The organism is Streptomyces sp. NPDC050610, from assembly GCF_040654875.1.
GTDB lineage: Bacteria > Actinomycetota > Actinomycetes > Streptomycetales > Streptomycetaceae > Streptomyces.
In genome coordinates this window covers 113,180-170,387 of sequence record NZ_JBFAIV010000018.1, presented here as the reverse complement: position 1 = coordinate 170,387, position 57,208 = coordinate 113,180, and the positions used below count along the sequence as shown (strand labels likewise).

General features: G+C 70.9%; 53 protein-coding genes and 1 tRNA gene (2 of these 54 cut by a window edge). 40 read left to right on the top strand and 14 right to left on the bottom strand.

What is annotated here, in order from left to right:
* The 3 genes in view from AB0I22_RS23050 to AB0I22_RS23040 are tightly spaced (at most 29 nt apart) and all read right to left on the bottom strand, a layout consistent with a single transcriptional unit that may run on beyond the window.
* Positions 1–711 carry the 5' portion of a PH domain-containing protein gene (locus AB0I22_RS23050; RefSeq protein WP_363132763.1) on the bottom strand. Its footprint begins 1,095 nt before the window's first position, so only the first 711 of its 1,806 coding nucleotides appear in the window; its start codon is at positions 709–711; its stop codon lies off the left edge, out of view.
* A gap of 5 nt (positions 712–716) precedes the next feature.
* Positions 717–1,247: a PH domain-containing protein gene (locus AB0I22_RS23045; RefSeq protein ID WP_363132736.1), complete on the bottom strand. Its 531-nt coding sequence runs from the start codon at positions 1,245–1,247 to the stop codon at positions 717–719.
* A 29-nt stretch (positions 1,248–1,276) separates the two neighbouring features.
* The gene (locus tag AB0I22_RS23040) at positions 1,277–2,458 is read right to left on the bottom strand and encodes a Cmx/CmrA family chloramphenicol efflux MFS transporter (protein WP_363132735.1); all 1,182 of its coding nucleotides are present in this window, start codon (positions 2,456–2,458) and stop codon (positions 1,277–1,279) included.
* A 1,077-nt stretch (positions 2,459–3,535) separates the two neighbouring features.
* Between AB0I22_RS23040 and AB0I22_RS23035 the strand changes: the two genes are divergently transcribed.
* The 12 genes from AB0I22_RS23035 (at position 3,536) to AB0I22_RS22980 (ending at position 21,660) form a co-directional block, all read left to right on the top strand.
* The gene (locus tag AB0I22_RS23035; RefSeq protein ID WP_363132734.1) at positions 3,536–5,275 is read left to right on the top strand and encodes a BTAD domain-containing putative transcriptional regulator; all 1,740 of its coding nucleotides are present in this window, start codon (positions 3,536–3,538) and stop codon (positions 5,273–5,275) included.
* Between the two features lie 193 nt (positions 5,276–5,468).
* The gene (locus AB0I22_RS23030) at positions 5,469–7,757 is read left to right on the top strand and encodes a TOMM precursor leader peptide-binding protein (RefSeq protein WP_363132733.1); all 2,289 of its coding nucleotides are present in this window, start codon (positions 5,469–5,471) and stop codon (positions 7,755–7,757) included.
* Complete coding sequence (locus AB0I22_RS23025) at positions 7,754–9,745, top strand: TOMM precursor leader peptide-binding protein (RefSeq protein WP_363132732.1); 1,992 nt, start codon at positions 7,754–7,756, stop codon at positions 9,743–9,745. Before AB0I22_RS23030 ends, AB0I22_RS23025 begins: the two co-directional genes overlap by 4 nt.
* A gap of 94 nt (positions 9,746–9,839) precedes the next feature.
* The gene (locus AB0I22_RS23020) at positions 9,840–11,444 is read left to right on the top strand and encodes a SagB family peptide dehydrogenase (RefSeq protein WP_363132731.1); all 1,605 of its coding nucleotides are present in this window, start codon (positions 9,840–9,842) and stop codon (positions 11,442–11,444) included.
* Positions 11,445–11,532: 88 nt separating this feature from the next.
* The gene (locus tag AB0I22_RS23015) at positions 11,533–14,346 is read left to right on the top strand and encodes a lantibiotic dehydratase (protein WP_363132730.1); all 2,814 of its coding nucleotides are present in this window, start codon (positions 11,533–11,535) and stop codon (positions 14,344–14,346) included.
* A gap of 1 nt (position 14,347) precedes the next feature.
* Positions 14,348–15,499: a lantibiotic dehydratase C-terminal domain-containing protein gene (locus AB0I22_RS23010; RefSeq protein WP_363132729.1), complete on the top strand. Its 1,152-nt coding sequence runs from the start codon at positions 14,348–14,350 to the stop codon at positions 15,497–15,499.
* Positions 15,499–16,767 carry a peptidase M50 gene (locus AB0I22_RS23005; protein ID WP_363132728.1) on the top strand — a complete coding sequence of 423 codons (1,269 nt, stop codon included), beginning with the start codon at positions 15,499–15,501 and terminating at the stop codon, positions 16,765–16,767. Before AB0I22_RS23010 ends, AB0I22_RS23005 begins: the two co-directional genes overlap by 1 nt.
* 86 nt (positions 16,768–16,853) lie before the next feature.
* Positions 16,854–17,588: a hypothetical protein gene (locus tag AB0I22_RS23000; RefSeq protein WP_363132727.1), complete on the top strand. Its 735-nt coding sequence runs from the start codon at positions 16,854–16,856 to the stop codon at positions 17,586–17,588.
* Positions 17,585–17,908, top strand: a complete 324-nt coding sequence (locus AB0I22_RS22995) for a transcriptional regulator (RefSeq protein ID WP_363132726.1) — start codon at positions 17,585–17,587, stop codon at positions 17,906–17,908. The genes AB0I22_RS23000 and AB0I22_RS22995 overlap by 4 nt, the downstream gene beginning before the upstream one ends.
* 103 nt (positions 17,909–18,011) lie before the next feature.
* Positions 18,012–18,938, top strand: a complete 927-nt coding sequence (locus AB0I22_RS22990; protein WP_363132725.1) for an ABC transporter ATP-binding protein — start codon at positions 18,012–18,014, stop codon at positions 18,936–18,938.
* Positions 18,935–19,690, top strand: a complete 756-nt coding sequence (locus AB0I22_RS22985; RefSeq protein WP_363132724.1) for an ABC transporter permease — start codon at positions 18,935–18,937, stop codon at positions 19,688–19,690. Before AB0I22_RS22990 ends, AB0I22_RS22985 begins: the two co-directional genes overlap by 4 nt.
* A gap of 161 nt (positions 19,691–19,851) precedes the next feature.
* Positions 19,852–21,660 carry a TOMM precursor leader peptide-binding protein gene (locus tag AB0I22_RS22980; RefSeq protein WP_363132723.1) on the top strand — a complete coding sequence of 603 codons (1,809 nt, stop codon included), beginning with the start codon at positions 19,852–19,854 and terminating at the stop codon, positions 21,658–21,660.
* Between the two features lie 99 nt (positions 21,661–21,759).
* Here AB0I22_RS22980 and AB0I22_RS22975 read toward each other — a convergent pair whose 3' ends face one another.
* Positions 21,760–21,933 (bottom strand): thiazolylpeptide-type bacteriocin, encoded by a 174-nt coding sequence (locus AB0I22_RS22975; protein WP_030879025.1) that lies wholly within the window; start codon positions 21,931–21,933, stop codon positions 21,760–21,762.
* 197 nt (positions 21,934–22,130) lie between these two features.
* Between AB0I22_RS22975 and AB0I22_RS22970 the strand changes: the two genes are divergently transcribed.
* The 4 genes from AB0I22_RS22970 (at position 22,131) to AB0I22_RS22955 (ending at position 25,572) form a co-directional block, all read left to right on the top strand.
* Complete coding sequence (locus AB0I22_RS22970) at positions 22,131–23,558, top strand: amidohydrolase (RefSeq protein WP_363132722.1); 1,428 nt, start codon at positions 22,131–22,133, stop codon at positions 23,556–23,558.
* Positions 23,559–23,709: 151 nt separating this feature from the next.
* Positions 23,710–23,889, top strand: a complete 180-nt coding sequence (locus AB0I22_RS22965) for a thiazolylpeptide-type bacteriocin (RefSeq protein ID WP_363132721.1) — start codon at positions 23,710–23,712, stop codon at positions 23,887–23,889.
* A gap of 132 nt (positions 23,890–24,021) precedes the next feature.
* Positions 24,022–25,083, top strand: coding sequence for an LLM class flavin-dependent oxidoreductase (locus AB0I22_RS22960; RefSeq protein ID WP_363132720.1), 1,062 nt, complete (start codon positions 24,022–24,024; stop codon positions 25,081–25,083).
* A gap of 72 nt (positions 25,084–25,155) precedes the next feature.
* On the top strand, positions 25,156–25,572 hold the full coding sequence (locus AB0I22_RS22955) for a hypothetical protein (protein ID WP_363132719.1): 417 nt from the start codon (positions 25,156–25,158) through the stop codon (positions 25,570–25,572).
* Positions 25,573–25,647: 75 nt separating this feature from the next.
* Here AB0I22_RS22955 and AB0I22_RS22950 read toward each other — a convergent pair whose 3' ends face one another.
* From AB0I22_RS22950 to AB0I22_RS22930, 5 genes are all read right to left on the bottom strand, one after another.
* Positions 25,648–25,914 (bottom strand): CopG family transcriptional regulator, encoded by a 267-nt coding sequence (locus tag AB0I22_RS22950; RefSeq protein WP_363132718.1) that lies wholly within the window; start codon positions 25,912–25,914, stop codon positions 25,648–25,650.
* Between the two features lie 34 nt (positions 25,915–25,948).
* Positions 25,949–26,629, bottom strand: a complete 681-nt coding sequence (locus AB0I22_RS22945) for a ribonuclease H (RefSeq protein ID WP_363132717.1) — start codon at positions 26,627–26,629, stop codon at positions 25,949–25,951.
* 149 nt (positions 26,630–26,778) lie between these two features.
* On the bottom strand, positions 26,779–27,003 hold the full coding sequence (locus AB0I22_RS22940; protein ID WP_363132716.1) for a DUF397 domain-containing protein: 225 nt from the start codon (positions 27,001–27,003) through the stop codon (positions 26,779–26,781).
* A 141-nt stretch (positions 27,004–27,144) separates the two neighbouring features.
* Positions 27,145–27,369, bottom strand: a complete 225-nt coding sequence (locus AB0I22_RS22935; RefSeq protein ID WP_363132715.1) for a DUF397 domain-containing protein — start codon at positions 27,367–27,369, stop codon at positions 27,145–27,147.
* Positions 27,370–27,373: 4 nt separating this feature from the next.
* Positions 27,374–28,249: a helix-turn-helix transcriptional regulator gene (locus tag AB0I22_RS22930; protein WP_363132714.1), complete on the bottom strand. Its 876-nt coding sequence runs from the start codon at positions 28,247–28,249 to the stop codon at positions 27,374–27,376.
* A gap of 296 nt (positions 28,250–28,545) precedes the next feature.
* On the opposite strand from AB0I22_RS22930, the gene AB0I22_RS22925 reads away from it, so the two are divergent.
* Positions 28,546–29,196: an ATP-binding protein gene (locus AB0I22_RS22925; RefSeq protein WP_363132713.1), complete on the top strand. Its 651-nt coding sequence runs from the start codon at positions 28,546–28,548 to the stop codon at positions 29,194–29,196.
* On the opposite strand, the gene AB0I22_RS22920 is transcribed toward AB0I22_RS22925, so the two are convergent.
* The 5 genes from AB0I22_RS22920 to AB0I22_RS22900 form a co-directional block, all read right to left on the bottom strand.
* A complete protein-coding gene (locus tag AB0I22_RS22920) occupies positions 29,197–30,153 on the bottom strand; it encodes an SDR family NAD(P)-dependent oxidoreductase (RefSeq protein ID WP_363132712.1) in 957 nt (318 codons plus the stop codon).
* A gap of 34 nt (positions 30,154–30,187) precedes the next feature.
* The gene (locus tag AB0I22_RS22915) at positions 30,188–30,787 is read right to left on the bottom strand and encodes a TetR family transcriptional regulator (protein WP_363132711.1); all 600 of its coding nucleotides are present in this window, start codon (positions 30,785–30,787) and stop codon (positions 30,188–30,190) included.
* Between the two features lie 467 nt (positions 30,788–31,254).
* Entirely contained in the window at positions 31,255–31,881 is a 627-nt protein-coding gene (locus AB0I22_RS22910) for a hypothetical protein (RefSeq protein WP_363132710.1), read from the bottom strand.
* Positions 31,882–32,109: 228 nt separating this feature from the next.
* A complete protein-coding gene (locus AB0I22_RS22905; protein WP_363132762.1) occupies positions 32,110–32,511 on the bottom strand; it encodes a hypothetical protein in 402 nt (133 codons plus the stop codon).
* Between the two features lie 449 nt (positions 32,512–32,960).
* Positions 32,961–33,032: transfer RNA gene (locus AB0I22_RS22900), tRNA-Arg, on the bottom strand.
* A 201-nt stretch (positions 33,033–33,233) separates the two neighbouring features.
* Here AB0I22_RS22900 and AB0I22_RS22895 point away from each other — a divergent pair.
* From AB0I22_RS22895 to atpD, 23 genes are all read left to right on the top strand, one after another.
* Complete coding sequence (locus AB0I22_RS22895) at positions 33,234–33,758, top strand: response regulator (protein WP_363132709.1); 525 nt, start codon at positions 33,234–33,236, stop codon at positions 33,756–33,758.
* 127 nt (positions 33,759–33,885) lie between these two features.
* Entirely contained in the window at positions 33,886–34,698 is an 813-nt protein-coding gene (nrtL, locus tag AB0I22_RS22890) for an ArgS-related anticodon-binding protein NrtL (RefSeq protein WP_363132708.1), read from the top strand.
* A gap of 49 nt (positions 34,699–34,747) precedes the next feature.
* Positions 34,748–36,139 (top strand): diaminopimelate decarboxylase, encoded by a 1,392-nt coding sequence (gene lysA / locus AB0I22_RS22885; protein WP_363132707.1) that lies wholly within the window; start codon positions 34,748–34,750, stop codon positions 36,137–36,139.
* Between the two features lie 144 nt (positions 36,140–36,283).
* Positions 36,284–37,576 carry a homoserine dehydrogenase gene (locus tag AB0I22_RS22880; RefSeq protein WP_363132705.1) on the top strand — a complete coding sequence of 431 codons (1,293 nt, stop codon included), beginning with the start codon at positions 36,284–36,286 and terminating at the stop codon, positions 37,574–37,576.
* Positions 37,577–37,584: 8 nt separating this feature from the next.
* A complete protein-coding gene (gene thrC / locus AB0I22_RS22875; RefSeq protein ID WP_363132704.1) occupies positions 37,585–38,673 on the top strand; it encodes a threonine synthase in 1,089 nt (362 codons plus the stop codon).
* Between the two features lie 448 nt (positions 38,674–39,121).
* The gene (gene thrB, locus AB0I22_RS22870) at positions 39,122–40,039 is read left to right on the top strand and encodes a homoserine kinase (RefSeq protein ID WP_363132703.1); all 918 of its coding nucleotides are present in this window, start codon (positions 39,122–39,124) and stop codon (positions 40,037–40,039) included.
* A gap of 372 nt (positions 40,040–40,411) precedes the next feature.
* Positions 40,412–42,565 carry a transcription termination factor Rho gene (rho, locus tag AB0I22_RS22865; RefSeq protein ID WP_363132702.1) on the top strand — a complete coding sequence of 718 codons (2,154 nt, stop codon included), beginning with the start codon at positions 40,412–40,414 and terminating at the stop codon, positions 42,563–42,565.
* 318 nt (positions 42,566–42,883) lie between these two features.
* Entirely contained in the window at positions 42,884–43,996 is a 1,113-nt protein-coding gene (locus AB0I22_RS22860; protein WP_363132701.1) for an LCP family protein, read from the top strand.
* 219 nt (positions 43,997–44,215) lie between these two features.
* Positions 44,216–44,443 carry a 50S ribosomal protein L31 gene (gene rpmE / locus AB0I22_RS22855; protein ID WP_363132700.1) on the top strand — a complete coding sequence of 76 codons (228 nt, stop codon included), beginning with the start codon at positions 44,216–44,218 and terminating at the stop codon, positions 44,441–44,443.
* A 103-nt stretch (positions 44,444–44,546) separates the two neighbouring features.
* Positions 44,547–45,626, top strand: a complete 1,080-nt coding sequence (prfA, locus tag AB0I22_RS22850) for a peptide chain release factor 1 (protein WP_363132699.1) — start codon at positions 44,547–44,549, stop codon at positions 45,624–45,626.
* Between the two features lie 89 nt (positions 45,627–45,715).
* Complete coding sequence (prmC, locus tag AB0I22_RS22845; RefSeq protein ID WP_363132698.1) at positions 45,716–46,597, top strand: peptide chain release factor N(5)-glutamine methyltransferase; 882 nt, start codon at positions 45,716–45,718, stop codon at positions 46,595–46,597.
* Between the two features lie 52 nt (positions 46,598–46,649).
* Entirely contained in the window at positions 46,650–47,297 is a 648-nt protein-coding gene (locus AB0I22_RS22840) for an L-threonylcarbamoyladenylate synthase (RefSeq protein WP_363132697.1), read from the top strand.
* Positions 47,294–47,944, top strand: a complete 651-nt coding sequence (locus AB0I22_RS22835) for a protein-tyrosine-phosphatase (protein ID WP_363132695.1) — start codon at positions 47,294–47,296, stop codon at positions 47,942–47,944. Before AB0I22_RS22840 ends, AB0I22_RS22835 begins: the two co-directional genes overlap by 4 nt.
* 69 nt (positions 47,945–48,013) lie before the next feature.
* On the top strand, positions 48,014–49,276 hold the full coding sequence (gene glyA, locus AB0I22_RS22830) for a serine hydroxymethyltransferase (protein ID WP_363132694.1): 1,263 nt from the start codon (positions 48,014–48,016) through the stop codon (positions 49,274–49,276).
* 99 nt (positions 49,277–49,375) lie between these two features.
* Positions 49,376–50,773 (top strand): MraY family glycosyltransferase, encoded by a 1,398-nt coding sequence (locus AB0I22_RS22825; RefSeq protein ID WP_363132761.1) that lies wholly within the window; start codon positions 49,376–49,378, stop codon positions 50,771–50,773.
* Between the two features lie 259 nt (positions 50,774–51,032).
* The gene (locus AB0I22_RS22820; protein ID WP_363132693.1) at positions 51,033–51,470 is read left to right on the top strand and encodes a hypothetical protein; all 438 of its coding nucleotides are present in this window, start codon (positions 51,033–51,035) and stop codon (positions 51,468–51,470) included.
* A gap of 279 nt (positions 51,471–51,749) precedes the next feature.
* Positions 51,750–52,544, top strand: coding sequence for a F0F1 ATP synthase subunit A (atpB, locus tag AB0I22_RS22815; protein ID WP_363132760.1), 795 nt, complete (start codon positions 51,750–51,752; stop codon positions 52,542–52,544).
* Between the two features lie 75 nt (positions 52,545–52,619).
* A complete protein-coding gene (locus AB0I22_RS22810; protein ID WP_363132692.1) occupies positions 52,620–52,862 on the top strand; it encodes a F0F1 ATP synthase subunit C in 243 nt (80 codons plus the stop codon).
* A 42-nt stretch (positions 52,863–52,904) separates the two neighbouring features.
* A complete protein-coding gene (locus AB0I22_RS22805) occupies positions 52,905–53,459 on the top strand; it encodes a F0F1 ATP synthase subunit B (protein WP_363132691.1) in 555 nt (184 codons plus the stop codon).
* A 14-nt stretch (positions 53,460–53,473) separates the two neighbouring features.
* The gene (locus AB0I22_RS22800) at positions 53,474–54,289 is read left to right on the top strand and encodes a F0F1 ATP synthase subunit delta (RefSeq protein WP_363132759.1); all 816 of its coding nucleotides are present in this window, start codon (positions 53,474–53,476) and stop codon (positions 54,287–54,289) included.
* 148 nt (positions 54,290–54,437) lie between these two features.
* The gene (gene atpA, locus AB0I22_RS22795; RefSeq protein WP_363132690.1) at positions 54,438–56,030 is read left to right on the top strand and encodes a F0F1 ATP synthase subunit alpha; all 1,593 of its coding nucleotides are present in this window, start codon (positions 54,438–54,440) and stop codon (positions 56,028–56,030) included.
* A 23-nt stretch (positions 56,031–56,053) separates the two neighbouring features.
* On the top strand, positions 56,054–56,986 hold the full coding sequence (locus AB0I22_RS22790; RefSeq protein ID WP_363132689.1) for a F0F1 ATP synthase subunit gamma: 933 nt from the start codon (positions 56,054–56,056) through the stop codon (positions 56,984–56,986).
* A 2-nt stretch (positions 56,987–56,988) separates the two neighbouring features.
* Positions 56,989–57,208: the beginning of a F0F1 ATP synthase subunit beta gene (gene atpD, locus AB0I22_RS22785; RefSeq protein WP_363132688.1), read on the top strand. It continues 1,235 nt past the right edge of the window; 220 of the gene's 1,455 nt are visible here — the first part of the coding sequence; it begins with the start codon at positions 56,989–56,991; the stop codon falls past the right edge of the window.

The following is a 57,208-nucleotide window of genomic DNA, read 5'->3' as shown; positions in this document are numbered from 1 at the left end:
GGCCAGCGGCGGGTCGGCCGGTGCGACGGAGCCGATAGGGCCGATGGGGTCGGAGGAACCGACAGCGGCCCGCGCCGATTCGGGGGAGCGTGCCGGTTCCGCCGGAGCGTCGGCGGCCTCCGCCGCGCCCAGCAGCTGCTCCCGCAGCAGCACGGCCTCGTCCCGCGTCAGCGCGTCGAGCTTCAGCTCGTCCTCTTCCGACTCGGCGGCGTGCCCGGTGCCCACGGTGAGGCGGGTGAGGCCGAGCACGCGGTGCGCCACGTGCGCGGTGAGGTCGACCGCGCGCACCCGGTCCAGGGGGACGGAGCTGATTTGGCGGCGCAGCAGCCCCTTGCGCAGTTCGACGAGTTCGGGGGAGACGCGGTAGGTGGTGGTGTACCAGCGGAGCAGCGCGAGGACGACGGTCAGCACGCCGGCGCCGAGGGCGTAGATGTGGCGGTGGCCGGAGCCCGACCCGGCGACGAGGGCGACGATCAGCGCCGGGGCGGTCTTGCCCAGTTCCTGGACCGGGTGGACGAACAGCATGCGCGGGCTCAGCCGCTTCCAGGGGGCGTCGGCGGACCGGGCGGCGGGGCCGCCCGTACCATCCGTGTCGCCCACCTCGCGCCCGTCGCCCACCTGGTGTCCGTCGTCCGCCTTGTGCTCGTCGTGAGCCTCGCGCCGCCCGTCGCCCGCCTCGTGCAGGTGGCCCATGCCGCTCAGGTCGCTCATGCCGCTCACGTCGCGTCCCCGCGAGAGGCCTGCGCCGCGGCGGTGATGTCGGCGACGAGCCGCAGCCCGGTGGTGTGGTCGAGCCCGTGGATCTTGATCGGGCCGGCGGCCGACGCCGTGGTGGCGGTGACGTTGGTCAGCTTGAACAGCCTTTCCAGCGGCCCGCGTTCGCTGTCGACGGTCTGCACCCGCGATACGGGCGCGATCCGGCGCTCCTCCACGAACCACCCGGTCTGGGTGTAGATCGCCTCGGGCGTCGTCTCCCAGCGGTGCACGCGGTAGCGCCAGGGCGGCATCACCACGACGTGCGCCGCTCCCAGCACGGCGGTGAGGACCAGCCCCGCCTGGTGCCACTCCACCGGCCCGTCGTCCCGTAGCAGCATCCACACCGTCTGGGCCGCCGCGAACGCCAGCCAGCCGAGCAGGGAGTGGACCGCCCAGTACCAGACGACCCTGCGTTCCAGCCGGTGCTCCGGCGCCCTCAGCCGGAGGCTGCCGTCGCCGACGGCAGCCGCCTTGTCCGTTGAAGTAGTCACGGGGTCAGGGTGTCATGAGGATTATCGGCTTATGCGAGATGCGTGGAGGCGTGTGCGAGGACTCGTCGGTTCCTCCGGAGCGTGACCGCCACAGCGAGCGTCCCCAGCGCGGCGGCCATCATCAGGGCGCTGACCCAGACCGGGGACCGGTAGCCGAGGCCCGCGTCGATGGCGAGGCCGCCGAACCACGGACCGGCCGTGTTGCCGATGTTGAAGGCCGCGGTCGTGAAGCCGCCCGCGAGGGTGGGCGCGTGGTCGGCCAGGTAGAAGGTGCGGGAGGTCAGCACGGGCGCGATGCCGAAGGCGAGGAGGCCCTGGAGGAAGACCAGCGCGACGGCCGCCGCCGCGCTCTGGGCCGTCAGAGCGAGCGTCGCCCAGCCGACGGCGAGCGCCGTCATGCCGTACGCCAGGACCGTGAACGGCCGCGCGTCCGCGATCCGGCCGCCGACCACGATGCCGACGACCGCGCCCGCGCCGAAGAGCACCAGCATCATCGGGACCCGGCCCGCGCCGAACCCGGTGACGCCCGTGAGCAGCGGTGCGAGATAGGTGAAGGTGCAGAAGGTGGCGCCCTGGACCAGGGCGTTCATGCCGTACGCGACGAGCAGTTCCCCCCTGACCAGGGACCGCAGTTCGGTGCGGAGGCCCGTACGGACCGGCTCGGCGGGGGCGGCCGGGACCGTGAGCACGACGGCGGCGACGGCGAGCGCCGACATCGCGGCCACCGCCCAGAACGCGGACCGCCACCCCCACTGCTGGCCGAGCAGCGCGCCGCCCGGCACGCCCGCGACGCAGGCGAGCGTGACCCCGCCGAGCACGATGGACATCGCGCGCCCCTTGGCGTCGGCGGCGGCCAGGCTGATGGCGGTGCCGGTGGCCACCGCCCAGAAGCCCGCGTTGGCGAGGGCGCTGACGACGCGCGTCAGCAGGAGCACCCCGTAGCTCGGCGTGAGGGCGCCGACGACATGGGCCGCGGCGAAGACGACGAGGCACGCGATCAGCGTGCCCCGCCGGGGGCGGCGCAGGGCGAGCACGGCCAGCAGCGGCGCACCGACGATCATGCCGATGGCGAAGGCCGAGGTCAGCAACCCGGCCTGGGAGATGGACACATGGAGATCGGCGGCGATATCCGGCACCAGGCCGGACAGCATGAACTCCGACGTGCTCTGGGCGAAGATGGCCAGCCCGAGCACGTAGACGACGAATGGCATGAGGGAACTTCCCGAGCGCGTAGGCGAGATCGACCGCAGGACAGTGCGTACGCGGGAGGCCGGCGGCGGGAGCGCGACGCGGAAGGCGTCGGTCCGCTGCGGCGCGGCGGCCCGCGCTGCGGTGATCCGGGGAAGGGCCGCGCGCTGATGGCAGGCCCGAAGGCCCTGCTGTCCCGTGCCTGTTACGGGCGGGGGCTCAGCATCAGCGGCGCGGCGGCGACCACCGGAACACCGGCGGTCAGGCTCTGTCGGACTCGGGGCTGGTCATGGCGGAGGAGGCTAGCAGGCCGGGAGCGGGCGGCTCCACGCCTTTTCGGTCCGGGCCGATTGTTCAACAGACCGCTTGCTCAACGGGTCCGCTGACTCGCCCACCGCGCGGTCGGCTTTCCGGCGGCCCGTCTTCCGGCGATCCGCCCTCCGGGGCCCACCCGCCAACTGCCCGGCCCCGGGCGGTCCGCCGGAGCGCCCGAGCCCCTCGCAAAATCCCATCTCTGTTTTCTCCCCCGTCATTTCGGCTTCGTACCGCCTTAACGGCGAGGCCCCGGCAAAGGGTCCGCCTATTCAATGCGGGGAGTCAAGAGGTGTGCCGGCGCACTCGCCGTGTCAGCGAAGTGTCAGCGAAGTGTCCGAGGTTTGTCAGCGCATCGGCATAGGGCTTTTCAAGGAATGAGGGCGCCCTGTCGGTGAATCGGACGTAGCGGGTCCAAAGCGACGTGGCGGCACCATTCGTTAATGCTCCCGGCGCGCATCGGGCCGGGAGGAGTTTTGCATTTTCTTTGCCTTTTCCATTCCGTCGCCCGGTAGCTCAAGAGCGCCTGGGATGTATCGACTTGGGTGGCTTGACCTGTGGAAACGACGATTGACCTCAGGCATGGGTGTATGTACGGTGCAGTGGCGATTCGGGGGCGATCTGGTCGTACTGGCTGATTAGGCGTGGCCTATGCGGTCCAGTCGGCGCGCGGGGCAGGGATGGTTCAGACCTGCCGTGCGCAGCCGTGGTCGACGCCCCATTGATTGAAGCGTAAAGTAATGGGGGCTGGTTTGTGCGCTGCGGTTCGATTCTCTGTGCTGGGCCTGATGAGTATTTCCGACGGGGAAAGCACCGTCGCCCTCCCACCCTCTAAACCGACCACCCTGCTCGCCGCAATGCTGCTGAGGCCCGGCGCCGTGGTCTCGACGGAGTTCCTGCAACGCGCCGTCTGGGGCGAGAATCCGCCCGCCACCGCCAAGGCCACCCTGCATACGTACGTCATGCGGCTGCGCCGCCTCTTCGCGAAGTTCGGCATCTCCAACGACGCCATCGAGACCATGCCCGGCGGATACCGGCTGCCGGTCGACGGCGACACCCTCGACCTCGCGCGGTTCCGCGAACTCCTGCGCTCCTCCGAGCGCGCCGAGGCCCCCGAGGACGAGTCCCGGCTGCTGGCCGAGGCCCTCGCCCTGTGGGAGGGCCCGCCGATCTCGAACGTGCAGTCCGAAGTGCTGCACCGGGACGAGGTGCCCGCGCTCCGCGAGGAGTGGCTGCGCGCGGCTGAGCGCCGCTTCGATGTCGAGCTCTCCCTGGGCAGATGTCGCCAGGCGCTCCCCGAACTCCGTTCGGTGGCCCGCGCCCACCCCGGTCACGAGCGGTTCTGGGAGCGGCTGATCGAGGCCCTCTACCGCACCGGGCGGCAGTCCGACGCCCTCGCCGAGTACCGCACCGTCAAGGAATACCTGAGCACGGAACTCGGCGTGGACCCCGGACCGTCGCTCCGCAGGCTGGAGATGACCATCCTGCGCGGCGAGTCCATGGGTTCCGACGCGCCCGAAGCCCCCGCCGCACCCGAAGCGGCCCGCGGCGCGGACCTCGTCCCGCCGTACGACCCCGGCCTCGCGCTCCCCGCCGACCTGCCCGACTTCACCGGCCGCGAGCGCGAGAGCGCCGAGCTGGTGGAGCAGCTCACCGCCGACCGCGGCGGCCCGGCCCTCGCGGTCGTCTCCGGCCCGCCCGGCATCGGCAAGACCGCCTTCGCGGTGCACATCGCCCAGCAGGTGCGCGAAGCCTTCCCCGACGGCCAGTACTTCGTACGCGTCGGCCCCGAGGACGGCGACGGGGACGCGGCGGGCGCGGCGGGCGGGGCGCGACCGCCCGCCGGGGCGGACCGCGGCGACGGCGAGCGGCGCACCCTCGTCGTGTTCGACGACGTCTACAGCATGGAGCAGATACAGGCGGCCCTGCCCACCGCCAAGGGCAGCGCCGCCGTCATCACCAGCCGGATGAGCCTGGCCGGGCTCGCCGCGAGCCGCGGCGCCGGCGTCTACCGGCTCGGCGCGCTGGCCGCCGACGAGTCGCGCGCCCTGCTCTCCTCGGTGCTCGGCCACCGCCGGGTCGCCGCCGAACCCGGACCGACGGACGAACTGGCCGATCTGTGCGGCCACTTCCCCCTGTCCCTGCGCATCGCCGCCACCCGGCTGCTGCTCCGCCCGCGCCACCAGATCGCCGACGACGTGGAGTGGCTGCGCGACGACCCGGTGGGACGGCTCTCCGTCGTCGGCACTCCCGCCATGTCGCTCGCCCAGACCTTCGGCACCTTTCTCGGCCGGCTCAGCCTCCCGGCGATCAGGGCCTGCCAGACCCTCGGGAACAGCCCGCAGCAGCGCCTGTCGCTGGACGAGTGCGCCGCCGCGCTGCGGCTGTCGCGGGTCGACGCCTCGGCGGTGCTGGACCAACTGATCGACGCGAGCCTGCTGGAGGGCGACGCGCCGGGTCAGTACCGGATGCCCGCGCTGCTACGGGCCTTCGTGCGCCGTGACGCGGGCGTCGCGCTCTCCAACTGAGCCCCGCGAGGCCCCGCCGCCTTCTTCCTCCTTCTTCCTTCTTCGCCGCCGAAAACAACCTGACTTCCTCGACGCCGCCGCTCCGGCCCCGCCGGACCGACGCCGAGCACACGGCTGCCCGCTCACCCGCGGCCGTCCGACCACGCGCGGTCCGTCTGCGGCCGGGCACCCCCACCTGACAAGGGTTCTGAGAATGACTGCTGAGACCTCCGAGATCACCGCGACCGCCACGGCGACCGGGTCCGCCGACCCCACCGAGCCCACCGAGCCCACCGAGTACGAGAAGCTCGCCGGCACCCGGCCCCGGATCGGCCGGGACGTCCTGTTCACCGAGACGAGCGAGGGCGTGCTCTTCCACAACGCGCACGGCGGCTTCCACCTCGCCGCGAAGTCCGCCTACCGGTTCGCCTCGCTGATCGTCCCCCACCTCAACGGCAGGCACCGGGTCAGCGACCTGTGCGCCGGGCTCCCCGCCGACCGGCGCACCATGGTGACCGACCTCGTCGGGACGCTGTACGAGCGCGGCTTCGCCCGCCCCGCGCCCGCCGAGGAGAGCGGGCAGGCGCTCCCGGCCGAGGTGACCGAGGAGTTCGCGGCGCAGATCAACTACATCGACCACTTCGAGGACGGCGCGGCCGAGCGCTTCGCCCGCTTCCGCACCAGCCGCGTCGCGGTCCTCGGCGACGGCCCCGTCGCCCGCTGGTGCGCCCTGAGCATCGTGCGCAACGGCGGCGCCAAGGTCGACGTGGTGTCCGGCACCGACAGCGCCGCGCACGGCCTCGACGCCGTACGGGCCGAGGCCGAGCGGCTCACCGGGCGCGGCGCGGCGGTGGAGCTGGGCCGGCTGCCCGAGGGCGGCGGCGAGCCGCTCGGCTGGGCCGACCTCGGCGCGTACGACGTCGTCGTCTGCACCGGCCCCGACGCCCCGCGCCAGATCCACCGGCTGCTCACCGAGGGCATCCCGGTCGGCCGCGGCGTGCTGCCGCTGACGGTCCTCGGCGACCGCGCCGTCGCCGGGCCCTCGATGTCCGCCGGGCGGCCCGGCTGCTGGGCGTGCGCCATGCTCCGGCTCGCGGCCAACGAGGAGGGCACGACCGCCGCCGCCGACGTCTGGAACCGGGTCACCCTCCCCGGCCCCCGCGCCGCCGACGCCGCCCTCGGCCAGAACCCGGCGGCCCAGCTCGGCAACCTCCTCGGCTACGAGGTGTTCCGGATGACCGCCCAGGCCCCGCCCGCCGAGACCGAGGGCCGGATCATCGTCCAGGAGCTCGACTCCATGGACACGCTCACCGAGCGCGTACTGCCGCACCCCGACTGCTCGTTCTGCCGCGCCGCCGACGGCCGCCCCGCCGCGCCCGCCATAGCCGGGACGCTGCCCGCCGCGCCGCACGTCGCCACCGCACCGACCGCCGACGACGCCGAGGCGGTGCTGGAGCAGCTGAACGCCGAGAGCGAGCTGGTCGGCGCGGCCGCCGGGGTCTTCACCCGGTTCGCCGACGACGACCTGACGCAGACACCGCTGAAGGCCGGCCGGCTCGTGCTCGGCACCGGCGGCGGGCGGCGGCGCACGGTCGCGGCGTTCGACGTGCACCACGCCGCGGGCGCCCGGCTGCGCGCCCTGCGCACCGCCGTCGACGTCTACGTGGAACACGCGGTGCCGCTGCCCGGCGTGCTGCGCGGCACGGCGCTCGCCGACGCCCGCGCCGTGCTGCCCACCGTCGACCCCGCCTCCCTCTCCACCGTCAGCGGCCTGCCCGTGACGGCCGACTCCGTCGAGGAGTGGGTGACGGCGACGTCGCTCTCCTGCGGTGAGCGGGCCCTCGTCCCGGCGGCGGCGGTCCGTACGTTCGGCGCGCACAACGCCGCCCGCGCGTACGTGCCGACCAGCGCGGGCGCCGGAGCGGGCGGCTCGCTGCCCGAGGCGCTGCACCACGCGCTGATGTCCGCGCTCGCCTACGACGCGCTCGAAGCGGCAGCGCGCGGCACGCGCGACGTCGCCGAGGTGCCGCCGACCGCGCTGGAGGACGACGCCGAACTCCGGTTCCTGCTGCGGTCCGCCGCCAACCTGGAGACCGGGATCGACCTCCTCGACCTCGGAGAATCCTCGGAGTCCGGCGCGTACGTGCTGCTCGCGCGGGCCGCCGGGGGCCGCTGGGCGATCGGCGCGGACGTCACCTGGCAGGGCGCGGCGATGACCGCGCTGCGCGACCTCGCGGGCCGCGTCCAGCTGACGCGGGAGCACCCCGAGGGCGAGGCGCCGGACACCGGGGACGCGCTGCTCGCCGCGTTCGAACCGGCGGCCGTGACCGTCTCCGGCACGGCCGCGCCGGACCTGAGCGCCGCCACCACCACCGAGGCGGTCCTGGAGCGGCTGCGGTCGGCAGGCCGCGACGTGCTGGTCGTCCAGACCGCCTCCGACGACCTGCTGCTCGGCGGCATGCACTCCGTACGCGCCCTGCTGACCGGCCGGAAGTCCGCATGACCGGCCTCATGGAAGGCGCCCGAACGGCTGCCACCGAGCCCGTGGAGCCCCCGGAGACGACCGAGCCCTGGGCCGCGGCCGCCGAACAAGCCCTGCACGGAAGGCTGTCGGGCCGTACGGACCGCGAGCTGAGGATCGTCGTGCTGCCGCTCGGCGTCCGGGACGAGCTGTCCGCCGCGCCGCCCGCCGCCCTCGGAGCGGGCCCGGCGGACCGGCCCGTCGTCCCCGTCTACGTGTACGGGCACACCGCCGTCCTCGGACCCGTACCGCCGCCCGGCGCGGAGAGCCGGCCGTGCGGCCACTGCCTGGCCCGGCGCTGGCAGGCCGTGCGCCACAAGCCGCTGCGCGACGCGCTCGAACTCGGCGGCCCCACCCGGGCCGCCGGGGACCCGCCGCACCTCACGCCGTTCGCGCTCGACGCGCTGGCCGCGCTCATCGCCTCCCAGGCCGCCGGGTCCACGCCCGGCGAGGGCAGCTATCCGCTGGTCCACCGGCTGAACCTGGAGAACCTGCGGGTCCGGTCCTTCCCCCTGGTGCCCGACCCGCAGTGCCCGGCCTGCGACCGCCGCCCGGCGGACGCGCCCGCGCCGCTCGCCCTCGACCCGTCGCCGAAGACCGCCCCCGGCTCGTTCCGGGTACGCGACCTCGACGACCTGGACATCCCGCTGACGGCGTTCGCCAACCCCGTCTGCGGCACGCTCGGCGCGGGCGTCGCGCGGGAGCTCGACGCGCCGACGACGGCCTCCACGGTCGGCAACTTCGGCCTGCGGACCGGCCATTACCTGCACGAGACGTTCTGGGGCGGGCACTCCTACCGCTACGGCGACAGCGTCCGCATCGGCGTCCTGGAGGGGCTGGAGCGGTACGCGGGCATGCGCTCCCGCGCCAAGGCCACCAGCGTCGTCGCCTCCCTCGCCGAACTGCGCGAGGGGCCCGACCGGGTCCTGGACCCGCGCGAGTGCGGCGTGTACCCGGACGCGTTCTACGCCGCCCAGTCGCGCGTACGGCCGTTCAGCGAGGACGCCCGCATCCCCTGGGTGTGGGGCCACTCGCTCCGCGACGAACGGCCCGTGCTCGTACCGGAGATCCTGACGTACTACCACTCGGCCCCGCTGGAGCAGCGGTTCGTCCAGGAGTGCTCCAACGGCTGCGCCTCCGGCGGCTCGCTGTCCGAGGCCGTCTACTACGGACTGATGGAGGTCGTGGAGCGCGACGCGTTCCTCCTGACCTGGTACGGCCGGCCCGCGCTGCCCGAACTCGACCCGCACAGCAGCCGGGACGCCGCCACCCGCGAAATGGTCGACCGGCTCGCGATGTACGGCTACGAAGCGCGGTTCTTCGACGCCCGGATGACCCTGCCCATCCCCGTCGTCGTCGCCACCGCCACCCGCGTGGACGGCGGCGAGGGCGCCCTGTGCTTCGGCGCGGGCGCGAGCCTCGACCCGGAGGCCGCGCTGCGGGCCGGACTGGCGGAGATCGCCACCGACTCGCTGCACCTGCGCCGCCGCACGGAATGGAACCGCGCCGAACTCAAGGCCATGGCCGCCGACTTCGGCAAGGTCCGCGCCCTGCACGACCACCCGCTGGTGTACGGGCTGCCCGAGATGGCCCGGCACGCCGCGTTCCTGCTCGGCGAGGCGGGCGCGGACCGCGCCCCGCGCCGGCCGCTCGACGAGGCGTACCGCGACCCGGACCGCGCCCTGCGCCCCTCCGACGACCTGAGCCAGGACGTGCGCGGCTGCGTGGCCGCGCTGGCCGCCGAGGGCCTCGACACCATCGCCGTCGACCAGACCCTGCCGGAGCAGCGGGCCATCGGCCTCCACACGGTCAGCGTGATCGTGCCCGGCCTGCTGCCCATCGACTTCGGCTGGGACCGGCAGCGCGCCCCGCACCTGCCCCGGATGCGGACGGCGCTGCGCCGGGCCGGCCTCGCCGACCGCGACCTGGACCCCGCCGACCTCAACCCCGCGCCGCACCCCTTCCCCTGAAGCCCCGAGCGCCGGCCCACGGCCCGGCGCCCCACCAGACCTCCGTGAACCGGCGCCCAGGCGGGCCGGGCCCGCGGCCGAAAGGACCTGTGAGATGGGTACGACAGCCCACGACTACCTCAGCGCGGTGATGCAGCGCAGCCGGGTCGGAATGCCCCCGATCGGCTACGTGCCGAACTGGGCCGACAAGCCCCGGCTGGGCAAGTTCTACCCCGACGCCGAGAGCTTCCCGCTGCCCCAGGGCGACGACCCCGAGGCCGCGACCCTCGACGCCGGACTGCTGCCGCCCCCGGCCGACGCCGCCCCCTTCGACCTGGCGGCGCTCGGCGGGATGCTCCGCGACTCGTACGGGCTGCTGTCCCGGCGGCTCGCCATCCACGCCAACGACGACCTCGCCTCCCTGCCGTTCTACGCGGGCGCCAACTGGGCGCGCGGCACGGCCTCCGGCGGCGGGCTCTACCCCGTCAGCGTCTACTGGGTCAACGGCCCCAGCGGCCCGCTCACGCCCGGCGTGCACTACTACGACACCTCGCACCACGCGCTGCGCCGCCTGCTCACCGGCGACGTCACCCCGGACGTACGCGCCGCCCTGGACCTGCCCGAACTGCCCGAGGACGTCGACCAGTTCCTCGTGCTCGGCATCAAGTTCTGGCAGAACGCCTTCAAATACAACAGCTTCAGCTACCACGCCACCACGATGGACATCGGGACCATCACCCAGAGCTGGCGGATGTGGGCCCGCGCCCGCGGGCTGAGCGTCGAGCCCGCGTTCTGGTTCGACGAGGAGCGGCTGAACCGGCTGCTCGGGGCCGATCCCGCCGACGAGGGCTTCTTCGCGGTGATCCCGCTGCGCTGGGACGCCGCCGCGAACGGCGCTCCCGGCCGCCCGGCGAAGGCGCCCGCCGAGGGCCCCCGCGTGCGCTACGCGGAGCAGGAGAAGTCCCGTGAGCTGCGGACCTTCGAGACCCTGGAGGCCATGCACGCGGCCACCCGGCTCGGCGCGACGGACCGGCCGGACCGTACGGCCCTCGCCGCCGCCCGCCCCTTCCCGCCGCGCGCGGGGGAGGCCGTCGCGCTGCCCGAGCCCGCGCCGCTCGACGCCACCGTGCGCGGCGCGCTGCGGGACCGCCGCAGCAGCTTCGGCCGCTTCACCGCCGAACAGCCGCTCAGCGAGGCCCAGTTGAGCGCCGTGCTGCACGCTGCGGTGGCCGGGTCGGAGCTGCCCTGCGACGTCGGCCCGGCGGGCGAGGGGCTGTCGCTGGTGAAGATGTACGCCTTCGTCAACCACGTCGAGGGCGTCGAGCCCGGCGTCTACGAGTACGCGCCCGACGACAACGTCCTGCGCCGGGTGGCGGCCGGGCCACAGGGCACCTTCCTCCAGCAGAACTACTTCCTGTCCAACTACAACGTGGAGCAGGCCGGCGTCGTCCTGGTGCCCACGGTCCGCGCCTCCGCCGTCCTCGACGCCGTCGGGGACCGCGGCTACCGGCTGGTCAACGCCGTCGTCGGGGCGATGGCGCAGGCGACGTACTCGGCGTGCGGCGCCCTGGGCGTCGGCTGCGGCGCGGCGCTCGGCTTCGACAACATCTCGTACATCGAGCGCATGGGCCTGACCGGCACGGACGAGGTGCCGCTGCTGATCACCCTGATCGGCAACGAACGGTCCGACGGCGCCGACTTCCGCTACGAGATCGCCTGAGCCGCGCGGGATGCCGGACGGGACGACGCAGGAGCTCCCGTACGAGACGCCGTACGGGACGACAGAGCACGAGATACGGGGACATGCGATGACTACTGACTCCCGGCCCGCAGCGGCCGGAAGCGCGCCGTCCTGGGCGCTCGGCGAGCGGTTCATGATCCGCGTCGCCGGACTCCCGGTCGAGTCGGTGCGCGCCCTGCGCACACCGGACACCCGCCGCTGGGCGGACGACGTCTGCGCCGCCGAGGCGCGGCTGGCACGGAGCGCCGGCGACCTCAGCGACCGGCTGTACGAGGCGGTCAACGCCAACACGGACGACGGCCTCCGGCGCACCCTCGTCAACATCCGCAGGCAGGTGTTCAACAACAAGCTGCCCCGCGACACGGCCGCCGCCCTCGCCGCCGCCGACGCCGTCGGCGGCGACACCGGCGCCCGGCTCGCCGAGTGGCTGCGCGACCGGCAGGCCCTGGCCGGCCTGGTCGGCGGCGGCCCCGCGATCCTCGCGGCCGAACTCGCCGAAGGGCGCGGCAAGCTGCGCGAGCTGGCCGTGGAGCCCCGGCTGCGGCAGGGCCTCGTACTGGCCTCGTCGTCGCTGGACCGCTACCTCGGTACGTACCTGGGCGCGGGCGCCGCCGCGCTCACCAAGCGGCAGCGCCGGATCGAGCGCTCGCTGCTGGAGTACGTCTACCGGACCGCGTGCAAGACCAGCCCGTTCTCCACCTTCACCGGCCTGGCCCTGGGCGAGTTCCGCGACGGCGACGGCTCCGGAGCGTTCGGCGGCGAGATCGACGCGGAGTGGAGCGACTGCCCCCGGCTCAACGTCGCGGTGATCGGCCGCCTCGCCGACCTCGTCGTCGACAACGACGGATACCGCGCCGACCTGCCCGTCACCCTGGTCACCGGCTGGCGGATGGAGGCCGACCGCATCCGCTACGTGCGGCGCAAGGTCACCGCCGGGGACGACGAGGCGACGGTCAGCTTCGACGCCGTCAAGGAGAGCCTGTTCTTCCTCAAGCAGGGCGGCACCCTGGAGCGGCTGTTCGCCCTGTTCGGGCAGCACCCCACCATCCGCTACGGGGATCTGGTCACCGAGCTGAGCGCGGACGGCGAGGCTTCGGAGGCCGACTACGACCGCTTCCTGTCCGTCCTGCTGCGGCTCGGCCTCCTCCAGGTGCCCGGCCTGAGCGTGACCAACCACAGCCCCGACCCGCTCGGCGGCTTCCGCGACGCGGTCCGCGGCCTCGGCACGGACTGGGCGCTGCGGCTGGCCGACCGGCTCGACAGCCCCGCCGGGCTCCTCGACCGCTACCCGAACGCCGAACTGGACGAGCGCAGGCGGCTGCTGACCGGACTGCGCGAGGAACTCGGCGCGATCCAGGAGGAGCTGGGCGCGACCGCCCCGGCGCTGCCCCAGACCCTCGTCTACGAGGACTCGCGCGCCGCCGCCGAGCCGCTGGTGTGGGAGCGCCAGGGGTGGGAGAAGACGGTGGGGGAGTCGCTGCGGACACTGAGCCGCGTGCTGCCGGTCTTCGATGTCACGCTGCCGCAGCGGCTGCTGCTCAAGGCGTTCTTCCTGGCCCGCTTCGGCCCCGGCGGCCGCTGCGACGACGTGCTGAAGCTCGTCTACGACTTCCACGAGGACATCTTCGACCAGTACGCGCGCATCAGCGCGCAGCGCCGCCCGTTCAACGACGCGGGCGACTACGTCGAGCTGGACAACTGGCTCGACTCGCCGGGCATCACCGCCGTCGACCGCGCGCGGCGCGAACTAATCGCCCGCATGCGGGAGTTGTGGGAGACGCGGCAGGAGGGCGCCGAGGAGCTGGTGCTCGACGACGCCTCCCTCGCCGCCGTGGCGGGCGAGCTGGGCCCGGCCGGTACCGGGTTCCAGCCGCTGAGCCACTTCCTCCAGCCCGCGCGGCGCGACGGCGAGGACCTGGCCGTGCTCAACCGCTCCTGGGGCGGCATCGGCTTCCCCTTCTCGCGGTTCACGCACTGCTTCGAGGACTCACCGGAATCGGAGGACGGCGGCCTGGCCGGCCGGGTCCGCCGCGACCTGCGCGCCGCCCACCCGCGCGGCGCGGTCTTCGCCGAGGTCACCGGCGGCCACGCCACGACCAACCTGAACCTGCACGGCCGGCTCACCGATTACGAGGTGGTCTGCCCCGGCGAGACCAGCTCCGCGCCGCCCGCCGAACAGCTCCCGCTCGACGACCTGTACGTCGTGCACGACGCCGCCGAGGACCGGCTCGTCCTGCGCTCCGAGCGGCTGGACCGCGAGGTCGTCCCCGTCTACCTCGGCTACCTCGTCGCGATGGCCCTGCCGGACGTGCCGCGCGCCCTGCTCCTGCTGTCGCCCGCCTCCGTGCCCGCCGTCGACTTCTGGGGCGGCGTGCCGGAGGAGGAGGTTCACGAAGGGGCCGCCGAGGTGACCACGCGGCCCCGCGTCCGCTACGGCAGCGTCGTGGTCAGCCGCCGCAGCTGGTCGGCGTCGGCCGCGTCCCTCCCCGCCCGTACGCCCGAGACCTCCGACGCCGAGTGGTATCTGTCCTGGCAGCGCTGGCGGCAGCAACACGGCGTCCCCGCGCAGGTCTTCGCGACCGTACGGGCCCCCGCCGCCGAGGAGGGCGAGGAGGGCCCCGGCCCGCTCGCCAACGACAAGCCGCAGTACGTCGACTTCGACAGCTACCTCTCGCTGACGGTCTTCGAGACCCGGCTGAAGGACGCCGGGGCCCGCGTCGTGCTGCGGGAGGCGCTGCCCGGCGAGGAGGACGCCCGCGTGACGTCGCCGGACGGCCGGCACGTAGCGGAAATGGTGGTGGAGACCCGCACCGCGCCGCGGCGGCCGGCCGCGGAACCCGCCCCCCGAGAGACGGACCGAGTCAAGGACCAGGTGAGCTGACGTGACCGAGAGCGTAGAGACCCAGATTCCCGGCGGGCGGCCCGGCCTCGGCGAAGAAGCCGGCGAGTGGCAGGCGCTGCACATCTTCTACACCGGCTCCACCCGGCCGATCCTCACCCAGGCGATCCGCCCGCTGCTCGACCGGCTGACCGAGGAAGGGCTGGTCAACGGCTACTTCTTCCTCAACTACTGGCTGGAGGGCCCGCACATCCGGGTCCGCTTCAAGCCGGTGTCGAAGGCCGCCGAGGCCGAGGTGCGGGCCCGCGCCGAGGAGGCCGTGGGCGCGTTCCTGCGGGAGCGGCCCGCGCTGTACGAGGTGAAGTCCGACTTCTACCGCGAGCTGTACAACTCCCTGTTCGACCTGGAGTTCAGCGACGAGGACCGGAAGCCGTACCTCGGCGAGGACGGCCGGATGCGGCTGCGCCCGATCAACACGTTCAGCTGGGAGCCGTACGCCCCGGAGTACGGCAAGTACGGCGGCCCGGCCGGCGTCGAGCTGGCGGAGTGGCACTTCAAGCACTCGGCGGACCTCGTCATGGACGCGATGCGGACCACGAACGTCCATGTGCGCACGGTGCTCTTCGGCTTCGCCTCGCAGCTGATGATGGTGATGACCACGGGGTTCCTGCACGAGCGGGAGGCCATGGCCGACTACCTGTGGCGCTACCACCAGTTCTGGTACCGCTCGTTCTCCGGCACCGACCTGATCTCCGGCGGCGTCTACGACCGTACGTACGAGTCCGTGGCCGAGAGCGTGCGCAGCCGGTTCGACACGGTCCGGGGCGCGTACGAGGCCGGGGCGACGGACCGGCTCCCGGGCTTCATGCGCACCTGGGCCGACCACTGCGCCGAGCTGCGGGAGAAGGCGGTGCGGCTGGCGGTCAACGGCGACCTGACGTTCCGCGCCTGGGGCGGGGAGCGGCAGGAGACGGTCACCGACCCGGACCAGGCCCTCCAGATCCTGCTGTCGCCGTACATGCACATGACCAACAACCGGCTGCACGTCACCATCCGCGACGAGGCGTATCTGTCGTACGTCCTCGCCCGGTCGCTGCGGGACACCGCGCCGCAGCCGGAGTTCGGGCCGCCGCGGGGCTCCGGGCCGGCGCACGAGTCCGGGACGCCGCGGGACACCGCCGAGGCGGCCTCCTGATGACCGCGCGCCCCTCGGAGTCCGCGCCGCCGCTGCTGGAGCTGCGGCCGGCCCGGCATCCGGAGATCGTGGTCGGACCGGGGCTGGCGCGCGGCCCGCGCGTACTGCACCTGATCAAGGACCGCCGGGTGAACCGGAGTTACGAGGTCGGGGCCAAGGAGCACTTCGTCATCTCCCGGCTGGACGGCGAGCGGACGCTCGGCGAGATCGGCGCGCAGTACGCGAGCCGGTTCGGGCGCCGGCTGGGGGAGCCGGGGTGGCGGCAGTTGCTCGGGCTGCTCTCCGCCCGGCGCCTGCTCGTCGGCAACCCGCCGCCCGAGCCCGCCCCCGAGCCGGAGCCGGAGCCGGCCGGGCCCGCGAAGCGGCGGGGGTACCGGCCGATGGGCGCCGACCTCGTGTTCGGCGATCCCTCGGCGCTGCTGGGCCGGATGTACCGGTGGCTGCGATACCTGTACGCGCCGTACGTGCTGATCCCGCTGCTCGCCGTGGTCATCGCGATGGAGGCGGTACTCGCCGCCCGCGTACCCGAACTGCTCCACCAGGCGCACACGCTGTGGCGCCACCCGGACCTCGCGATGATCGTGGTCGGGCTGCTCTGGCTCAGCTCCGGACTGCACGAGCTGGCACACGGCCTGACGTCGTATCACTTCGGTGGCGGGGCCTCGGAGGTGGGCCTGCGCTGGCGGCCCCCGATGGCCTACCTCTACTGCAAGACCGAGGACACGATGCTCTTCGGGCCGCGCCGCCACCGCGTCGCGACGGCGGCGGCGGGGGTGGTGGCGAACCTGGTGTTCCTGCTGCCGTTCTTCCCGCTGTGGATGTGGTTCCCGCCCGACGACGTCACCCGCGACAGCCTCGCCGCGCTACTGCTCTTCGGCAGCCTGCGCGGGCTGGTGAACTACCTGCCGGTGCCGAACCTCGACGGCTACGTCATGCTCAGCCACGCCCTGAACGTCACCGACCTGTCCACCGAGAGCTACCGCTACGCGCGGCTGTTCGGCAGGCGGCTGTTGGGGCGCGGCGACGAGACGGGCCCGTACCCGAGGCGGATGCGGATCATCCACCTCTGCTACGCCGTCGGCTCCGTGCTCCTCGCGGCGGCCCTGACGGCGGCGGTGCTGTGGCTGATCGTCCTGTGGACCCCCGAGCCCTACGGCCGCTACGTCGCGGGCGGGCTGCTCGCCCTGGTCCTCGTGGGCGCGCTGGGCCGCGCGGTCGGCACGCGGGTGCTGGCGGGGCGGGCCCGCCGGGTCGCCGCGGACGGATGAGGGGGGCGTGTGTGACATGAGGGAACGGATGAGGTCAGGGGGTACTCTGTCGCACCAGGAACTTTGCATCACAAAGTGGAGTGCACGTGAGCGACGACGACCCCAGCACCCCTCGGGAGTCGGCATCCGCCGTGGAGGCACCGGACGGCGGCAGTCCACTGTCCCCGGCGGCCTCCACGGAAGGAATGGACGGCGGCAGCCCGCTGTCCCCGGCGGCCTCCCTGGCGCTGATCGAGAGCGAACGGGGCCGCCTGCTCCGGCGCAGGGGTGTGAACCCGGCCCCGATCTTCGGCAGTTGGGGCATCGCCTGGCTCATCGGCTTCGGCCTGTGCTACCTCGCCGCCCCCGGCGGCCCCTCCGCCCCGCTGCCCATGTGGGCGGCGGCCACCGTCCTGGTCGCGCTCTGCCTGGCCGCGATGGTGGTGCCCGTGGTGCAGGGGGTACGGGCCGGGCGCGGGGTGCGCGGCCCGTCCCGTACGACCGGCGCGATGTACGGGGCCTGCTGGGCCCTCGCCTTCCTGGCGCTCGCGACCGTCAACCTCACCCTGGCCCGCGGCGGGCTCGACGCCGACCTCACCACCCTGCTGTGGACCGGCTCTTCACTGACCGTGGCGGGCGTCCTCTACCTGGCCGGCGGCATGCTCTGGCAGGACCGCGCCCAGTACCTGCTGGGCGTCTGGCTGCTGGTCAGCGCCGTGGTCGGAGTGCTCGCCGGGGTGCCGGGGAACTTCCTCGTGCTGTCCCTGGCGGGCGGCGGCGGACTCCTCGCCCTCGCCCTCTACTACGCGCTGCGCCGGCCGGCCGGTGGTGCGCGGCCATGAACGAGGGCTGGCCCGAACTCGACCCGGTGATCCACGCCCAGGCCCGGCTGCGCGTCATGGTCACGCTCTCCGGCCTCGCCGACGGCGACCGGCTGACCTTCCCCCGGCTCCAGGAACTGCTGGAGATGACCGCGGGCAACCTCTCCACCCATCTCCGCAAGCTCGAAGACGCCGGCTACACGCACGTCGAGAAGACCCACCGGCGGCGCACCCCGGTCACGTACGTCTCGCTGACCCAGCGCGGCCGCCGCGCCTTCGAGGACTACACGGCGCGCCTTGAGGCGCTGCTGACGAACCGCCCCGACGGCGGAACCCACTGATGAACCCCACTGGCCGGCCCCACTGACAAGCCCTACCGGCCAGCCACACCGACCAGCCCCATTGACCAGCCCCACTGACCCACACCGAAAAGGAGGGAGTTCCATGAAGGAGGACTCCGGCCCCGCCGCCGGACCCGCGATAGCCGTCGAGGGACTGCACAAGTCGTACGGCGATGTCCACGCGGTCAACGGCGTCTCTTTCACCGTCGAGCGAGGGGAGTTCTTCGGCGTCCTCGGCCCGAACGGCGCCGGCAAGACCACCCTGATCGAGATCATGGAGGGCCTCCGCAGCGCCGACTCCGGCTCGGTGTCGGTCCTCGGCCGCTCGCCCTGGCCGCGCGACACGTCCCTGCTGCCGCGCATCGGCGTGCAGACGCAGGCGTCCGCGTTCTTCGTCCGGCTCACCGCCGCCGAGCACCTGGAGACGGTCGCCGCGCTGTACGGCCGCGACCGCAAGCGGGCCCGCGAGACGCTGGAGATGGTCGGGCTCACCGACAAGGCCAAGACCCTCGTCGACGACCTCTCCGGCGGTCAGCGCCAGCGGCTCGCCATCGCCTCCGCGCTCACCCACGAGCCCGAGCTGATCTTCCTCGACGAGCCGACCGCCGCCCTCGACCCGCAGGCGCGCCGCAACCTGTGGGAGGTGCTGCGGGAGATCAGGACCGAGGGCCGGACCATCATCTGCACCACCCACCACATGGAGGAGGCCGAGTCGCTCTGCGACCGCGTCGCCTTCGTCCGCTCCGGGGAGGTGATCGCCCTGGACACCCCGGCCAACCTCGTACGCGGCCTCAACGCGCCCACCCGCGTCCTGATCCCCACCGCCCAGCTCGCCCCCGAGCAGGCCAAGGGCCTCGACGGGGCGGACGAGGTGGCCACGGAGGGCCTCTCGACCGTCATCACCACCCGCGCCGTCGGCCGGGTGCTCGCCGCCGTCGGCGGTCTCACCGAACTCCAGGACGTCCAGACCCGGACGGCGACCCTGGAGGACGTCTACCTCGAACTGACCGGGACGGAGTACCAGGCATGAGCGGCTACACGGCGCTGACCCAGGCGCACTACCGGGCGTTCGTACGCGACAAGACGTCCCTCTTCTTCACCTTCGCGTTCCCGCTGATCTTCATCGTGGTGTTCGGACTGCTCTTCGGCGGCCAGTCCGTGCCCGGCGGCCGGCACGTCATCGACTTCATGGCCCCCGGCGTGATGGCCTGGGGCGTGGGCAACGGCGCGCTGTTCGGCGTCGCCTACACGCTGATGCACTGGCGGCGCAGCGACGTGCTGAGGCTCGTCCGGCTGACGCCGACCAGCGTCTTCACCGTGATGGCGTCCCGCTTCGTGGTCGTCCTCGGCATCGGCGTCGTCCAGGCCGCCCTGTTCATCGCCATCGCGACGCTGCCGGTCTTCGGCCTGACGGTCACGGCCCAGGGCGTCGTCCTGGCGCTGCCGGTCCTGCTGCTGGGCATCCTCGCGTTCTTCAGCATCGGGCTCATCGTCGGTACGTACGCCAACTCGCCGGACGCGGTGGCCGCCATCGCCAACTGCGTGATGATCCCCATGGCGTTCCTGTCCGGCTCCTTCTTCCCGATGAGCTCCTCGCCGGGCTGGCTCCAGGGCTTCTCCCGCATCCTCCCGCTGCGCTACATGAACGAGGGCGTCACCAACGTCCTCTCCGGCACCCATGGCGCCTCGTCCCTCCTCGTGCCGTGCGCGGGGCTGCTGGTGTTCGCGGCGGTCTTCGCGCTGCTGGCGACGAAGACGTTCAAGTGGAGCAAGGAATCATGACGGTGGCCGAGGCAGGAACGGAACCGCTGGTGGGCCCCGCCGCCGTGGCGGCCGAGCTCCGCGCGATGCTGGCACGGCGGTCGCGGGGGACCGCTGGGACCGGCGTATCCGATGTACTCGATGCGTCCGATGTATTCGGTGTATCCGATGGGCCGACTGTCGTGCCGATCGGCACGGCCGACGCGCTGGACCCGAGCCGGGACCCCTTCGCCGCCGACCGCGCCCGAGCGACGGTGCACGTGACACCGCAGGCTGTCCTCGTCGGCCCGTGGGGTGCGGACGGAGCCGGGGCCCCCGGCTGCGGGCACTGCCTCGCGATGCGCTGGCAGCGGCTGCGGCCCAAGTACGAGCGCGAGGCACTGGAATTCGGCGCGCCCCCGCACGCCGACGGCGCCTGGCCGGTGCTCACGCAGTACCTCGTGGACGCGGTATGGCTGGCGCACCGGGCGACGGTGGATTCACCGACGCGCGGTGGGGGCCCACAGGTCACACGGGTCGACCTCCGCACCCTGGAGACACGCACGTTCCCGCTCCTCCCCGACCCGCTCTGCCCCAGCTGCGCGGACCACGGCACCCGCGACGACAGCCCGCGCGACCTGGCCCTGACCTCCCGTACGAAGCCGTCCCCGGCCGCGTACCGGCTGCGCCGCCCCGAGTCGTACGGGCTGCCCGCCGACGCGCTGGCCAACCCGGTCTGCGGGGTCCTCGGCACCGGCACCGCCATGAATGTCATGTCGCCGACGACCGCCCCCGTCTCCGGCCGGGTCATGATGCGCGGCCACGCCGGGCTGACCGACCTGACGTGGAGCGGGCAGGCCAACTCGTACGGCGAGAGCCGGAACCTGGCGTTCCTGGAAGGGCTGGAACGGTACGCGGGCACCCGCCGCCGGCACCGCGAGGACGTGCTCGTAGAGGCGTACGAGACGGTCGCGGACCGTGCGCTGGACCCGCGCGACGTCGGGATGTACGGCCCGCGCACGTACGAGCACGACCCCATGCTCACCCCCTTCGACCCCACCCGCCCCATCCCATGGGTGTGGGGGTACTCGCTGCGCGACGAACGCCCCATCCTGGTGCCCTCCCGGCTCGCCTACTACAGCTCCGGCGCCGAGGGCGACAACTTCGTCTTCGAGTGTTCCAACGGCTGCGCGAGCGGCGGCAGTCTGGAGGAGGCCGTCCTCTTCGGCATGCTCGAACTCATCGAGCGGGACGCGTTCCTGCTCGGCTGGTACGGCGGCGCCGAACTCCCCGGCATCGACATCTCGCACACCGCCGACACCGAGCTGCGCACCATGGTGGACCGCGCGGACCTGCACGGATACGACGTAAGGGCCTTCGACAACCGCGTCGATCTGCGCATTCCCGTGGCTACGGCGGTGGCGGTGCGGCGCGACGGCGGGGACGGCGCACTGTCCTTCGCGGCCGGAGCCAGCATGGACCCGGCGACGGCCGTGCGCGCCGCCGTCTCGGAGACGCTGACCTACATCCCGGAACTCCCGCTGCGCGTCAGCACGCGCCGCGAGGAGACCGTCGCCATGACCCGCGACTACCACAAGGTGCTCCAACTGCGGGACCACGCCGCGCTGTTCGCCATCCCGGAGATGACCGAGCACGCCGCCCGCTACCTGCGGCCCATGACCGCGCGGCCGGAGGAGGAGGTCTACCGCTCCTGGCGGGAGGAGGGCCCTCGCTCGACCGAGCTGCTGGACGACGTGCGGTACTGCCGCGACGAGCTGGTACGCGCCGGGTTCGACGTGATCGTCGTGGATCAGACGTCGCCGGAGCAGGAGGCGCTGGGGCTGCGCACGGTGTGCGTGATCGTGCCGGGGCTGCTGCCCATCGACTTCGGCTGGTCGCGGCAGCGAGCGCTGCACATGCCGAGGACGCGGACGGCGTTCCGGCGGGCGGGCTGGCGCGCGGACGACCTCACGGAGGCGGAACTGCACAAGGTGCCGCACCCGTTCCCGTGACCGTTCCCGTGCCGGGGCCCGCTGCCGTACGCACGACAGCGGGCCGCCGGAGAACCCGGCGGCCCGCTGGGACCTGCTGAAGCCGAAGCGCCGAAGCGGTCAGGCGCAGCAGCTGGTGCAGCTGGTGGTGCTGGACGTCGTGCTGCAGCTGGTGCAGCTGGTCGAGTCGAACAGCGTCTCGGTGACGTCGACGTGGTCCTGGATCTCGAAGGTCTCGGACTCCAGCGTCAGCATCTCTTCGGCAAGGGAAGCCAGCTCGGACTGCGCGGCCATGATCACTCACTCTCCTGGGGAAGGGCCTCCCGGCAGCCGGGGGCCACGGCAACTGGGCACGCATCGTGCCCGCACACCGTTATCCCCGGCTCCGCTGGCAAACGCCCCGGCGTCCCGCTGACACACTTCTGACACCTCTCGGCGCGCGACCGCACCCGTCCGCCCCGGGAAAGGAAGCACCTGTGCAAGAAGCCCCTATGCAAGAAGCCGCCGCGCAAGAAGCCGCCGCGCAAGAAGCCGCCGCGCAAGAAGCCTCCGCGCGAGAGGCCGCTGTGCGAGAAGCCGTGCGCGAAGCCTCCGGGCAAGAAGGCGGCCCGGCGCGCGGCGCACTCACCGACGCCCTCTCCGCCGAACTCGGCGCGGCGGCGGCCGACACCCTCGCCCCGGCCTTGAAGCTCTACCTGGATCTGCACGCCCACCCGGAACTGTCGGGCCAGGAGGAACGTACGGCCGCGCGGTTCGCGGCCGCGCTCACCGCCGCCGGCTGCGCGACCACGACGGGCGTGGGCGGCCACGGAGTGGTCGGCGTCCTGCGCAACGGCCCCGGCCCCACGGTCCTCCTCCGCACCGAACTGGACGCCCTGCCCGTACAGGAGGACACCGGCCTCCCGTACGCCAGCGAGGCCCGCGCGCCGGGCCCGGACGGGGCCGACGTACCGGTGATGCACGCGTGCGGCCACGACGCGCACGCGGCGGCGCTGACCGGCGCGGCACTGGTCCTGGCCGGGCTGCGCGAAGCGTGGTCCGGCACTGTCGTGATCGTCGGCCAGCCCGCGGAGGAGACGCTGCGCGGGGCGCGCGAGATGCTCGCGGACGGCCTGTACTCCCGTTTCCCGAAGCCGGACGTGGTGCTGGCTCAGCACGTGGCCCCGTTCCCGGCGGGCCTGGTCGCGCACGGCACGGGTTCGATGACGGCGGCGTCCGCCACGATCGAGGCCGTCGTGCACGGCCGCGGCGGGCACGCGGGGATGCCGCACCTCGCCGTCAACGCCGCGGAGACCGCCGCGCTGGCGGTGGCCCGTATGAAGGCCCGTACGCCCCCCGGCACCGTACTGACGGTCGGCGCCCTGCACGCCGGAACCCGCGCCAACGTCGTACCGGACCGGGCCACCCTCGGCATCACCGTACGGGCCGCCGACGACGCGGCGGTGACGGCGGCCGTGGAGCTGGTGCGCGAGTCCCTGCGCGCGGAGAGCGAGACGGCCGGCAGCCCCCGCCCCCCGGAGACCGAGGTAACCGCCCGCGCCCCCGGCAACGTGAACGACGCACGGTACGGGGCCGTGGTGCGCTCCGCCCACGAGGCGGCGCTGGGCGCGGGCCACGTCGTGGTGTGGCCGTCGTCGACGGCGTCGGAGGACTTTCCCTGGTACGGGCCCGCGGGCGCGGAGGAGGGCCTGTACGAGGGCGCGGCCGTGCCGACGGTCTACTGGATGACGGGCGGGGTCGGGGCGGAACAGTGGTCGGCGGCGGCAGGCTCCGCCGAGGCGCCGACGGGCGAGAAGCTGGCCACCCTCCCGCCCAACCACTCTCCGAAGTTCGCGCCGGAGGCGGTCCCGACGCTGCGCGGGGCGGTGCACGCGATGGCGGCCGGGGCACTGGCGTGCCTGGGACCGGGCGCCGCATAGCCGACCGCACAGCCAGGTGTCAGAAGGGTGTCAGCGGTACGCCGCTCCGTATGCCAGCGAGGCCGGGGATAACGGTGTGCGGGCACGATGCGTGCCCAGTTGCCGTGGCCCCCGGCTGTCGGGAGGCCCTTTCCCAGGAGAGAGAGTGATCATGGCGATGCAGTCCGATCTGGCTTCCCTTGCCGAAGAGATGCTGGCGCTGGAGTCCGAGACCTTCGAGATCAACGACTACGCGGACGTGAGCGAGACGCTGCTCGGCGGCAGCTCGACCAGCTGTGACAGCAGCAGCTGCTCGTCCTCTACGACCAGCACGACCAGCACCTGCGCGTGATCCCGACGCGGCGGTAGTGGCCGCACGGCATCGGCTTGTCCGATGCCCTGCGGCCATCACCGCCGAAGGACGCGCTGACGCGCTGACGCGCGTACGAAGGCAAACGTGGCTAGGAAAGGAACGAACAACGCCATGCGGCACGGTATTTCACTTCTCCCCGACTGTCGTCCCGACCGGCGTTCGGCGGTGGAGTACTACCGGGATGCCCTGGCGCTGACCCGGTTCGCGGACCAGGCCGGACTCGACTACGTCAAGATGACGGAGCACTACATAGGCGAGTACGGCGGCTACTGCCCGAGCCCGCTGACGTTCCTTTCCACGGTCGCCGCGCAGACCGAGCGCATAAGGCTGATGACGGGCGCGGTGCTGCCCGCTTTCCATCACCCGATTCAGATCGCCGCGCATGCCGCGATGGTCGACGCGATCAGCGACGGCCGGCTCGACCTCGGCTTCGGAAGGGCCTGGCTGCCCTACGAGTTCGAGGCGTTCGGCGTCCCCATGGACGAGAGCCGCGCCCGCTACGAGGCGACGATCAACGCGGTACTCCGGCTGTGGACGGAGGAGAAGGTCACCGAGGACACCCCCTTCTTCTCCTTCACCGACGCGACTTCCCTGCCACGCGTCGTACAGGACCCGCACCCGCCCGTCTGGGGCGCCGCCGTCCGCTCCCCGGAAAGCTTCACCTGGCTGGGCGAGCACGGCTTCGGCGTCATGCTGGCACTGGCCCCCCTCAAGCAGGACGTGGGCCTGAGCAAGTACGTCATCGACCTGTACCGCAACGCGTTCACCGCGAAGCACGGCGCCGACCGCGAACTCCCCGGAATCGCCCTGAGCACCCCGCTCTACGTAGCGGAAACGGACGAAGAGGCGTACCGAATAGCGGAGCCGCTGTACCGCGAGTACATGTCGGTGTGGTCCGAGGCGGCCTCGTCGTGGGAAACGACGAAGTCGGGCTCGTACGTGGGCTACGACAGCATGGGCAAACACGCCAAGAACCTGCGCGACTTCGACGTCCGCAAGCACGGCACGGCCGTGATCGGCTCGCCGGAGACAGTGGTGGAGCGCATCCACGAATTCCGCGAGGCGTATGGCGTGGACACCCTGCTGTGGCAGGTGGATTTCGGCGGCCAGAATCTCGACCAGATGATGTCGAGTTTGAAGCTGTACGTCGAAAAGGTGATCCCGAACCTGTAAGGCCGGGACCACCGACCGAGGACCACAACCAAATAACGAGTCATTTCCCCCCACGAGAACGAGGAGACTCTAATGAAGCTCAACACGACCGTTGCCAGGACGGGTGCCTCCCTGCTCCTCGCCGCCGCCGCGGTAGCGGGCGGAGCCGGCGCCGCCTTCGCGGCCCCGGCCGCCCACACGGCCGCCGTCACCGCGGCCCCGTCGAAGGCCACCCCGCCGGACTGCAAGGTCCTCAAGAGCATCTTCGACGTCCTGGCCACCAGCAACGACCCGGCCAAGGTCAAGCCCCAGCTCGACCGCTGGATCGGCCTCCTCGACGCCGCCGCCAAGGACGTCCCGGCGGACCACCAGGCCGAGTACAAGAAGTACGTCGCCCACATCAAGGACATCCGCAAGGGCCTCGACGCCAAGGACCCGAGCAAGGCCATGAAGGAAATCCACGACATCGCCGTCCCGCTCGACAAGCAGCTGGGCGACTGCTCCAAGTAGTCTTCGGCTCCAGCAGATGTGTGGCCCCCGGCGCTCAGCGCCGGGGGCCACATTCATGGGTGCGGGGATAGCTGGTCAGACCTTGATGACGGCGACGCGCCCACCCTGCTCGGCCCGTGCGTGGTGGAGCTGGTCACGGAGGGACTGGATCTCCTCGTCCGGGATGGCACCGTGCTCGGCTTCGGCGGCCTGGATGAGTGCATTGAGATTGTCGCGTTCGACCTGGCGGGTCACGGCCGCCGCCACGTAGGCGGACCGGCCGGAAGGTCCACTGCGGGTTTCGGCGGCTTCAGCGATGTCGCGCGGCATAGTGATCGAGTACTTACCGGTGGGCTCGCTCATGCCACCAATCCTGCCGCGCATCCGCACGCGGCTGTCAGAGCTCCCGACACTCAGGATGCCCCCAGCTACGAGCCCCCTTGGCGACCTGAGTCCCCGCCTCATAGGACCGCCCGCAACCGCCGCACTGCCCGGCGAACTTTGCCTTGATGGTCCTGCTGCCCCCCGACCGAGGCCGGCCGGCAGTCTTCTTAGCGGTCTTCTGCCCCTGAGCGGAGGCGGGACGCGGCACCGGAAACTCCTGAGCACCCTGTGACGTACCGGCGGCGACCTGACTCTCGGCGACATCACTGGCGGCCTGGTCGGCGATGGCGTTGAGATGGTCACCGTCGGCACGGTGGGCGGGCACGTAAACGAATTCCACGGCACGTCCGCTGAGCAGCGAGTCGATACGCTCCACAAGCTCCCGGTTGGCGACGGGCTTCTTCGAGGCGGTCATCCACCCATTGCGCTTCCAGCCGGGGAGCCATTTGGTCACGGCGTTCATCGCGTACTGGGAATCCATCCGGACCTCAATCCGGACAGCCGGGTCCGTGGCCTCCAGCAATTCGGCGAGGGCCGTCAATTCAGCGATATTATTGGTCGCCGTACCCAGCGGCCCCGCTTCCCAACGCTGCGGACGCCCCTCGGCATCGGCAGAGACCCAGCCCCAGGCGGCTCGGCCCGGATTTCCTTTGGACGCCCCGTCGCAGGCGGCGATGATGTGCTCGGCAGACATTCCTGAATCATGCCAGCGCCTGACGCCCTCCGGCGAATCACTCATCTCGCGGTGGCAAGCACCCCCGGACACGGCCGCCAGGAGGTCCCGTCGACCCGTGTATAACCAAGGTAGAGAGCCCGGCGCTGAGCGGTGATGAGGGCGAGCACCTACAGGTTGTCGAAGTCTCCGGCGGCTATGCCGGCCTTGAAGGCGTGCCACTCGCCGGGGGTGAAGCAGAGGTGGGGGCCGGAGGGGTTCTTCGAGTCGCGGACGGCCACGGCGCCGTCGGGGAGTGGGGCGAGCTCGAAGCATTCGCCGTTGCTCGCGGTGAAGCTGCTTTTCTGCCAGGTGAGGTCGTCGGGGTTGATCGCGTACAGCTCTGCCTTCTCCATCAGGTCAGACCTCCTTTGGCGCTTATGTCGCTGCTCTCGGCGGGTCAGAACGCCGCGCCCAAGAGGTTGCGGAAGAACCGGTGCAGGCGTTGCAGCTGTAGTCGATTGCGAGCCAGCCGGGGTGGTTCTGAAGTCGCGTGCCTACAGGTTGTCGAAGTCTCCGGCGGCTATGCCGGCCTTGAAGGCGTGCCACTCGCCGGGGGTGAAGCAGAGGTGGGGGCCGGAGGGGTTCTTCGAGTCGCGGACGGCCACGGCGCCGTCGGGGAGTGGGGCGAGCTCGAAGCATTCGCCGTTGTTGGCGGTGAAGGTGCTTTTCTGCCAGGTGAGGTCGTCGGGGTTGATCGCGTACAGCTCTGCCTTCTCCATCAGGTCAGACTTCCTTGTTCTTGGTGTGGGTGATGATGTCGCGGCTCTCGTCGGGAGAGAGTGCCGCATCCGTGAGGCTGCGGAAGAGCCGGTGCAGGCGTCGCAGGTCGCGGGGGTCGTCCATCGTCAAGCTACCAGCGACTGACTCGCCGAAGGCCACATCCGGTACGTCCTCGTCCGAGAACTGGAGGATCCTGAACGCCGCGATCTGCGCTGCCTCTTCGCCCTTTCCGTAGGGGACGACACGGAGATCGACGCTGTCGTGCGTCGAAATGTTCAGCAGATACTCCAGTTGCTCCTGATGCGTGCGCTTGCCTCCCACCTGGAAGTCCAGCGCTGCCTGTGTGACGACGTAGTGACATTCCAGCGGGGATTCGGTCTCCAGCAGGCAGTGCCGTTGTCGCAGCCCGCGTACCTCGACGAGGGCATCGATCTGGTCCGGTCCCAGCGAGGTGAAGCCCACGCCAGTGACCGCCTGGGCGTATGCCTCAGTCTGCAACAGGCCGGGCAAGATGCCGACCTGATACTCGTGAACGATCGAAGCAGCTGCTTCGAAGCCGAGGAATCGTTCGTACTGGGCGCTGATGACCTCGCTGTACGGAGACCACCATGGCGGACGTTGTTCCCTTGTGGCCGCGTGCAGTTCGGCGAGTTCGTCACGTTGGGGTGCGGGGACCTCGTAGAGGTCCATGAGCTTGGCGAAGTGCTCCTGGGAGCACACGCGTTTGCCGGTCTCGATGCGGCTGATCAAGGAGACATCGCAGCCGAGGACCGATGCCACCTCCGCGATCTTGAAGTGGTTGACCTGGCTGCGGAGTCGTCGCAGTGCTCGGCCGAATGTGACGCGGGACATCAACAGAGTGCTGTTGCTGCTGGTCATTGATCATTCCTAGCGTCGTGAACGAGCCATGAGCAGCGTTCAGTTGGGGGCATTCCCGATCGGCAACGACCAAAAAGTGAGCAATTGCCGCCACGCTTGGCACGTGCCAGGCAGGTGACTTGACGATGCTGAGCGCACGGTGCAGCTTAGCCGTTGTGACGTACCGCACTCGGTCGAGTCCCGAGAGTGGCCACGTTCGGTGTGCCCGTTGAGGCGCATGAGGCGACTGGTGGTCGAGCAAGTGTCGGCTCTCATCCGGGGAGTTCGGACTGCTCGCCGGATCGGTGGGAGCTGTCATGGGTGAACCGTATGAAGTGGGCTTTCGGCTGGGTCGGCGTCGCAGCAGTGTTCCCAGAGCGCGGGCGTTGCTGCACGCGGTACTCGGCAGTTGGGGCGTTGCCGGAGACGTCGTGGACGAGGCCGAGTTGGTGCTTTCCGAGCTGGTGACCAACGCGCTGCGGGTGCGGGTGCCGAAAGACCGCCAGGTCGGGGTGCGGATCGTATGGCTGGTGGAAGACAGGTTGCTGCGGCTGGAGGTGAGCGACGCCGGAGCGGGGTGGCCCGAGGTGCAGGTCCCGGAGGAGGGGGAGACGCACGGACGCGGGTTGCTGCTGGTGGAGGCGGTGGCTCACCAGTGGGGTGTTGAGAAGCGAGAGGGCGGGATCGGGAAGACGGTGTGGGCGACGCTGAAGACCCCGAACTGCGTGGCTGAGGCTGCTGAAAGGGAGATCGCGGCGGTCACCGTACGGGCCGGGCAGTGTGTACGCGTGTGGGGCACGTGGCACGGAGTGCGCAGCGTGAGCGGTGAATGGCGCCCCTCCGGTGGCGGCGCGGTCGTCCTGGTGCTGGACGACGGACCGGCGCTACGGGTGCCCGCTGCCGAGCCGTTGACCGTACGAAACGGCACGGCCCCCTCGCGGGCTGGCGAGGGGGCCGTGCCGGGGTGATCAGCTGTTGGACGCCTTTCGGCCGCGACGGGCGGCCGGGGCAGCAGGATCGACCCCCGTCATCTCCACGCTCGCGTCCCACAGCCGGGCCGCCGTCTCGACATCCGTCATATGCGGCTGCGGCCGTTCGACCCGAGGTTCCCCACGCAGCCCGAACACCCGGGGTCCCCACATCTGCCCCCCGACCGCCTGCGGATCGAGCGCGGCACGCACGGCGGGCCAGGCCCCGGCCTCCTTCCCTTGCAGCATCACCCCGGCGGGGAGTCCGAGGAGCCGGCGGGAGAGCGGGTTGACGTGGACGCCGGGCCGCGAGGGAGTGAGGGAGTCCAGAGCCCCGCCCGGGTGGGCGACCAGACTCAGGCAATCGCTCCCAGCGGCGCGCAGCCGCCGGTCCAGCTCGAAGGCGAAGCTCATCTGCGCGAGCTTGGAGCGCCCGTAGGTCTGCTTCGGGTCGTACGAGCGCGCGCACTGAAGATCGTCCAGGTCGAGCCTCTCCGACCGTGCCGCGAAACTCCCCATGGTGACGAGACGCGCGGCGGGGGCCGCCTTGAGGAGCGGGCCCAGCCAGTGGGCGAGTGCGAAGTGCCCGAGGTGATTGGTGGCGAGCATCTGCTCGTGACCGGCGGCGTTCTCGCGCCGGGGCGGATCGTCGAGTGCGATGCCGGCGTTGAAAACGGCGACATCCAACCGGTCCAGCTCCAGCCCGTCCACTGACGCCTTCAGCGACGAGAGATCCGCGAGATCGAGCGGCATGTGCAGCACCCGAGCCTGCGGCGCCCGGACGGCGATGGCAGCACGGGCCGCGGCAGCCTTGGCCGCACTCCGGCTGCCCAGGACGACAGTCGCTCCCGCCTCGGCGAGCTGCTCGGCGATGAAGTACCCGATACCGGCGTTGCCGCCGGTCACGAGAGCGGTCAGATGTTCGGCGCGCGCCGGCCGATGAACGTTCCAGGCCATGAGGTTCCTTTACGGAGAGGGGACGGCGCAGCAGCTAAAAGCCGGGCCAGCCGAGCTTGAGGTGATGGAAGGCCGAGGCAAGGGCGGCCCTGGGGTCCGGGCAGCTGGAGGCGAGGTCGGGCGTCTCCAGGACGTACCGGGCCAGAACCCGCAATGAGTCATCGACCTCCGCCCGCCCCGCGGCCTCGGCCAGCAACTCGGCAAGGCTGTCCGCACAGGCGACCCACACCCGACGGGCGTATGCGCACAGCGCGGGAGTGCCCATCACCAGATCCATCCGCCGCTGGTACTCCTCGGGCAGCTTCTCGGCGAAGGGCGCCCGCCCGGCGAAGAACGCATGAAGAGCGTCCAGAACAGAACTCCCCTCGGCCCGCCCCCGCACCGCGACCGCCAACGAGGCTTCCCGCTCCCCGCTGTCATCGAGGATCAGCGCTTCCTTCCCCGCCGGAAAGTGCGCGAACACCGTCGTGACCGCCGTGTCGGCCGCCGCCGCGATCTCCGCGACCGTCACCTTGTCGTACCCGCGCTCAAGGAAGAGCTCCAACGCGGCATCGGACAGCGCCTTCCGCGTCGCCGCCTTCTTGCGCTCGCGCCTGCCCGGCACCGATCCAGCGGATCCATGAGTCGTCGCCATGACTCCACTGTATCCACACTGACTGTGAAATCCTAATGACTTCGTTTTCGTAGTCATTTTTCCTGGGGTGTGTCCTTGTGCCTGGGCCTGCGAGCATCGTCAGCGATGGGGAAGCCGGTGCAGCCAGGCGGGCCACTCGGCGCGGAGAGGGGCGATCGTCTTCGGGAGCCGGCCCAGGAATGTCCCTCAGTCGTACGGCGCTTGTGTGCACGAAGCGGAAACCCCTGATCTGGCATAAAGCCTGATCAGGGGGTCTCTCTGGTGCTCGTCTGTCTCACACTCCAACTTCGTGAGCAGACGGCCGCCCCGGCAGGATTGGAACCTGCGCACACAGCTCCGGAGGCCGGTTGGATCCTGTGCGTTTCCGGTGGTCCGGGCGGTTCTCGCGCACCGGGCAGCTGCCTCATCCCGCAGATACGCCGCGGGGCGCCCGTGTGCGGCCCAGGGATGACCCCGCGCCGAGTTGCTCACTCAAGTCCATGCGCTGCTAACCGGAGTTGTTCTTTGTAGAGCCAGGTGAAGGTGCGGTCGGGTTCGAGGCGGGCGTCTCCCCAGTGGATAGCGTGGATGCCGGCCTCTGGATCGGCGGTGAAGAACAGACACACGAGCTTCGTCGAGGCGCCAAGGTCCTCGAAGGTCTCGTGCAACTCCTCGTATTCCTCGGTTGTGTACTCATCACCCAGGGAGAAGAGACCTTCTTGCGGTTCTGGCCCGTGACCGAGGAACATGCGCCGGCGTGTGGGGGAGGCGTTGGCCGCAAGCCGTGCACATTCGAGGAGCTTGGGGCGGTCGGCGTACTTGTAAGGGAAGAGCGCGTGGTCGTTGATGACGGCGTACTCGTAGCCGCGTACGTCCCTGACCGCTTCGTCCAGCTCCCGGGCCATGTCGGCAAGGTTCTCGCGTACCGCCTGTGCCAAGGAGAAACCGTAGGGACTGCGCTTCTTCAGACCGACAGCGAGATGACCCGCATGGGCTCGCGCATGGGCCTTGGCCAGTTGCATAGGTACTGCCTTGACGACCCCGCCGGCGTGCGGCCCGAACCGCTTGATGGCCCACTCGGACGGCTCGTCTTGAATCTCGCCTGGCTCGGTCATGCAGAGGCCCCTCCCGGTCCACCCGCCCTACCAACTGTGTGACACGTGCAGGAAGGGCCAACAAGGGAGCGATCTGGCCACATGACGCGAAAGCACCTGGAGGTGGGGCGCTTGGAAGGGGCTGGGTGTGATCGTTGCTGCACCACCTCTGACGTGGTGTTCCCGGGTGTCTAGGCGGATGAGCTCGGCGTCTTCGACACGCATTGGACAGGGCGGGGCTCCGAACACCTATCGGCCCGGGGCCGAGTGCAGCGCGTGGAGTGAGTTGACCTGTCCAATCCAGAACTCGAGTCTCGCCGCTGAGGACGAGCCTTTGGGGAGCAGGCCGAGCTGCTGTGCGAGGGTGTAGAAGCCGGGCCCGGCGTCGTTCGCGCCGAGGTAGTGAACCAGTGCAGAGATCATGAGCCTGCTCTGCGGGTAATCCTGCTCCACTATCAGTCCAAGCAGGTGGCCCATCGCTGCACGTTCGTCCGCCTGCTCGAAGTCGAAGCCGGTAAGCCCAGTCCGCCGGACCAGTACAGAGTTCATCTCCGTGTAGGTCGTGACCTTGCGGAGTTGTGCCCGCTCAACGAGGAACTTCAAGCCGGCACTGGTCAACTGCTCCCATGCCTCTTCGCTTCGGCCGTACATAGCCACCCTCTGCACTCGACATCCAGGTGCCTGAGTATGCCGATCCGGCTGATGCGGCGGGGAGGCTTCGACCACCTGCGGCTCCGGCGGAGCCACCGACTGAATTCGCCAAGGCACTGCAGACGCTGGTTGCCCGCTACGCGAAGTGCATGCGTGCTCAACGCGAGATCGGCGATCAGCGCATCGATGCATTCTTCCGCGAGTACGGCCGACGCGGTCCGTACTGCTCGCCGGCTAACTGATCGGCGCTACGCTCCAAGCCGCTGCGATTCCCGGGGGCTTCGTCGTTTCTCCGGTGCGACCTGCGGAAACGCCCCAAGAGTCATCCGGCAAAGAGGCTGCAGTCTCCGACATACGGCCCCCCAGAGAGACATACGCCCGCACATGCAAGAAGACCCCGCACCCAGCAGAAACGCTGGTGGCGGGGTCTTTAGGCACCTCGTAAAGGGTGCCCCCGGCAGGATTCGAACCTGCGCACACGGCTCCGGAGGCCGTTGCTCTATCCCCTGAGCTACGGGGGCGTGTCGCCCGTTTGCCTGGCGACGGGTAGAACACTACCAGCTCTCGCGGGGTGCCCAGGAACAGGCATTTGCGGGGGTCGGGGCGGTCGGTGGGGAGGGTGGGGGAGTGGGGAGATGGGGCGGGAGGGGCCCGGGGGATAAGGGGTTGTCTGTGTTGATTGTCTTGGATGAGTTGGTTTCGTCCGCGATCCGCTCCCTCACATGGCGGAAGTGGGGAAAACCCGGACGCAGCAGGAGGTGCGCGCCTACTCTCTAGTTGTGCCGGGCGCGACCGGCCGGGTCCTTGTCGTCGATGACAACAAGGTGATCCGGCAGCTGATCAGGGTCAACCTCGAACTCGAAGGGTTCGAGGTCGTGACCGCGGCCGATGGTGCCGAATGTCTGGAGATCGTCCATCGCGTGCGGCCCGATGTCGTGACGCTGGATGTCGTCATGCCACGGCTCGACGGGCTGAGTGCCGCCGCCCGGCTGCGGGCCGATCCTCGTACGAGCCGGCTGCCGATCGCGATCATCAGTGCCTGTACCCAGCCCGAAGTGGACAGTGGGCGTGCGGTCGGGGTGGACGCGTTTCTGGCCAAGCCGTTCGAGCCCGCCGAGATGGTGCGGCTGGTGCGGCGGCTCATGGGGTGGGGCGGTGACGAGGACGGTGAGGACGCCGGGCTGCCGGACTCGGCCGCGCCCGGTGGGGCGGAGGACGCGGAGTCGGTGGGGCGGCCTGCGGGGTGAGAGCCGTTCGCGGGATGCGCCTGGGCCGGCCCGCGGGGGGACTCCTGTGCGCGGAGAGGCCAGCGGCCTGTCCCGCAGGGTGAAACGTGTTCGCGGGGGTGCCCCCGCTCTCCCATACGCTTGTCCTGTGACCCCAGCAGAACTCTCGTGCGCCGTGGTGCGCGCCGTGCGCCGTGCCGTCGAGGCCGGTGAGCTGAGCGCGCCCGTGCCCGAGCGGGTCACCGTGCGGACGCCGCCCCGTCCCGGCTGCGGGGAGTTCGCCACCAACGTCGCCCTGCGGCTCGCCAAGGACGCCGGGCGGCCCGCCCTTGACGTCGCCGAAGTGTTGCGGCGCCGGCTCCTGCGCGAACCCGGCGTCCAGTGCGTCGAGGTCGCCGGGCCCGGTTTCCTGAACATCAGCCTCGACGGCGCTGCCCATGCCACGCTCGTCGAAGAACTCTGCACCGTCACCCCTTCCCCGGCCCTGCCGCTCGCGCCCCCCGACGAACTCGTCCGGCGGCTGGGCCCGGACGCCGCGCGCTGGAGCCTTCTCACCGCCCCCGGCTTCGACCGCGACCTACTGCTCGTACAGCGGGAGACCAACCCCCTCTTCCGCGTGCGGTACGCCTACGCCCGTACCCAGGCCCTTCTCCGTAACGCCCGTGACCTCGGGTTCTGTCGGGGGGAAGGGGATATCGAGGCGGACAGTGAAGTGCTGTTCGGGGTGCTCGGCGACCGGGAGCGTGTCGTCGGCCGCGCCGATCCCGTCCGCCTCGCTCGCTACCTGGAGCACCTCGCCGACGTCTTCTCCCGCTGGCACCACCAGTGCCCGGTCCTGCCCATCGGTGACGAGAAACCCTCGGCCGTTCACCGCGCCCGACTGGCCCTCGCCGAGGCCACCGGGGCTGTGCTGGCAGACGGCCTCCACCAGCTCGGCATCACCGCACCCGCGCATCTCTGAACTCGCGCATCTCTGACCCCGCATCTCCCCGAGGGAAACTCCAGAAACCATGAGCCGTTCCGCCCACCCCGCCGGGCCCCGCCACGCCGATGTGCTCCCCGAAGGGCACTACACCGCTCCGGCCGCCGACCTCAACGCCCTCGATCCGCGGGTCTGGGCCCGTACGGTCGCGCGCGGCGCCGACGGCGTCGTCAGCGTCGGGGGGATCAGCGTCAAGGAGCTCGCCGAGGAGTTCGGCAGCCCCGCCTACATCCTCGACGAGGACGACTTCCGCGCCCGCTGCCGCGCCTGGCGGGAGGCGTTCGGCGCGGACGCCGACGTCTTCTACGCGGGCAAGGCGTTCCTCTCCCGCGCCGTCGTGCGCTGGCTGACCGAGGAGGGGCTGAACCTCGACGTCTGCTCCGGCGGCGAACTCGTCACCGCCCTCGCCGCCGGAATGCCCGCCGAACGCATCGCCCTGCACGGCAACAACAAGTCCGTGGACGAGATCACCCGGGCCGTCGAGGCCGGCGTCGGGCGGATCGTGCTCGACTCCTTCCAGGAGATCGTGCGCGTCGCGCACATCGCGGAGCGGCTCGGCAAGCGGCAGCGCGTGCAGATCCGGGTGACCGTCGGCGTCGAGGCGCACACCCACGAGTTCATCGCCACCGCGCACGAGGACCAGAAGTTCGGCATCGCGCTCGCCGGCGGGCAGGCCGCCGAGGCGGTGCGCCGGGTGCTCAGGCTGGACGGGCTGGAGCTCATCGGCATCCACTCGCACATCGGCTCGCAGATCTTCGACATGGCGGGCTTCGAGGTCTCCGCCCGCCGCGTCGTGCAGCTGCTCGCCGAGGTGCGCGACGAGCACGGCGTCGAGCTGCCCGAGATCGACCTCGGCGGCGGCCTCGGCATCGCCTACACCCCCGAGGACGACCCGCGGGAGCCGCACGAGATCGCCCAGGCGCTCGGCGACATCGTCGGCCGTGAGTGCGAGGCCGCCGGGCTGGCCGTGCCGCGGCTCTCCGTCGAGCCCGGCCGGGCCATTGTCGGCCCCACTGCTTTTACGCTGTATGAGGTCGGTACGGTCAAGGAACTGACCGGACTGCGCACCTATGTGTCCGTCGACGGCGGCATGTCCGACAACATTCGTACGGCCCTTTACGACGCCGACTACACCGTCGCGCTGGTCTCCCGCTCCTCCGATGCCGAGCCCATGCTCTCCCGCGTCGTCGGCAAGCACTGTGAATCCGGCGACATCGTCGTGCGCGACGCGTTCCTCCCCGCCGATCTCGCCCCCGGCGACCTCCTCGCGGTCCCCGCCACCGGCGCGTACTGCCGTTCCATGGCCAGCAACTACAACCACGCGCTGCGCCCGCCGGTCGTCGCCGTGAAGAATGGCGAGGCGCGCGTCATCGTCCGGCGGGAAACGGAAGAAGACCTTCTGCGGCTCGACGTCGGTTAGCCGGGATACGGAAGGCGGAGACGCCGGCCGGCCGCCGTGTCGGCCCGCGGAAAAAACAATCTCGGATACTGGACGGGGGACAGAATCCCCCGTCCGGTGAGTGAGACTGGTGTACCACCGAAGATGTATGAGAGACGAGGTCGGATGATGCGTACGCGTCCGCTGAAAGTGGCGCTGCTGGGCTGTGGTGTTGTCGGCTCAGAGGTGGCGCGCATCATGACGACGCACGCGGACGACCTCACGGCCCGCATCGGCGCCCCGGTCGAGCTCGCCGGGATCGCGGTCCGCCGCCCCGGCCGGGTGCGCGACGGCGTGCCCGCCGAGCTGATCACCACCGACGCCACCGCGCTCGTCAAGCGCGGCGACATCGACGTGGTCGTCGAGGTCATCGGCGGCATCGAGCCCGCCCGGACCCTGATCACCACCGCCTTCGAGCACGGCGCGAGCGTCGTCTCCGCCAACAAGGCGCTGCTCGCCGAGGACGGCGCCGCGCTGCACGCAGCCGCCGAGAAACAGAACGCCGACCTCTATTACGAGGCCGCCGTCGCCGGCGCGATCCCGCTGGTACGGCCGCTGCGCGAGTCGCTCGCGGGCGACAAGGTCAACCGGGTGCTGGGCATCGTCAACGGCACCACCAACTTCATCCTCGACCGGATGGACTCCAGCGGAGCCGGCTACTCCGAGGCGCTCGACGAGGCCACCGCCCTCGGCTACGCGGAGGCCGACCCGACCGCCGACGTCGAGGGCTTCGACGCCGCCGCGAAGGCCGCGATCCTGGCCGGAATCGCCTTCCATACGCGCGTACGCCTCGACGACGTGCACCGCGAGGGCCTCACCGAGGTCACCTCCGCCGACATCGCGTCCGCGAAGCGCATGGGCTGCACGGTCAAGCTCCTCGCCATCTGCGAGCGGGCCGCCGACGGCAAGTCGGTCACCGCCCGGGTGCACCCGGCGATGATCCCGCTGAGCCACCCGCTGGCCTCCGTGCGCGAGGCGTATAACGCCGTCTTCGTCGAGGCCGAGGCGGCCGGGCAGCTGATGTTCTACGGGCCCGGCGCCGGCGGCTCGCCGACCGCCTCCGCCGTCCTCGGCGACCTCGTCGTCGCCTGCCGCAACCGGCTGGCGAACACCACCGGACCGGGCGACTCCGCTTACACGCGGCTGCCTGTGAGCCCGATGGGCGACGTGGTCACGCGCTACCACATCAGCCTCGACGTCGCCGACAAGCCGGGCGTGCTCGCCCAGGTCGCCACGGTCTTCGCCGAGCACGACGTGTCGATCGACACGGTCCGCCAGCAGGGCAAGGACGGCGAGGCGTCGCTGGTCGTCGTCACCCACCGGGCGGCCGACGCCGCCCTGTCGGCGACGGTCGAGGCGCTGCGCAGGCTCGACACCGTGCGGGGTGTCGCGAGCATCATGCGGGTCGAAGGGGAGTAACGGAAGCAATGTCTGCAATCACCAGTCCGCGCGCGTCGGGCACCCACCAGTGGCGCGGCATCATCGAGGAGTACCGGGACCGGCTGCCGGTCCACGCGAACACCCCGGTCGTCTCGCTCCGCGAGGGCGGCACGCCGCTCGTGCCCGCCCAGGTGCTCTCCGAGCGCACCGGCTGCGAGGTGCACCTCAAGGTCGAGGGCGCGAACCCCACCGGGTCCTTCAAGGACCGCGGCATGACCATGGCCATCACGCGGGCCAAGGAGGAGGGCGCGAAGGCCGTCATCTGCGCCTCCACCGGCAACACCTCCGCGTCGGCCGCCGCCTACGCCGTACGGGCCGGCATGGTCTGCGCCGTGCTGGTGCCGCAGGGCAAGATCGCGCTCGGCAAGATGGGCCAGGCGCTGGTGCACGGCGCGCGCATCCTCCAGGTCGACGGCAACTTCGACGACTGCCTCACGCTGGCCCGCGCCCTCTCCGAGAACTACCCGGTGGCGCTGGTCAACTCGGTCAACCCGGCCCGTATCGAGGGGCAGAAGACCGCCGCGTTCGAGATCGTCGACGCGCTCGGCGACGCGCCCGATATCCACGTCCTGCCCGTCGGCAACGCGGGCAACATCACCGCGTACTGGCGCGGCTACCGCGAATACGCCGCCGACGCGGTGGCCTCGCGCACGCCCCGGATGTGGGGATTCCAGGCTTCCGGTTCCGCGCCGATCGTGCGCGGCGAGGTCGTCAAGGACCCGCACACCATCGCCACCGCCATTCGCATCGGCAATCCGGCCTCCTGGAACTTCGCGGAGCAGGCGCGCGACGAGTCGGGCGGCCTCATCGACGCGGTGACCGACCGACAGATCCTGGCCGCCTACCGGCTGTTGGCCTCGCAGGAGGGCGTGTTCGTCGAGCCCGCCTCCGCCGCCAGCGTCGCCGGGCTGCTGAGCGCCGCCGAGCAGGGCAAGGTCGACCCCGGCCAGCGCATCGTCTGCACGGTGACGGGCAACGGGCTCAAGGACCCGGACTGGGCGGTGGCCGGCGCGGGGCAGCCCGTGACGGTCCCGGTGGACGCGGACGCGGCGGCGCAGCGGCTCGGCCTGGCCTGACTCCTCCGGCTCGTACGGGGGCGGGACGGAGGCCAGAGGCCCTGGACCCGCCCCTAACCCGCCCCTCGTGCGGCGGCCCGGTCCGACTCCGGTTCGTACGAAGGGCGGGGCCGGCTCGTCCGGATTCCTGCTCGTACGGTGAGCGGGGCCGGCCCCGGAAATCTCCGAATGCGGGGCACAATCTGCCGTAACGTCAGCAATGGAGCACAGGGCGGCGTGCGACACGCATCGTGCGCCTCCTGTGCGCCCTATGTCGCCGCAGAACCTTCCTTCGATAGGCTGTACTCAATCCGCCCCGCCGCAGACCCCCGCCGCCGCTGTGCGTCATTGTGGTCGTGGCCCCTTGAGGGCGCTCGTACCTTCTCCGCCCCACATCGCCACTGAGTCACACCAGTCACACCCGACCCCCCAGTCACCGGACTGTCATACCAAGGAGAGTCATCGAGCGATGGCCGGTCCCGCCTTCCGCGCCGCCGCCGTCCGAGTGCGCGTCCCCGCGACCAGCGCCAATCTCGGTCCCGGCTTCGACGCCCTCGGCCTGTCCCTCGGGCTCTACGACGACGTCGTGGTCAGGGTGGCCGACTCCGGGCTGCACATCGACATCGCCGGCGAGGGCGCGGACACGCTCCCGCGCGACGAGGGCCATCTGCTCGTACGGGCCCTGCGCACGGCCTTCGAGCTGCTCGGCGGGCAGCCGCGCGGCCTGGAGGTGGTCTGCGCCAACCGCATCCCGCACGGCCGCGGACTCGGCTCCTCCTCCGCGGCGATCTGCGCCGGAATCACCGCCGCCAGGGCCGTGACCATAGGCGGAGCCGAGCGGCTGGACGACACGGCGCTGCTGGAGCTGGCCACCGAGATCGAAGGCCACCCGGACAACGTCGCCGCCTGCCTGCTCGGCGGTTTCACGCTGGCCTGGACGGAGTCCGGGGCCGCGCGGGCCGTCCGTATGCAGCCCTCGGATTCCATCGTTCCGGTGGTCTTCGTGCCCGCCAAGGCGGTGCTCACCGAGACGGCGCGCGGGCTGCTGCCGCGCACCGTCCCGCATGTGGACGCGGCGGCCAACGCGGGCCGCGCGGCGCTCCTGGTCGAGGCGCTGACCAGGCGCCCCGAGCTGCTGCTGGCGGCCACCGAGGACCGGCTCCACCAGGAGTACCGCGCTCCGGCGATGCCGGACAGCGTGGCCCTGGTCAACCGACTGCGCGCGGACGGCGTCCCAGCAGTCATCTCCGGCGCGGGCCCCACGGTGCTCGCGCTGACCGAGGACGGTGCGGCCGACAAGGTCGCACGGCTGGCGGGCGAGGGGTGGGCGGCCAACCGGCTGGCTCTCGACGCCCAAGGGGCGAGCGTTCTGCCGCTCGGCACCTGACGACACACGGTTGTGGGTCTTTGAGAGGGGGAATATTTGTTGGACCCGGTAGTGTTAACCTCAAGTCTGCACTCGACGCCATACCGGCGCGGTGCTCTGTGTCCCGATCAGGGACCGCCTTTCTTCCGGGAGCCTCCCCAACTGCCTGAGCAGCCTGCCTGAGCAGTTTCGAGCACGCTCCGGAATCGGCGTGAGCGACATGGGTGATGCGTCACTTCTGATCTCCTTCACGCCGGAACCATGAATTGATCTTTCCGCCGTACCGGCGGACCACCGCCCCGGCCCGGTCCGCAAGCCAAGGACCGCAGCCGGACAGCACAACCGGTCGCCGAGCCAGACAGGCCGACGCCCGCTCCAGGGAAGGACCCCTTCGTGAGCGACACCACCGATCTGATGGGCGTGACCGCCGACGGTTCCGTCGGCAATGCCTCCGCGCCCGCCACGGACGCTCCCGCCGCGCCTGCCACCGGTGCTGCCCCTGCCAGTGCCTCCCGGCGGCGCCGTTCGGGCACGGGCCTCGACGCCATGGTCCTGGCGGAGCTCCAGCAGCTCGCCTCCAGCCTCGGCATCAAGGGCACCGCGCGGATGCGCAAAGGCCAGTTGATCGAGGTCATCAAGGAGAAGCAGGGCCAAGGCTCCGGCTCCGACAAGCCCGCCGAGGCCCCGGCCGCCGAGACCAAGCCGAAGCGCCGTACGACCTCCAAGGCCCGTACGGGCGAGAGCGAGGCCGCCGCCGGGACCGGCAAGGCCCCCAAGGCCGAGAAGGCGGACAAGGCAGAGAAGACCGACAAGGCCGCCAAGAGCGCGCCCTCCGCCGAGAAGGCCGCGGCCCAGCAGCAGATCGAGATCCCCGGCCAGCCGAACAGCGACGAGCAGCCGGCCGGTGAGCGCCGCCGCCGTCGCGCCACCGCCCCGTCGGGCAGCCCCGAGGGCGCCGAGACCAAGGCCGAGGCGAAGGCGGACGTCAAGGTCGAGGAGAAGACCGACATCAAGACCGACACCAAGGCCGAGGCCGCCACGTCGGCGTCCGCTCAGGACACCGCCGAGGGCCGGTCCGGCAAGGCCGGCGGCGACCGTCAGGACCGCGGCCAGAAGAACGACCGCCGGGACCGCGGGGACCGCCAGGACCGCGGCAACCAGCAGGACCGCGGCAACCAGCGCGACCGTCAGGACCGCGGCGACCGCCGGGGCAACAAGAACGACGACGGTGGCGGCGGCCAGCAGGGCGGCAACCGCCAGCAGCGCGACAACCGCGACAACCGCGGTGGCGGCGGCCAGCAGGACGACGACGATTTCGAGGGCGGCCGCCGCGGCCGGCGCGGCCGCTACCGCGACCGGCGCGGGCGGCGCGGCCGTGACGACTTCGGCAACGAGCCGCAGGTCTCCGACGACGATGTGCTGATCCCCGTCGCGGGCATCCTCGACATCCTCGACAACTACGCGTTCATCCGGACCTCCGGCTACCTGCCCGGCCCCAACGACGTGTACGTCTCCCTCGCCCAGGTCCGCAAGAACGGCCTGCGCAAGGGCGACCACGTCACCGGCGCCGTGCGGCAGCCCAAGGACGGCGAGCGCCGCGAGAAGTTCAACGCGCTCGTCCGCCTCGACTCGGCCAACGGCATGGCGGCCGAATCCGGGCGCGGGCGGCCGGAGTTCGGCAAGCTCACCCCGCTGTACCCGCAGGACCGGCTGCGCCTGGAGACCGACCCGGGCGTGCTGACGACCCGGATCATCGACCTGGTCGCACCGATCGGCAAGGGCCAGCGTGGGCTGATCGTGGCGCCGCCGAAGACCGGCAAGACCATGATCCTTCAGGCGATCGCCAACGCCATCACGGTCAACAGCCCCGAGTGCCACCTGATGGTCGTCCTGGTCGACGAGCGTCCGGAAGAGGTCACCGACATGCAGCGGTCGGTCAAGGGCGAGGTCATCTCCTCGACCTTCGACCGCCCGGCCGAGGACCACACCACCGTCGCCGAGCTGGCCATCGAGCGCGCCAAGCGCCTCGTCGAGCTGGGTCACGACGTGGTCGTCCTGCTGGACTCCATCACCCGCCTGGGACGCGCGTACAACCTCGCCGCCCCCGCCTCCGGACGCATCCTCTCCGGCGGTGTCGACTCGACCGCGCTCTACCCGCCGAAGAAGTTCTTCGGCGCCGCGCGCAACATCGAGGACGGCGGCTCGCTGACCATCCTGGCCACCGCGCTGGTCGACACCGGCTCGCGGATGGACGAGGTGATCTTCGAGGAGTTCAAGGGCACCGGCAACATGGAGCTCAAGCTCGACCGGAAGCTCTCCGACAAGCGCATCTTCCCGGCGGTGGACGTGGACGCGTCCAGCACCCGCAAGGAGGAGATCCTGCTCAACTCGGAGGAGCTCGCCATCGTCTGGAAGCTCCGCCGGGTGCTGCACGCGCTCGACTCGCAGCAGGCCATCGAGCTGCTGCTGGACAAGATGAAGCAGACGAAGTCGAATGCCGAGTTCCTGATGCAGATCGCCAAGACGACGCCGAACGGCAACGACTGATCCCGTATCGGTCCGCCTCCCGCGTTTATCCAGCAGGCCCCCGTCACAACCGTGGCGGGGGCCTGCCGGCTTGAGATCTACAACACAGGAAACACCGGCACCGCTACTCGGAACGGGCTCCGGGATTCCGCTTGAAATCGCAGGTCGGGAGCGCGGGGGAGTATCCGCCGAAGGGCCGGGACAAACGCTTTCTAAGAAAGTCCTTAAAGCTCCCTGTGCAACCCTGACGCTTGCCTCGGCGTCTGACAGACGACCGAGAAACCGCGCCTGACCAATACGGCAGGGGGTACCCGAGCACAGCGGAGGATTGAGGAGCGGATGGCACAGGAGAGCAAGAGCGGGCAGGCCGCGGGACACCGCCGGCGCGCTCGCGGCCGCCGCCGCAAGGCGCGCAGCCCGCGCCGCAAGGCGCTGCTGATCACCGCCTGGATAGCCGCCGGCCTGGTGCTGCTGGGCGGTGGCGGTCTTGGCTTTCTCTACTTCAAGTTCAATGGGAATCTGACCGGCGTCGACATCAACGCCGCACTCGGCACGCACCGCCCCAAGGACGTCGACAACGGCTCGCAGGACATCCTCGTGCTCGGCTCCGACTCACGGGCCGGGGCGAATGGCAAATTCGGCAAGGACGAGGGCAGCGCCCGCTCCGACACCGCCATGATCGTGCATGTCTATAAGGGCCATAAGACGGCCAGCGTCGTCTCCATACCCCGCGACACCCTCGTCTCCCGGCCGGAATGCACGGCCCCGGACGGCAAGACCACGCCGCCCGTCAAGAGCGCCATGTTCAACGACTCCTACTCGGTCGGCGGACCGGCCTGCGCGGTCAAGACCGTCGAGGCCATGACCGGCATCCGCATGGACCACTACCTGGAGGTCGACTTCGCCGGCTTCCAGAAGCTCATCGACGAGCTGGGCGGCGTCAAGATCACCACTACCAAGCCGATACACGACGAGGACAGCCACCTCGACCTCACGGCGGGCACCCACACGCTCCGCGGCGAGCAGGCGCTCGGACTGGTGCGCACCCGGCACGGCGTCGGCGACGGCAGCGACCTCGGCCGGATCAAGCTCCAGCAGGCGTTCATCAAGGCGCTGCTCGACCAGATGAAGTCGATCGGCCTGTTCACCAGCCCCGGCAAGCTGTACGGGGTCGCGGACACCGCCACCTCGGCGCTCACCACCGACTCCGACCTGGCCTCCGTCGACAAGCTGCTGGGCTTCGCGAAGGGCCTGAAGTCCATAGGCTCCGGCGATATGCGGATGGTGACGCTGCCGGTCGCCTACGACGCCAACGACCCGAACCGGGTGGTGCCGATGGACTCCAAGGCGAGCAAGATCTGGCAGGCGCTCCACGCCGACCAGCCGATCCCCGACGACGCCGTCAAGGGCTCCGCGGGCGACAAGACCGGCGCCGACGACGTGGTCAAGTGACGGACGGGCGTACGGGCCGCGGAGGCCCGTACGCCCCGCGGTCCCGCGGCGGTGAGCGCGCGCCTCGTTCGCGGCCCGGCGGGGGCCTGGGAATATCCGGCCCCGCCCCCCGGTTTTGGGGTATGCGGGCAGTACTGGCAAACTGGTCCGCTGGTCCCGGTTCACGTAAGGCAATCCCGCCTCTACGACCCGGCGCCCTCCCGAACTTAGGAGCACCCCTTGAAGCGCGACATCCACCCGGAGTACATCGAGACCCAGGTCAGCTGCACCTGCGGCGCCTCCTTCACCACTCGTAGCAGCGCGGTCACGGGCGGCAACATCCGTGCCGACATCTGCTCCGAATGCCACCCGTTCTACACGGGCAAGCAGAAGATCCTCGACACTGGTGGCCGTGTGGCGCGGTTCGAGGCCCGCTTCGGCAAGAACGCCGGGTCCGCCAAGAAGTAGCGACCCGCAGGCGCCGGTCCTCGGTCGCCTCTCGACTTCGAGGGGTGACCGGACCGGCGCTTTGTCGTCCAGCAGGCCCGTCACCTCCAGCTAGGGAATCTTGATGTTCGAGGCAGTCGAGGAACTGATCGGCGAACACGCCGACCTCGAAAAGCGGCTCGCCGACCCCGCCGTCCACGCGGACCAGGCCAACGCCCGCAAGCTCAACAAGCGCTACGCCGAGCTGACCCCGATCATCGGCGCCTACCGCTCCTGGAAGCGGACCGGCGACGACATCGAGACCGCCCGCGAGCTGGCCCAGGACGACCCTGACTTCGCCGCCGAGGTCAAGGACCTGGAGCGGCAGCGCGAGGAGCTGACCGAGCGGCTGCGGCTGCTGCTGGTGCCGCGCGACCCCAGCGACGACAAGGACGTGATCCTTGAGGTCAAGGCCGGCGAGGGCGGCGAGGAGTCCGCGCTGTTCGCCGGCGACCTGCTGCGGATGTACCTGCGCTACGCCGAGCGCGTCGGCTGGAAGACCGAGATCCTGGAGGCCAACGAGTCCGATCTCGGCGGCTACAAGGACGTACAGGTGGCCGTGAAGACCAAGGGCGGGGGCGGCGCCACCGAGCCCGGCCAGGGCGTCTGGGCGCGCCTGAAGTACGAGGGCGGGGTGCACCGCGTGCAGCGGGTGCCCGCCACCGAGTCGCAGGGCCGCATCCACACCTCCGCCGCGGGCGTGCTCGTCACCCCGGAGGCCGAGGAGGTCGAGGTCGAGATCGGCCCCAACGACCTGCGCATCGACGTCTACCGCTCCTCCGGCCCCGGCGGCCAGTCCGTCAACACCACCGACTCCGCCGTGCGCATCACGCACCTGCCCACCGGCATCGTGGTCTCCTGCCAGAACGAGAAGAGCCAGCTCCAGAACAAGGAGCAGGCGCTGCGCATCCTGCGCTCGCGGCTGCTGGCCGCGGCCCAGGAGGAGGCCGAGCGCGAGGCGTCCGACGCGCGGCGCAGCCAGGTCCGTACGGTGGACCGGTCCGAGCGCATCCGGACGTACAACTTCCCGGAAAACCGCATCTCCGACCACCGGGTCGGTTTCAAGGCGTACAACTTGGATCAGGTCCTCGACGGCGAGCTGGACCCGGTGATCCAGGCGTGCGTCGACGCCGACTCGGCGGCCAAGCTGGCGGCCGCCCAGTAAGCTCCGCGGACCCGGCGGGCCCGCCCGCCCGCGGGTCCCGGCCAGTCCAGTCCCAACGTTCTCGCAAGTTCGCAAGCCGGAGGAACAGCGTGCAGCAATCTGCCGGGGGGCGACCCCCGCACCCCCGATCCGTGCTGCTCGCCGAGGTGGCCCAGGCGACCCAGCGACTGGCCGACGCGGGCGTCCCCTCGCCCCGCTTCGACGCCGAGGAGCTGGCCGCGTACGTGCACGGCGTCAAACGCGGCGAGCTGCACAACGTCGCCGACGCCGAGTTCGACGCCCGCTACTGGGAGGCCGTCGCCCGCCGCGAGGCCCGCGAACCGCTCCAGCACATCACCGGCCGCGTCTTCTTCCGCTACCTCGAACTCCAGGTCGGGCCGGGGGTGTTCGTGCCCCGCCCGGAGACCGAGTCGGTCGTCGGCTGGGCCATAGACGCCGTACGCGCCATGGACGTCGTCGAGCCGCTCATCGTCGACCTATGCACCGGCTCCGGCGCCATCGCCCTCGCCCTCGCCCAGGAGGTGCCGCGCTCGCGCGTGCACGCCGTCGAGCTCGACGAGGGCGCCCTGACATGGGCCCGCAAGAACGTCGAGGGGTCCCGCGTCGTTCTCCACCACGGGAACGCGCTGACCGCGCTGCCCGAGCTCGACGGCCAGGTGGACCTGCTCGTCAGCAACCCGCCGTACATCCCGCTGACCGAGTGGGAGTACGTCGCACCGGAGGCCCGCGACCACGACCCCGAGCTCGCGCTGTTCTCCGGCGAGGACGGCCTGGACACCATCCGGGGCATCGAGCGCACCGCCCACCGGCTGCTGCGCCCCGGCGGCGTCGTGGTGATCGAGCACGCCGACACCCAGGGCGGCCAGGTGCCGTGGATCTTCACCGAGGAGCGGGGCTGGGCGGACGCCGCCGACCACCCCGACCTCAACAACCGCCCGCGGTTCGCGACGGCCCGCAGGGCGACGCCGTGACCGCGACACCCCGCACGCTCGACCCCAGTGACCGCTTCGCGAAGGAGATGTGATGGCACGGCGATACGACTGCAGCGACGCGACCGACCGCAAGACCGGCCTGCGCGAGGCGACAGCGGCGGTCCGCCGCGGCGAACTGGTCGTGCTGCCCACCGACACCGTCTACGGCGTCGGCGCGGACGCCTTCAGCGCCGAGGCCGTCGGCGACCTCCTGGAGGCCAAGGGACGCGGCCGGACCATGCCCTCGCCCGTGCTCGTCGGCTCGCCGAACACCCTGCACGGGCTCGTCACCGACTTCTCCGAACAGGCATGGGAGCTCGTCGACGCGTTCTGGCCCGGCGCGCTCACCATCGTCGCCAACCACCAGCCGTCGCTGACCTGGGACCTGGGGGAGACCCGCGGCACCGTGGCGGTCCGGATGCCGCTGCACCCGGTCGCCATCGAGCTGCTCACCGAATTCGGCCCGATGGCCGTCTCCAGCGCCAACCTGACCGGCCACCCCTCCCCGCAGGACTGCGACGCGGCCCAGGAGATGCTCGGCGACTCCATCTCCGTCTACCTCGACGGCGGGCCCACCCCGGCCGCCGTGCCGTCCTCCATCGTCGATGTCACCCGCGGCACGCCGGTGCTGCTGCGGGCGGGCGCACTCAGCGCCGAGCAGCTGCGCGAGGTCGTACCCGATCTTGAGGTGGCCAATTGATCGCCCCGCAGGGGCGTGGCATAGCGGGACCGGACCTCACCGTCGACACCTTCCGCATCCTCCACGTCAGCACCGGCAACGTCTGCCGCTCGCCCATCACCGAGCGGCTGACCCGCTATGCCCTCACCCACCGCCTCGGCGACCCCTTCGCCGGCGGCCTCGTCGTGGAGAGCGCCGGCACCTGGGGCCACGAGGGCGCGCCCATGGAGGCGCACGCCGCGACGGTGCTCGCCGACTTCGGCGCCGACCCGGACGGCTTCATCGGCCGCGAGCTCCTCGACGAGCACGTCATCCGCGCCGACCTGGTGCTGACCGCCACCCGCGACCACCGCGCCCAGGTCATCTCGATGGGGCACTCGGCGGGGCTGCGCACGTTCACGCTCAAGGAGTTCACCCGGCTCGTACGGGCCATAGACCCGGCCACGCTGCCCGACCCCGTGCACGGCGGCGTCGTCGGGCGCGCCCGGGCACTGGTGCAGGCCGCCGCCGCGCTGCGCGGCTGGCTGCTCGCCCCGAACGCCGAGGCCGACGAGGTCCACGACCCGTACGGCGCCCCCATCACCTTCTTCCGCTCCATCGGCGACGAGATCAACCAGGCCCTGGACCCGGTCGTCACCGCGCTCACCGGAGTCCCCACCCGGACCTGACCGGCTGCGGGCGCCGGGGAGCGGGCCTACATTGGGGTGCACCACCCCTCAAGGTCCGGAGCCAGTGCCATGCCGGTCGCCGCAGCAGCACCCCACACCCACTGGGGCCCCGATTTCGACGCGCTGCGCCGCGAGGACCCGGAGCTGGCGGGGCTGCTCCTCGCCGAGCTCGGCCGGCAGTCCGCCGGACTCCAGCTCATCGCCGCCGAGAACTTCACCTCCCCCGCCGTCCTGGCCGCCCTCGGCTCGCCGCTCGCCAACAAGTACGCGGAGGGCTACCCCGGCGCCCGCCACCACGGCGGCTGCGAGCTGGTGGACCTCGCCGAGCGGATCGCCGTCGACCGGGCCAAGGCGCTCTTCGGCGCCGAGCACGCCAACGTCCAGCCGCACTCCGGCTCCTCGGCCGTCCTCGCCGCCTACGCGGCGCTGCTGCGCCCCGGCGACACGGTGCTGGCCATGGCGCTCCCCCAGGGCGGGCACCTCACGCACGGATCGCCCGCCAATTTCTCCGGCCGCTGGTTCGACTTCGTCGGCTACGGCGTCGAGCCGGCCACCGGCCTGATCGACTACGGGCAGGTGCGCGAGCTGGCCCGTACGCACCGCCCCAAGGCGATCGTCTGCGGCTCGATCTCGTACTCGCGCCATGTGGACTACGCGGCCTTCCGGGACATCGCCGACGAGGCCGGGGCGTATCTGATCGCGGACGCCGCGCACCCGATCGGCCTGGTCGCGGGCGGTGCGGCGCCCAGCCCGGTGCCGTACGCGGACGTGGTGTGCGCCACCACGCACAAGGTGCTGCGGGGGCCGCGCGGCGGGTTGATCCTGTGCGGCGCGGAGCTGGCGGACCGGATCGACCGGGCGGTCTTCCCGTTCACGCAGGGCGGCGCGCAGATGCATACGGTCGCGGCGAAGGCGGTGGCCTTCGGCGAGGCCGCCACCCCGGCCTTCACGGCGTACGCGCACCAGTGCGTGGCGAACGCCCGGGTGCTGGCCGCGGCGCTCGGGGCCGAGGGGCTCGCGGTGAGCACGGGCGGCACGGACACGCATCTGATCACCGCGGACGTCGCGCCGCTGGGCATCGACGCGCGGACCGCCAGCGGCCGTCTGGCGGCCTGCGGCGTCGTCCTGGACACCTGCGGTCTCCCGTGCGCCGACGGGCGGGCCAGGGGCGTCAGGCTGGGCAGCGCGGCCGTCTCCACGCAGGGGATGGCGGAGCCGGAGATGGCGCGCATCGGGGCGCTGGTGGGCGCGGCGCTGCGACAGGACGCGCGGGCCCGTGCGGAAGTGGCGGAATTGGCCGGAAGATTCCCTCCTTATCCCGATCACACCTGAGGGCTGACACCATCCGCCAACGGGGCACGTCCTCAACCGCATTCACTGTTCGGGGGTGGACGCGAATATGGTGTGGGGCTGTGATGGCCAGCGAAACCTCTGGGGCAGCCTGTGCGTGAATATCTGCTGACGCTGTGCGTCACCGCCGCGGTCACCTATCTGCTGACGGGACCGGTGCGGAAGTTCGCGATGGTGGCCGGCGCGGTGCCGGAGATCCGTGCGCGCGACGTGCACCGCGAACCGACGCCGAGGCTCGGCGGTATCGCGATGTTCGGCGGGTTGTGCGCGGGGCTGCTGGTCGCGGCCCATATGCAGAACCTCAAGGGCGTCTTCGAGCTGTCGAACGAGCCGCGGGCGCTGCTGTCGGGGGCGGGGCTGATCTGGCTGCTGGGCGTGCTGGACGACAAGTTCGGCGTGGACGCGCTGGTCAAGCTCGGCGGGCAGATGATCGCGGCGGGCGTGATGGTCCTCCAGGGCCTGACGATCCTGTGGATTCCGGTGCCCGGCGTCGGCACGGTCGCGCTGACCCCCATGCAGGGCACGCTGCTGACGGTCGCTCTGGTCGTCATCACCATCAACGCGGTCAACTTCGTCGATGGGCTGGACGGGTTGGCCGCCGGAATGGTGTGCATCGCCTCGGCCGCCTTCTTCATGTACGCGTACCGGATCTGGTTCGGCTACGGCATCGAGGCGGCGGCCCCGGCCACGCTGTTCGCCGCGATCCTGATGGGCATGTGCCTGGGCTTCCTGCCGCACAACATGCACCCGGCGCGGATCTTCATGGGCGACTCCGGCTCGATGATGATCGGCCTGGTGCTGGCGGCGGGCGCGATCTCCATCACCGGACAGGTGGACCCGGACGCGATGCGGCTGTTCGCGGGTTCGGAGCGGGCGGCGGTGCACGGCACCGTGCCGGTCTACATTCCGCTGCTGCTGCCGCTGACCGTCGTGATGGTGCCGGTCGCCGACCTGATTCTGGCCATCGTGCGGCGCACCTGGAACGGCCAGTCGCCGTTCGCGGCCGACCGCGGCCACCTGCACCACCGGCTGCTGGAGATCGGCCACTCGCACAGCCGGGCCGTGCTGATCATGTACTTCTGGTCCGGGCTGATCGCCTTCGGCGCGGTCGCCTACTCGGTGAACTCCTTCAGCATGTGGATCGTGCTGCTGGTCGTCCTGCTCAGCGCCGTCGGGCTCGTCCTGCTGCTCCTGCCGCGCTTCACGCCCCGCGCGCCGCTGTGGGCCCAGCGCCTCGTGCCGCCGCGCTACCGCCGCCGCGCGTTCCTGGAACAGACGGCGAGGAAGCGGGCCGCCAGGGCCGCGGCGGCGGCCGGTAGCCCGGACGCCGAGGCTCGGGCCCTCGTGGACGCCGAGGGCGCCGAGGGCGGGGGAGAGGAAGCGGAACGGGAGCCGGTGCCGTCCGGGGTCAACGGCGCGACGGCGATCGGCGACCGGTCACGATTCACCCATAACAGGAAGATCAGCAGTCAACGCTGATTTGGTGCAGTCTGCCGTATACCAGACAGTGATCGCCCTGTCCGGTGAACATGCCGGGATTAACTCTCCCGTGTGATGGGCAGCACACGATGTAGGTAAAGACCTCATCAAATAGTTTGTGATACCGTTCACTAAACCCGGTGCTAGAGCCGAAGGACCGTAGTGCGTGCGGTCCTTCGTCGCGAGGTCCATCTCACCTCCGGGGATACGCTCGTCCACGACGAATCGTTGCTTCCGACTCCCGCCGGAGAACCCCTTCATGCAGTCCAACGACGCCCGAACACTCCTGCTCTGCGCCGTACCGGCCGCCGTCACCGGCGGTATCGCCGTCGTGATCAGCGCCGCGCTGGCCGGCGGCAAGGGCGCGATCGGGTCGGTCGTCGGCATGCTGCTGTCGGTCTGCATCATGGCGATGGGGTACTACGTCCTTCAGCGGACCGCGCGACAACTCCCGCACCTGTTCCAGGCCATGGGCCTGATGCTGTACGCGACGCAGTTCCTCTTGGTCGGGATCTTCCTCGCGGTGTTCAAACACACGACGCTGTTCAACACCAAGGCCTTCGCGCTGACCCTGCTGGTTGTGACTTTGGTGTGGATCGCCGCGCAGACGCGCGCCCACCTGAAGGCCAAGATTCTCTACGTGGAACCGGAACCCGACGACGCGAAGAAGTCCGCGCCCGCCGGGTCTCCGTCATGACCGGTAGGGCCGCGATAAACACCGCTCCGCTCACCTGCTATCGTCCGGTGCCATCTGAGGCACAGCAAACGCAGGCAGCTGAACCCCCGAGTTTCCAGGGACGGAATCGGCAGTCCATGCAGCTGATGCCTGCTGAGCCATTCGGCTCCGCGCCGACCAGCCGCCCCCAAATCCGTAAGACCAGTCCAGTGCCGCTCCGTGGCTGTGCGCCGCGCCGACACAACGAGGTTGCCGTACCTATGCGCCACGCTGAAGGAGCTCGCGGTGAGTGCTGACCAGATGCTCGCCTTCGAGACCGATTGCCACCTCTTCGATGGGTGTGGCTTTCCCGCTCCGGGCCTCCACTCGTTCATGTTCGAACCGCTCTTCACCGTCGGCGGCTATGACGTCAACAAGCCAATGCTGCTGGCGTTGTTGAGCACGGTCGTCATCATCGGGTTCTTCTGGGCGGCTTTCGGCCGGGCCAAGGTGGTGCCGGGCAAGCTCCAGATGATCGGCGAGTCCGGCTACGACTTCGTGCGCAAGGGCATCGTCTACGAGGCCCTCGGCAAGAAGGTGGGCGAGAAGTACGTCCCCTTCATGGTCTCGCTGTTCTTCTTCGTCTGGATCATGAACCTGTGGTCGATCATTCCGGTCGCCCAGTTCCCGGTGACGTCGATCATCGCCTTCCCGGCGGGGCTCGCCCTGATCGTCTACGTCCTCTGGATGTACCTGACGTTCAAGAAGCACGGCTTCGTCGGTGGAATGAAGAACATCACCGGCTACGACAAGTCGCTGGGCCCGGTCCTTCCCATGATCGTGTTCCTGGAGTTCTTCTCGAACGTGCTGGTCCGGCCGTTCACCCACGCGGTCCGACTCTTCGCGAACATGTTCGCCGGCCACCTGCTGATCCTGATGTTCACCGTCGCCAGCTGGTACATGCTGAACGGCATCGGCATCGCGTACTCCGGCGTCTCGTTCGTGATGACCATCCTGATGACCGGCTTCGAGCTGTTCATCCAGGCCGTCCAGGCCTACATCTTCGTCCTCCTGGCCTGCACCTACGTGCAGGGCGCGCTCGCCGAGCACCACTGAGCCCCCTGCACCTACAGACCAATTGACGTCCGGTGGCCAACCCCCACCGGCCCATGAAAAGAAGGAAGAACCGGCATGTCCGCTCTCCAGACCCTTGCCGCCGACGGTCTTCACGGCTCCGTCGCCTCCATCGGCTACGGCCTCGCGGCCATCGGCCCCGGCGTCGGCGTCGGCATCATCTTCGGCAACGGCACCTCGGCCCTCGCCCGTCAGCCCGAGGCGGCCGGCCTGATCCGCGCCAACCAGATCATGGGCTTCGCGTTCTGTGAGGCGCTCGCCCTGATCGGCATCGTGCTGCCGTTCGTCTACGGCCAGTAGGCCCAGGCGTACTGACCAGTTTTTCTGACGAAAGGCATTGATGTGAACGCCCTGGTACAGATGGCGGCCGAGGAGGCGGAAAACCCCCTCATCCCGCCGATCCCAGAGCTCGTCATCGGCCTTATCGCCTTCTTCATCGTCTTCGGCTTCCTCGCCAAGAAGCTCCTCCCGAACATCAACAAGGTTCTGGACGAGCGCCGTGAGGCCATCGAAGGCGGCATGGAGAAGGCCGAGGCCGCCGAGGCCGAGGCTCAGCAGGTCCTTGAGGACTACCGGGCCCAGCTCGCCGACGCCCGCCACGAGGCCGCGCGGATGCGCCAGGAGGCGCAGGAACAGGGCGTCGCACTCATCGCCGAGATGAGGATCGAGGGCCAGCGGCAGCGTGAGGAGATCATCGCTGCCGGGCACGCCCAGATCGCCGCCGACCGCAAGGCCGCGGCGGCCTCGCTCCGCCAGGACGTGGGCAAGCTCGCCACCGACCTGGCGAGCAAGCTCGTCGGCGAGTCCCTTGAGGACAGCGCCCGGCAGAGCCGCACCATCGACCGCTTCCTCGACGGACTTGAGGAGAGCGCGACGACGGCCGAGGCGAAGCGATGACGGCTGCCACAGGGATGCACGGCGCGAGCCGTGAGGCGCTGGGCGCCGCGCGCGAGCGCCTCGACGCACTGGCGGACAACACGTCCGTCGACGCGGCGAAGCTCGCCGAGGACCTGGCCGCCGTCACCGCGCTCCTCGACCGCGAGGTGTCGCTGCGCCGGGTCCTGACCGACCCGGCGCAGGACGCCGAGTCCAAGGCCGGGCTGGCGGGCCGGCTGCTCGGCGGCCAGGTGGGCGGCGAGGCCGCGGACCTGGTCTCCGGCATGGTCCGCTCCCGCTGGTCGCGCTCGCGCGACCTGGTCGACGCGATCGAGGAGCTGGCGGACTCCGCCGACCTCATCGCGGCGCAGCGCTCCGGCGCCCTCGACACGGTCGAGGACGAGATCTTCCGGTTCGGCCGGATCGTCTCCTCCTCGACGGAGCTGCGGGCCGCGCTGACCGACAAGCTGGCGACCACCGCGGCCAAGGCGGAGCTGCTGCGCAGCCTGCTCGGCGGCCGGGCGCACCAGGTCACCGAGCGGCTCGTAGTCCGCCTTGTCGCCCAGCCGCGAGGCCGTAGCCTTGAGGGAGGGCTCACCGCCCTCTCCAAGCTGGCCGCGGAACGGCGCGACCGCATGGTCGCCGAGGTCCGCTCCGCGGTGCCGCTGAGCGATGGACAGAAGCAGCGCCTGGGCGCCGCGCTGGCCAAGCTGTACGGGCGGCAGGTGCACCTCAACCTCGATGTGGACCCCGAGGTCCTCGGCGGGGTGTCGGTGCGCGTGGGCGACGAGATCGTCAACGGGACCATCGCGGACCGCCTCGAAGAGGCGACCCGGCGGATGGCCGGCTGACCGGCCACCACCAACTCAAGAGCAAGACCGCGGCCCGAGTTGGGCCGTAGCGGAAACCCCAGGGGGCCGTGACAGGAGCGGCGCACGCCGCGTGGCCCCCCGGCCCCGCAAGAAACTTCGGGCCCAACAAGGAGAGCAGGGAACCCAGATGGCGGAGCTCACGATCCGGCCGGAGGAGATCCGGGACGCGCTGGAGAACTTTGTCCAGGCGTACAAGCCGGACGCGGCCTCGCGCGAGGAGGTCGGTACGGTCAGCGTTGCCGGCGACGGCATCGCGAAGGTCGAGGGACTTCCCTCGGCCATGGCGAACGAACTGCTGAAGTTCGAGGACGGCACCCTCGGCCTCGCCCTCAACCTTGAGGAGCGCGAGATCGGTGCGGTCGTCCTCGGCGAGTTCAGCGGCATCGAGGAGGGCCAGCCGGTGCAGCGCACCGGTGAGGTGCTCTCCGTCGCGGTGGGCGAGGGCTACCTCGGCCGCGTCGTCGACCCGCTCGGCAACCCGATCGACGGCCTCGGCGAGATCGAGACGGAAGGCCGCCGAGCCCTGGAGCTCCAGGCGCCCGGCGTCATGGTCCGCAAGTCCGTGCACGAGCCGATGCAGACCGGCCTCAAGGCCGTCGACTCGATGGTGCCGATCGGCCGCGGCCAGCGCCAGCTGATCATCGGCGACCGCCAGACGGGCAAGACCGCCCTGGCCGTCGACACGATCATCAACCAGCGCGACAACTGGCGTTCCGGCGACCCGAAGAAGCAGGTCCGCTGCATCTACGTCGCCGTCGGTCAGAAGGGCTCCACCATCGCGTCCGTGCGCGGCGCGCTGGAGGAGGCCGGCGCCCTGGAGTACACGACGATCGTCGCGGCTCCGGCGTCCGACCCGGCCGGCTTCAAGTACATCGCCCCGTACACCGGCTCGGCCATCGGCCAGCACTGGATGTACGAGGGCAAGCACGTCCTGATCGTCTTCGACGACCTGTCGAAGCAGGCCGACGCCTACCGTGCCGTCTCCCTGCTGCTGCGCCGCCCGCCGGGCCGCGAGGCGTACCCGGGCGACGTCTTCTACCTGCACTCCCGTCTGCTGGAGCGCTGCGCGAAGCTCTCCGACGACATGGGCGCGGGCTCGATGACCGGTCTGCCGATCGTCGAGACCAAGGCCAACGACGTCTCGGCGTTCATCCCGACCAACGTCATCTCCATCACCGACGGCCAGTGCTTCCTGGAGTCCGACCTGTTCAACGCGGGCCAGCGGCCGGCGCTGAACGTCGGTATCTCGGTCTCCCGCGTCGGCGGCTCCGCCCAGCACAAGGCGATGCGCCAGGTCTCGGGCCGACTGCGCGTGGACCTCGCCCAGTACCGCGAGCTGGAGGCGTTCGCCGCCTTCGGTTCCGACCTGGACGCGGCCTCCAAGGCGCAGCTGGAGCGCGGCAAGCGGATGACCGAGCTGCTCAAGCAGGGTCAGTACGCGCCGTACGCGATCGAGGACCAGATCGTCTCCGTCTGGGCCGGCACCACCGGCAGGATGGACGATGTGCCGGTCGAGGACATCCAGCGCTTCGAGCGCGAGCTGCTCGACTACATGGGCCGTGAGCACAAGGGCCTCATGAACAGCATCGTCGAGGGCGCGAAGATGTCCGACGACACCATTCAGGCGCTCGCCGACGCCGTCGCCACCTTCAAGAAGCAGTTCGAGACTTCGAGCGGCGATCTTCTCGGTGACGACGCCCCGGCCGGTACCTCGAAGTGACGACGACGGAAGGGACCTGATCCATGGGAGCCCAGCTCCGGGTCTACAAGCGTCGCATCCGCTCCGTCACCGCGACCAAGAAGATCACCAAGGCGATGGAGATGATCGCCGCCTCGCGCATCGTCAAGGCGCAGCGCCAGGTGGCGGCATCGACGCCGTACGCGAGTGAGCTCACCCGTGCGGTGACGGCGGTTGCCACCGGTTCGAACACCAAGCACGCCCTGACCACCGAGGTGGCGAACCCGGTACGGGCCGCGGTGCTGCTCATCACGAGCGACCGCGGGCTGGCCGGCGGCTACTCGTCCAACGCCATCAAGGCGGCGGACCGGCTCACCGAGCGGCTGCGCTCGGAGGGCAAGGAGGTCACGACCTACATCATCGGCCGCAAGGGCGTCGCGTACTACGACTTCCGGGAGCGCCCGGTCACCCAGTCGTGGACCGGCTTCACCGACAGCCCGACCTACGCGGACGCCAAGATGGTCGCGGCACCGCTGATCGAGGCCGTACAGCAGGACACCGCCGAGGGCGGCGTGGACGAACTCCACATCGTCTTCACCGAGTTCGTGTCGATGATGACGCAGCAGCCGGTGGACGACCGCCTGCTGCCGCTGAGCCTCGCCGCGGACGGGCAGGGGGCGTCGGACGGCGCCGCGGCCGCGAAGGCCGAGATCCTTCCGCTCTACGACTTCGAGCCGTCGGCGGAGGGCGTTCTCGACGCCCTGCTGCCGCGGTACGTCGAGAGCCGCATCTACAACGCGCTGCTCCAGTCGGCTGCCTCCAAGCACGCCGCCACCCGCCGCGCGATGAAGTCGGCTACCGACAACGCCGGAGAGCTCATCAAGACGCTCTCGCGGCTTGCCAACGCGGCCCGCCAGGCCGAAATCACCCAGGAAATCAGCGAGATCGTCGGCGGTGCGAGCGCCATGGCCGACGCGACCGCGGGGAGTGACCGATAACCATGACCACCACTGTTGAGACGGCCGCAGCGGCCGGCGTGGCCACGGGCCGCGTCGCGCGGGTCATCGGGCCGGTCGTCGACGTGGAGTTCCCCGTCGACGCGATGCCGGAGATCTACAACGCGCTGCATGTCGAGGTCGCCGACCCGGCCGAGAACGGCAAGCTCAAGACGCTGACCCTTGAGGTCGCCCAGCACCTGGGCGACGGCGTGGTCCGCGCGA

Coding starts and splice junctions, on each gene's coding strand:
- AB0I22_RS23040 (WP_363132735.1), bottom strand. CDS start 2,458: ATGCCATTCGTCGTCTACGTGCTCGGGCTGGCCATCTTCGCCCAGAGC.
- AB0I22_RS23035 (WP_363132734.1), top strand. CDS start 3,536: ATGAGTATTTCCGACGGGGAAAGCACCGTCGCCCTCCCACCCTCTAAA.
- AB0I22_RS23030 (WP_363132733.1), top strand. CDS start 5,469: ATGACTGCTGAGACCTCCGAGATCACCGCGACCGCCACGGCGACCGGG.
- AB0I22_RS23025 (WP_363132732.1), top strand. CDS start 7,754: ATGACCGGCCTCATGGAAGGCGCCCGAACGGCTGCCACCGAGCCCGTG.
- AB0I22_RS23020 (WP_363132731.1), top strand. CDS start 9,840: ATGGGTACGACAGCCCACGACTACCTCAGCGCGGTGATGCAGCGCAGC.
- AB0I22_RS23015 (WP_363132730.1), top strand. CDS start 11,533: ATGACTACTGACTCCCGGCCCGCAGCGGCCGGAAGCGCGCCGTCCTGG.
- AB0I22_RS23005 (WP_363132728.1), top strand. CDS start 15,499: ATGACCGCGCGCCCCTCGGAGTCCGCGCCGCCGCTGCTGGAGCTGCGG.
- AB0I22_RS22995 (WP_363132726.1), top strand. CDS start 17,585: ATGAACGAGGGCTGGCCCGAACTCGACCCGGTGATCCACGCCCAGGCC.
- AB0I22_RS22990 (WP_363132725.1), top strand. CDS start 18,012: ATGAAGGAGGACTCCGGCCCCGCCGCCGGACCCGCGATAGCCGTCGAG.
- AB0I22_RS22985 (WP_363132724.1), top strand. CDS start 18,935: ATGAGCGGCTACACGGCGCTGACCCAGGCGCACTACCGGGCGTTCGTA.
- AB0I22_RS22975 (WP_030879025.1), bottom strand. CDS start 21,933: ATGGCCGCGCAGTCCGAGCTGGCTTCCCTTGCCGAAGAGATGCTGACG.
- AB0I22_RS22970 (WP_363132722.1), top strand. CDS start 22,131: ATGCAAGAAGCCGCCGCGCAAGAAGCCGCCGCGCAAGAAGCCGCCGCG.
- AB0I22_RS22965 (WP_363132721.1), top strand. CDS start 23,710: ATGGCGATGCAGTCCGATCTGGCTTCCCTTGCCGAAGAGATGCTGGCG.
- AB0I22_RS22960 (WP_363132720.1), top strand. CDS start 24,022: ATGCGGCACGGTATTTCACTTCTCCCCGACTGTCGTCCCGACCGGCGT.
- AB0I22_RS22955 (WP_363132719.1), top strand. CDS start 25,156: ATGAAGCTCAACACGACCGTTGCCAGGACGGGTGCCTCCCTGCTCCTC.
- AB0I22_RS22950 (WP_363132718.1), bottom strand. CDS start 25,914: ATGAGCGAGCCCACCGGTAAGTACTCGATCACTATGCCGCGCGACATC.
- AB0I22_RS22945 (WP_363132717.1), bottom strand. CDS start 26,629: ATGTCTGCCGAGCACATCATCGCCGCCTGCGACGGGGCGTCCAAAGGA.
- AB0I22_RS22940 (WP_363132716.1), bottom strand. CDS start 27,003: ATGGAGAAGGCAGAGCTGTACGCGATCAACCCCGACGACCTCACCTGG.
- AB0I22_RS22935 (WP_363132715.1), bottom strand. CDS start 27,369: ATGGAGAAGGCAGAGCTGTACGCGATCAACCCCGACGACCTCACCTGG.
- AB0I22_RS22930 (WP_363132714.1), bottom strand. CDS start 28,249: ATGACCAGCAGCAACAGCACTCTGTTGATGTCCCGCGTCACATTCGGC.
- AB0I22_RS22925 (WP_363132713.1), top strand. CDS start 28,546: ATGGGTGAACCGTATGAAGTGGGCTTTCGGCTGGGTCGGCGTCGCAGC.
- AB0I22_RS22920 (WP_363132712.1), bottom strand. CDS start 30,153: ATGGCCTGGAACGTTCATCGGCCGGCGCGCGCCGAACATCTGACCGCT.
- AB0I22_RS22915 (WP_363132711.1), bottom strand. CDS start 30,787: ATGGCGACGACTCATGGATCCGCTGGATCGGTGCCGGGCAGGCGCGAG.
- AB0I22_RS22910 (WP_363132710.1), bottom strand. CDS start 31,881: ATGACCGAGCCAGGCGAGATTCAAGACGAGCCGTCCGAGTGGGCCATC.
- AB0I22_RS22905 (WP_363132762.1), bottom strand. CDS start 32,511: ATGTACGGCCGAAGCGAAGAGGCATGGGAGCAGTTGACCAGTGCCGGC.
- AB0I22_RS22895 (WP_363132709.1), top strand. CDS start 33,234: ATGGCGGAAGTGGGGAAAACCCGGACGCAGCAGGAGGTGCGCGCCTAC.
- lysA (WP_363132707.1), top strand. CDS start 34,748: ATGAGCCGTTCCGCCCACCCCGCCGGGCCCCGCCACGCCGATGTGCTC.
- AB0I22_RS22880 (WP_363132705.1), top strand. CDS start 36,284: ATGATGCGTACGCGTCCGCTGAAAGTGGCGCTGCTGGGCTGTGGTGTT.
- thrC (WP_363132704.1), top strand. CDS start 37,585: ATGTCTGCAATCACCAGTCCGCGCGCGTCGGGCACCCACCAGTGGCGC.
- thrB (WP_363132703.1), top strand. CDS start 39,122: ATGGCCGGTCCCGCCTTCCGCGCCGCCGCCGTCCGAGTGCGCGTCCCC.
- AB0I22_RS22860 (WP_363132701.1), top strand. CDS start 42,884: ATGGCACAGGAGAGCAAGAGCGGGCAGGCCGCGGGACACCGCCGGCGC.
- prfA (WP_363132699.1), top strand. CDS start 44,547: ATGTTCGAGGCAGTCGAGGAACTGATCGGCGAACACGCCGACCTCGAA.
- AB0I22_RS22840 (WP_363132697.1), top strand. CDS start 46,650: ATGGCACGGCGATACGACTGCAGCGACGCGACCGACCGCAAGACCGGC.
- glyA (WP_363132694.1), top strand. CDS start 48,014: ATGCCGGTCGCCGCAGCAGCACCCCACACCCACTGGGGCCCCGATTTC.
- AB0I22_RS22820 (WP_363132693.1), top strand. CDS start 51,033: ATGCAGTCCAACGACGCCCGAACACTCCTGCTCTGCGCCGTACCGGCC.
- atpB (WP_363132760.1), top strand. CDS start 51,750: ATGCTCGCCTTCGAGACCGATTGCCACCTCTTCGATGGGTGTGGCTTT.
- AB0I22_RS22810 (WP_363132692.1), top strand. CDS start 52,620: ATGTCCGCTCTCCAGACCCTTGCCGCCGACGGTCTTCACGGCTCCGTC.
- AB0I22_RS22800 (WP_363132759.1), top strand. CDS start 53,474: ATGCACGGCGCGAGCCGTGAGGCGCTGGGCGCCGCGCGCGAGCGCCTC.
- atpA (WP_363132690.1), top strand. CDS start 54,438: ATGGCGGAGCTCACGATCCGGCCGGAGGAGATCCGGGACGCGCTGGAG.
- AB0I22_RS22790 (WP_363132689.1), top strand. CDS start 56,054: ATGGGAGCCCAGCTCCGGGTCTACAAGCGTCGCATCCGCTCCGTCACC.